Genomic DNA, 52,504 nt, shown 5'->3' with positions numbered 1-52,504 from the left:
CTTAAGATCCTGTCTATGTGAGGTTCAACGACGCCAAATTTGACTAATCGTTAGCTTCTAACAGGCATACCTAGTCCTATGACTTTGTTAATCGCTTTGACATTCGCCATGATTTCGCCCACTTGAGCGTTGTAACATCTCAAGCTCAATTTATCGCTTGTTAGTCCTTTATATCGGGACATAGCAGTCTCAGATATTGAACGATAGTGATAACCAGACTCTGTTTTCCATTCCGACATTGTTCCATCTCTCAGAGCCATTACCGCTTTGTTTCTGGGATGACCGTCTTCCCAAAGAGCTGCATTCTTTCGAGGCGGTATTAACAGAGTACAGCCTTTATTTTTCAGAGTCTCGTGGCAATTTTTTGTGTCATATGCTCCATCGGCGGATACGGCAGCGACCTTTCTACGTAGTGGGTTGAGTAACGTCGGTAACACTTCACTATCGCCTACATTTACAAGACTGACTTCCGCACTAATCGCTTCGTGAGTATCCACATCCACAGCTAAGTGCAGTTTGCGCCATGTCCTACGTTTTTCTGTACCATGCTTTTTCACTTTCCACTCCCCCTCACCAAAGACTTTGAGGCCAGTAGAATCAATGGCTATATGGCGAATAGCCCCTCTCGATTTATTGCGATATTTGACCTGAACTGTCTTCGAGCGTTTGCTGATACAGGTGTAGTCAGGGGACGTCAGTGGAACATCCAATAGCTCAAAGATAGAGTCGATAAAGCCTTGAAGAGCACGTAAAGGAAGAGAGAAGATGCCCTTAATCATCAAGGCGGTTTCAATCGCTGTATCAGAGTACTGAAAGCCTCTCCCACGCTTACCATGATGAGTTTTGCATCGCCATGCATCTACGGCTGAATCATCTATCCAGAATGTAACCGAACCACGTTTACAAAGAGCCTTATTGTACTCCGTCCAGTTAGTTATCTTCTTGTTTGCTTTACCCATATCACCACCATTCCAATCGTTTCAAATGATCAGATCACAGGACTTGGAAAAGGTTCAACTAATTTAGGCAACAACGCCACTGAAGACAACAAAACAGATAAGTAACTAGGCCTGATTTCAGATCATAAGTGCAACATTCATGGAAAGGTATAGAAGACGACAACTGCTGAAAGTAGTGCGCTCTTCTCACCAAAGAAACAAGCAGTTGTAGCATGAATTATCAGCAATTCCTGAAATAGCTAAAACAACTCAGTGCCATCGCTCTACGATATATCTGGAAGTTATCATTGCCGACCTTCGCCATCAAATAAGCTATCGTTACAAAGAGAAAGGCTCCGCAAAGGGGCCTTTTTTAATCACGTTTAAAATCACTTATACCCTCTATTTCCACTCTTCAAAGATCCCTTCTTTTCCTAACACTCAATTTAGTTAGTCCATTAGCCAAGAGGTTAGTAATGTTTTTTGTTTACTTATCTAATTCGCAGGCTATATTAATAAACAAATAGCTTTATAAATAAATGTATTTACTAACATTGGCAAAAGGGAGTTCAAGATGAGTATTGGTAAAGTGGGCATTGTTTTCTTCTCTAAGAATGGAGCAACTAAGCAAGTTGCTGAGACAATCGCTGAAGGCATTAACACTCAACAACCTAACTCAGTACTCCTTGTCGAAGTGCTATCTTCTGAAGTGGTCGAAGGAAGGTATGACAATGATGATAAGCTCAAGTCATTAGACAGCTGTGACGCCATTATCTTTGGCTCCCCGACTTATATGGGTTCACCAGCCGCGCAGTTTAAGAGCTTTCTGGATGCAAGTAGTGATAGCTATTGTAAGAAAGCATGGCGAAATAAACTCGCAGCAGGCTTTACCACTGGCGGCAGCCTTAACGGTGAGCAGCAACAAACCTTGTTGAGCTTTTTCACTCTGGCCTGTCAGCATGGCATGATTTGGGCTGGGCTTGATATCTCAAAGCACATTGATGACTTAGGTTTGAATCGCACAGGGTCAAGCATTGGTTTGGTCGCCAGTGAAGATGAGACGGCAGATAGCACCAATAGTCACATCAACAGTAACGATCTTCAGACTGCTTTCTATTTTGGTCAGCGCATCGCGAGTCTAGTTAAGAGAACCTAAACTAAATAGATATCAAGACTAGAGAATGAATGTTGTTTGAGGTAAGTTGAAACAATCATTCCCAAATTTCATGAATATAACCCAATGCTACTCGAAGGAATCGAAACTCTACTGGTATTGAGTAAAGCAAAGACCATGAGCCGCACAGGCAGTTTGCTTTATATCAGCCAATCAGCGGTCAGCAAACGGATTGCGAATTTAGAAAAGAAGCTAGGTAAAAAGCTCATTGAACCGAGTGGCCGACAGATAAAACTCACGCCAGATGCGATAGCATTAATAGAGAGTATTGGCCCGACATTCAATGAACTTCGCGGGCTTATTTATGAACAGCAAGAGTTGGAAGATACTACTCTCATCACCCTAGACAGCTCTAAGTCTCTGATAGCCGGTTATTTAGGTGAGATGATGGGCCAGTTCATCCAGCAAGATAAGTACATCACCATTACCACCAACCACACGCCGAGAATCATAGAGCGAGTGCAATCTGGTAAGGCGACCTTGGGGTTGTGTGCTGGCTTACTGCCACCGCATCATGGGTTGATGACCTTCCATCTATTTGATGAGCCGTTTTACATAGTGAGTAAGTCACCGCTAACGGAGCTTCCTCCAATGGTCATCACTAACGACATGACCAACCCTGCCAATTCTTATCAACTTTCTGTATTAGAGAAGTTTGGTATCAAACCCTTGATGGAGATGGATGCCTACACCGCAGCGGCGCAACTTGCATTGGGCGGGACTGGGCCAGCGTTAATACCGCTCTCTATCGTAAAAACACTCGATATTGAGCCTCAATATCTGTATAGCTTCACCGAATTAGCAGGCTTGATTCGGCCGATTCATATCTGTGTCAGACCAAATAGTTACCAGTCTCCACGAGTTAAAACACTGATAGAATCCATTGTTGATGCTGTTCCCAAAGCAGTTTAGACGCCATTAGCATCGACATAACGATCACAAGGGGTCGAATCCATTTCTGCCCTTTTGTCACCACCACTTTAGCGCCAAGCTGAGCGCCCATAAAACCGCCAACCGCCATCACTAATCCTAACTCCCAAATAGGCAAGCCAGCCAAAATAAAGAAGATCAATGCGGCAATATTAGAGGTGAAATTAAGTACCTTGGTGCGCGCCGTAGCATCGACTAACGAGAAGTGACCAATCGCAACAAAGCAGACTGTGAAGATAGAACCTGTTCCTGGGCCAAAGAAACCATCATAGAAACCAACTCCACCACCTACACACAGAGCAAACATCGCCTCAGAGATCTTCTGTTTTCCTTCAGACGCTCTAGTTTGCGGTGCCAACAGGAAATAGAGAGAGATAGCGATAAGCAGCAGCGGTATCACACTGGTCAGTAGGCTCGCATCAATGTGCTGGACTAACTCAGCGCCAATTGCAGAGCCAATAAAGGTACAAAAGATAGCAAGGCGCATCTCTTTGATGCTGACGATACCGTTGCGCACGAAATACCAACTCGCGGAGAAGCTGCCAAATGAGCTTTGGAGTTTGTTGGTTGCCAGTGCCTGCGTGGGTGGAACTCCAGCCGCTAGCAATGCAGGTAGAGTCAGTAACCCACCGCCGCCAGCCATTGCATCAATAAAGCCTGCTGCCGTTGCAACAACAAACAAGATAGCCAATATTTCTAGAGTGATTTCCATATACCCAACGCCTTAAAGTCCTGTGTAACGACAAGTTACCACTCACAGCAGACGAGCAATAACGAAACACAAGATTCTAACCTATTCCAAATATTCATCATTAAGCTACCGCGGAATAACAGACATAAAAAAGCCCACTCCGAGGAGTGGGCTTTGAGCATTTATATCCGCATATCAGCGATACACTTTAGGCGATTAAGCTTGAGAAGCTTTAACCTGAGCGTGTAGCTCTTGAACTGAAGTTACTGACGTTTTCGCGTCTGCAGTGTGCGCCATACAAGTCGCGAATGCAGCATTTAGCGTAGTCGTGTAGTTAACTTTCTCAGCAAGTGCACCACGACGAAGAACTTTAGAATCTTCAATCGCTTGACGGCCAGCTGCAGTGTTCACGATGTACGTATACTCGTTGTTCTTGATACGGTCAAGAATGTGAGGACGACCTTCGTGTACTTTGTTTACTAGACGTGGGTTGATGCCCGCTTCGCCAAGGATAACCGCAGTACCGTGAGTTGCGTCTAGCTGGTAACCAAGCTTAGATAGTTTAGATGCTAGGTCAACAACACGCTCTTTGTCGCCTTCGCGAACAGAAAGAAGTGCACGACCGCCTTCTGGGTAGATGTTACCACAACCCAATTCAGCTTTAGAGTATGCTTCTGCGAACGTCGCACCAACACCCATAACTTCACCAGTAGAGCGCATTTCTGGGCCTAACAGTGGGTCAACACCAGGGAACTTGTTGAATGGAAGTACAACTTCTTTCACTGAGTAGTAAGGTGGGATGATTTCTTTCGTAAAGCCTTGAGACTCTAGAGATTGACCCGCCATTACACGAGCGGCAATCTTAGCGATTGGCGCACCAGTTGCTTTAGATACGAATGGAACCGTACGTGCTGCACGAGGGTTAACCTCGATTAGGTACACTTCATTGTTCTTAACAGCAAACTGCGTGTTCATCAGACCACGAACACCCAACTCGAACGCTAGCTTTTCAACTTGCTCGCGCATTACGTCTTGGATTTCTTGGCTTAGCGTGTATGCAGGAAGAGAACATGCTGAGTCACCAGAGTGAACACCCGCTTGCTCGATGTGCTCCATAATACCGCCGATTACAACGCGCTCACCGTCACAAATCGCATCTACGTCTACTTCAACAGCGTCATCTAGGAAGCTATCAAGTAGTACTGGAGATTCGTTTGATACGCTAACTGCTTCGTTGAAGTAGCGACGTAGGTCTTGCTCGTCGTATACGATTTCCATCGCACGACCACCAAGTACGTAAGAAGGACGTACAACAAGTGGGAAGCCGATTTCACGAGATTTCTCTACCGCTTGCTCCATTGTTGTTACTGTCGCGTTTTCTGGTTGAAGTAGGCCTAGACGGTCTACAGCAACTTGGAAACGCTCACGGTCTTCTGCACGGTCGATTGCGTCTGGGCTAGTACCGATGATTGGTACGCCAGCAGCTTCAAGAGCACGTGCCAGTTTAAGTGGCGTTTGACCACCGTACTGAACGATAACGCCTTTTGGCTTCTCAACACGAGCGATTGCTAGTACGTCTTCCAGAGTTACTGGTTCGAAGTACAGACGGTCAGACGTATCGTAGTCTGTAGAAACTGTCTCAGGGTTACAGTTAACCATGATAGTTTCGTAGCCATCTTCACGTAGCGCTAGTGATGCGTGTACACAACAGTAGTCAAATTCAATGCCTTGGCCGATACGGTTTGGACCGCCGCCTAGAATCATGATTTTTTCTTTGTCTGTTGGGTTTGCTTCACACTCGTCATCGTAAGATGAGTACATGTAAGCCGTATCTGAAGAGAACTCAGCTGCACACGTATCTACACGCTTGTATACCGGGTGGATATCGTATTGGTCACGTAGACGACGGATTTCGCTTTCCGCCACACCTAGAATCTTAGATAGGCGCGCATCAGCAAAACCTTTACGCTTAAGCTTGTTTAGCTCGTCTTTATTTAGACCAGCAAAGCCTTTCGCTTTAAGTTCTTGCTCTAGCTTAACGATGTCTTCGATTTGAACTAGGAACCAACGGTCGATTTGCGTTAGGTTGAATACACCATCTACCGACATACCAGCACGGAATGCGTCAGCGATGTACCAAATACGCTCTGCGCCAGCTTCTTTAAGTTCGTGACGGATAGTCGTTAGAGCATCTGGTGCGTCTAGGTCTACCATTTCGTCAAAACCAGTCGCGCCAACTTCTAGGCCGCGAAGTGCTTTTTGTAGAGATTCTTGTTGGTTACGGCCGATAGCCATAACTTCACCAACCGACTTCATTTGCGTCGTTAGGCGGTCGTTAGCACCTGCAAACTTCTCGAAGTTAAAACGAGGAATCTTAGTTACTACGTAGTCGATTGTTGGTTCGAATGATGCTGGAGTTGCGCCGCCAGTGATGTCATTCATTAGCTCGTCTAGCGTGAAGCCAACAGCCAGTTTCGCTGCAATCTTAGCGATTGGGAAACCTGTTGCTTTAGAAGCTAGTGCAGAAGAGCGAGATACACGTGGGTTCATCTCGATGATAACCATACGGCCATCTTTCGGGTTGATACCAAACTGTACGTTTGAACCACCTGTTTCAACACCAATCTCACGCAGTACTGCTAGAGATGCGTTACGCATTAGTTGGTATTCTTTATCTGTCAGCGTTTGAGCTGGAGCCACAGTGATTGAGTCACCTGTGTGAATACCCATTGGGTCGAAGTTTTCAATCGCACATACGATGATGCAGTTGTCGTTTTTGTCACGAACCACTTCCATCTCGTACTCTTTCCAACCGATAAGTGATTCATCGATAAGAAGTTCATTAGTTGGAGATAGATCCAAACCACGACGACAGATTTCTTCAAATTCTTCTTTGTTGTAAGCGATACCGCCACCAGTACCACCCATCGTGAACGATGGACGAATGATACAAGGGAAGCCAACCATGTCTAAAACTTTGTAAGCTTCTTCCATCGTTTTCGCTGTATCAGCAGTTGGACACTCAAGGCCAATTGCTTTCATTGCTTTATCGAAGCGTGAACGGTCTTCTGCTTTATCGATAGCGTCAGCCGTTGCACCAATCATTTCAACACCGAACTCTTCAAGAACGCCGTGCTTTTCTAGGTCTAGAGCACAGTTCAATGCAGTTTGGCCACCCATAGTAGGTAGAACTGCATCAGGCTTCTCTTTAGCGATGATGTTACGCACAACTTCCCATTGGATAGGCTCGATGTAAGTTGCATCTGCCATGTCTGGGTCAGTCATGATTGTCGCTGGGTTCGAGTTTACAAGAATAACTCGGTAACCTTCTTCGCGAAGCGCTTTACAAGCTTGAGCACCAGAGTAATCGAACTCACATGCTTGACCGATAACGATCGGGCCAGCACCTAGAATAAGAATACTTTTAATGTCAGTACGTTTTGGCATTGTCTACTACTCCGAATTACGCTGTGTGCTGTTTGATTAGTTCAATAAAGTGGTCGAATAACGGCGCTGCGTCTTCTGGACCTGGGCTTGCTTCAGGGTGACCTTGGAAGCTGAATGCTGGTTTGTCTGTACGGTGAATACCTTGTAGAGAACCATCAAATAGTGATTTGTGCGTTGCACGTAGTGTCTCTGGAAGGGTTTCTTCGTCAGCAGCAAAGCCGTGGTTTTGCGAAGTAATCATCACAACATCACGATCTAAATCTTTAACCGGGTGGTTTGCGCCGTGGTGACCAAACTTCATCTTCACTGTCTTAGCGCCTGACGCAAGAGCAAGAATCTGGTGACCTAGACAGATACCGAAGATTGGTAAGCCTTTTTCTAGGAACACTTTTGTCGCTTCAATTGCGTAAGTACATGGTTCTGGGTCACCAGGGCCATTTGAAAGGAAAACACCGTCTGGGTTCAGAGCAAGTACTTCTTCAGCTGAAGTCTCAGCAGGAACAACCGTTAGGCGGCAGCCGCGGTCAACAAGCATTCGTAGGATGTTTCGTTTTGCACCGAAGTCATAAGCAACAACGTGGTATGGCAATTCTGAGTCTGCTTTCGCTTCAGGAAGTCCACCCGTAAGCGTCCACGAACCTTGTTTCCATTGATACGCTTCTTTTGTTGTAACTTCTTTCGCAAGGTCCATACCTTTCAGGCCAGGGAATTCTTTTGCTTTAGCAAGAGCTAGAGCTTCGTCTAGGTTTCCATCGTTTACTGAAGAGCCAGCTACGATACAACCGTTCTGTGCGCCTTTTTCACGAAGAATACGCGTCAGCTTACGAGTATCGATATCAGCGATACCAACAACGTTTTGCGACTTAAGGTAATCAGAAAGGGATTGTTCATTACGGAAGTTAGAAGCGATTAGAGGGAGATCGCGAATCACAAGGCCTTGAGCGTGGATTGAAGAAGATTCTTCGTCTTCGGAATTGGTTCCGGTATTGCCAATGTGAGGGTAAGTAAGGGTAACGATTTGTTGAGAATAGGAAGGATCAGTGAGGATTTCTTGGTACCCCGTCATCGAGGTATTAAAAACGACTTCACCAACTGCAGAACCTACAGCGCCAATGGCTTCACCGTGAAATACTGTCCCATCTTCTAGGACGAGTAGTGCTGACTTCTTCAAGACAACCTCCAGAAATAAAAATGCATTAAAATTGATTTAATTTGCAAATCTACCTTCCTGCAACACCAAAAACTGCGTGTTTATGGAAATTAGACAAATTGGCGGTATTTTAGTGATCTGCGTGATACGTGTCAACATTTAACTCAAAAGAAATTAAACATTTGTAAGGACTAATTCAATTTACCCCCTCAAAGCTCCAAAAGTTCAACTTTCATACGCATTTAGCTCGAATATTACGATTTTCTAATTTTCACCCCTCATTTTAGCCAACCATAGAGTGATAAAAATATCAGCAACAAAACGCAATCGATAAATACCAAGAGAAAACATGACAATTTAAAGATCTAAAACAAAAAACATACTAAAGACCACATAAACAGCATAGAAATGGAGTCAAAAAGGCGATAAGAAGAAAGTAGAAGGAAGATCGGAGAAGTGAGATTACTAAGGAAAAGGCACCAAATAAAGAAAGCGCCGGCAATTGCCAGCGCATAAATATCTATTTATAGGTCATTCAAACCAAGCACATCCGTCATGGTATAAAAGCCTGCTGGTTTATCATTTAACCAAACCGCGGCCTTGATTGCGCCATTAGCAAAGGTCATTCGATCAGTGGCTTTATGGGTAATTTCCACTCGTTCACCGATATCAGCAAACATAGCGGTGTGTTCACCAATAATGTCACCGGCACGAATCGTCGCGAAACCAATCTCATCTTTAGTGCGCTCGCCAGTAATACCCTCGCGTGACCATACAGCTACATCGTTCAGCTCGTTGCCCATAGCACCCGCAATAGCTTCGCCCATACCAATCGCAGTACCTGACGGTGCATCGACTTTATGACGGTGATGAGCCTCAACGATCTCGACATCACAGTAATCGCCCATCACTTTAGCGGCCTTCTCTAGCAGCTTAAAGACCAGGTTCACACCAACGCTGTAGTTAGGTGCCATTACGATAGCCATCTCTTTTGAAGCAGCATCAATCACCTGCTTCTCTTCTTCAGAGAAGCCCGTTGTACCGATGATCAGTTTTTTACCGTGACATTTACAAAGTTCAATATTCGCTAATGTGCTAACAGGGGCAGTAAAATCGACAATCACATCAAACTCTTCGATGGCTTTAGACAAATCATCGACTAAAGCAACATCAAAACGACCTTCACCGCATAACTCGCCGACATCTACGCCGACCAAAGATGACTCTGGACGCTCTGAACCAGCTCCAACACTTGCTTCTGAATTATGATGAGCGGCTTTCACCAAGTTGCGGCCCATGCGGCCCGCTGCTCCTGCAATTGCAATTCTTACCACTGCGAATATCTCCATTGTTTTGGTTACCGTTGCCACTTATCTCTTGCAGCAACGTTCAATCGATTAATCTCTTTAAACTAACAACAATCTCAAACTCAGGCTAGCAATTACGAAAACTCTTTTATTACTCGCTCTAAAATTGGCACATTTGCCTCTGGGAAGGCGTATTGATTCAATGATTCTAGGCTTACCCATTCACCTTGCTGACCTTCTTTACCATAAGGCTGCTCTTCAAAATCAGTCACGAGAATGAAATCGAACTTAAGTGACTTATCCGTGTAATCAAATTCAAGATGCTCAAACAGAGACTGCTCGGTCACCTTGATACCGACCTCTTCATCAAGCTCGCGAGTCATCGCTTGCTCAATAGTTTCGCCCTCTTCAACCTTGCCACCTGGAAATTCCCAGAAGCCACCTTTGTGCTTGTCATCTGGACGCTTAGTGATAAAGACCTGTGACTTATCTTGATTGAAGATAATACCCGCTACGATATGGATTCTTTTCATTGATGGTGTTCCTTAATAAAACGCTGAACTCACATAGTCCCTAAATACGTCATCCTCAAGAAAGAGGAACGACTGAGTTGGGGATCTAAAACTACGCGAGCCTAACTAAACAAGATTCCCTACTACGCTCACTCCTCGCTATAGGGAATGACAACTTCCTTGCGTAACAAAGTAAGCCATGAAATTTACATACAAAAAGAGCCGCCTAAGCGACTCTTTATATTCTATTTGTCAGTTTTATGAAGCTAAGTTGTAGTGTATGAGAGCAAGGCGGTGGCACGGAGCTTACGACTGTAAGTGAGTACCACCAACGCAGCTATCATGCGCTACAGCAACGATTCATTAAACTTACGCGATTTTACCGTGACACTGCTTGTACTTCTTACCGCTACCACATGGGCATGGCTCGTTACGGCCAACTTTACGCTCGTCACGCACTACCGTTTGTGGAGATGCCGCTTCAGCTTCATCGTCAGCTAGCTGGTTTTCAGCTGTTGCATGTTGCGCTTGTGCACGACGCGCCGCTTCTTCAGCTTGAGCTTGACGTTGAGCTTCCATCTTTTCAACTTCTTCTTGTTGCTGAACGCGCACTTTAGAAAGGATGGTAACAACGTCTGTTTTCAGTACATCTAGTAGGCCTTCAAACAGTTCAAACGACTCGCGCTTGTACTCTTGTTTCGGGTTCTTCTGAGCATAACCACGTAAGTGGATACCTTGACGAAGGTGATCCATCGCAGCCAAGTGCTCTTTCCAAAGGCCGTCTAGCGTTTGTAGCATCACAGATTTCTCGAAGTTACGCAGTACTTGAGCACCAACCACTTCTTCTTTCTGTTTGTACGAATCAACCGCCATAGCAAGAATACGCTCACGCAATGCTTCTTCATAAAGCTTGTCGTCTTCGTCTAACCAACCTTGAATATCAAAGTCTAGATCGAAGTCATTCTTCAGACGATCTTGCAGACCCGCGATATCCCACATATCTTCAAGAGACTGAGGTGCGATGTATTCATCAATCACTGATGCCAATACATCTTCACGGTTGTGTTCGATCATCTCGCTGATATCGTCAGATCTCATCAGTTCATCACGAAGCTCATAAACCACTTTACGTTGGTCATTGGCTACATCATCGTACTCAAGAAGCTGCTTACGAATATCGAAGTTACGACCTTCAACTTTACGTTGTGCTTTTTCAATTGAGCGAGAAAGCATCTTAGATTCGATCGCTTCGCCTTCGTCCATACCACTTTGGATAAGACCAGCCATACGATCCGATGTGAAGATACGTAGCAGAGAATCTTCCATTGATAGGTAGAAACGAGAAGAACCCGCATCACCTTGACGACCAGAACGACCACGTAGCTGGTTGTCGATACGGCGAGATTCATGACGCTCAGTACCAATGATGTGCAGACCACCTGACTCAAGCACTTTATCGTGGATTACTCTCCAGTCAGCTTTGATCTTCTCGATCTGCTCTTTGGTTGGATTCTCTAGCTTCTCAACTTGTGCCTGCCAGCTACCACCTAATACGATATCGGTACCACGACCAGCCATGTTAGTTGCGATAGTTACCGCACTCGGCATACCAGCTTGTGCAACGATCTCTGCTTCCATTTCGTGGAATTTAGCATTTAGAACGCTGTGCTTAATTTTTGCTTTTTTCAGTGCGTTAGACAGTAGTTCAGACTTCTCGATAGAAACCGTACCAACCAATGATGGCTGACCAGCAGCTACACGGTCTTTGATGTCTTCAATGATCGCATTGAACTTGTCTTCTTCGGTACGATAAACCACATCTGGCATATCGTTACGAACCATAGGCTTGTTGGTTGGGATAACCACTGTTTCTAGGCCGTAGATAGACTGGAATTCGAAAGCTTCTGTATCGGCTGTACCTGTCATACCTGACAGTTTTTCGTATAGACGGAAGAAGTTCTGGAATGTAATCGATGCTAGCGTCTGGTTTTCATTCTGAATCTTCACACCTTCTTTAGCTTCAACAGCTTGGTGTAAACCTTCAGACCAACGACGACCTGGCATAGTACGACCAGTATGTTCATCAACGATAACCACTTCGCCTTCTTCAGTAACGATGTAGTCGACGTCTTTCTCAAACAGTACGTGTGCACGCAGCGCTGCATTAACATGGTGCAATAGGCTGATATTAGTTGGAGAGTAAAGCGTGTCACCCTCTTCCATCAGGCCGTTTTTGACCATTAGCTCTTCTACAAATTCTTGACCGTTTTCAGTCAGGTGAACCTGTTTCGATTTCTCGTCCATGGTGTAGTGACCTTCACCACGGTACTCTTCAGAATCTTCTTTATCTTGGCGCTCAAGGTTAGGGATCAACGTGTTAATACGCGTGTAAAGATCTGAACTATCTTCAGCTGGGCCAGAGATAATAAGTGGAGTACGAGCTTCATCGATTAAGATTGAGTCAACCTCATCGACAACAGCAAAGAAGCGCTCACGTTGAACACGATCTTCAGCACGGAAAGCCATGTTGTCACGTAGGTAATCGAAGCCAAACTCGTTGTTTGTTCCGTATAGGATATCCGCTTGGTACGCTTCTTTCTTCTCTGGTGGAGCCATGTTTGGCACGTTTACGCCAACAGTCATACCAAGGAATTCAAATAATGGGCGGTTTGTTTCCGCATCACGCTTCGCTAGGTAGTCGTTCACCGTTACTACGTGAACACCTTTGCTAGGTAGGGCGTTAAGATAAGCTGGTAGGGTTGCTGTAAGAGTCTTACCTTCACCAGTACGCATTTCTGCAATTTGGCCAGCATTTAGAACCATGCCACCAATCATTTGCACGTCAAAGTGACGCATGCCGTAAACACGCTTAGACGCTTCACGTACCGTAGCAAATGCTTCAGGTAGAAGTTGGTCTAGCGATTCACCTTTATCTAAGCGCTCACGAAACTCAACCGTTTTTGCTTTTAGCTCTTCGTCTGAAAGAGCTTCAAACGTTGGTTCGTAGTTATTAATTTCTTTTACAATTTTTCTAAGGCGGCGCAGTGTTCTGTCATTGCGACTGCCAATTACCTTTGTCAGCAGCTTAGTAATCATGTGCTTGGAATCTCTTCGTTCTCAGATCGTCCGCGATCTATTTTAAATGCCGTCAGTGTCTCTACTAGCTATGAACTAGTCTTCAGTTACTAACCAAGGATACTGAGATAAATCTAGTATCTTTGATATTGTACTTGAGAGTAGAGTTTTCAAGGCTTGAGTTAAAATTAATGCCCTTTAGTGTAAGTAATTTTCACATCAACAACCATTTATAACCCCATTTGTTTGATGTGCTTGGAACTTTTCTTTCTAATTGCTGATGGATTGGCCAGACTGCAGCTCATTGGGAGACAACTTTCGGATGTTGACGACACTGTATCTGGAAAATAGATACAAAAAAACCAGGTCAATGACCTGGTTTTCGAAATCTTATATTGCTGTAAACAACAATTACGCTAGAACCATTCCTGGCTCAGCAAATGCAACAGGAGAGCCTACTTCTTCTTCGAATGTTGCCCATTCCCAAGCTTCTGCGTCAGCAAGTACTGCACGTAGTAGTTGGTTGTTTAGGCCGTGACCTGATTTGTATGCACGGAACTCACCAATAATAGCGTGTCCACACATGTACAAGTCACCAATCGCGTCTAGTACTTTATGAGTTACGAACTCATTGTCAAAACGTAGACCTTCTTCATTAAGAATTCGGTATTCGTCCAGTACGATAGCATTATCAAAGCTACCGCCAAGTACTAGGTTTTGAGATTGTAGATACTCAATGTCGCGCATGAAGCCGAAAGTACGAGCGCGAGAAATTTCTTTCACAAAACCTTGTGAAGAGAAATCAAACAACAAACGTTGCTCATCAGATTCAATAGCTGGGTGGTTAAAGTCGATCTCAAAGTCCATACGGAAGCCGTTAAATGGAACAAATTCTGCCCACTTATCGCCATCTTCAAAACGGATAGGCTTTTTGATACGAATAAAACGCTTCGCTGCATTCAGTGTTTCTACACCCGCTTGCTGTAGCAAGTATACGAATGGGCTTGCGCTACCATCCATAATTGGGATCTCAGGTGCATCTACTTCAACAATAATGTTGTCGATGCCCATACCCGCTAAAGCTGCGTTAAGGTGTTCCACTGTAGAGATACGTACGCCTTCGTCATTAACAAGAGCTGTACATAGCATAGTGTCACGAACTGACGCTGGATCAGCTGGGAAATCTACAGGTGGATTTACATCTGTACGACGATAAACAATACCTGTATTTGCAGCTGCCGGGCGAAGAGTAAGTGTGACTTTACGACCAGAGTGGAGACCCACACCAGTTGTTTTCACAATTTCTTTCAGAGTACGTTGTCTGATCATCTGCTTGCCTCGTTATCAGTGCTACAAATCACGGTCAGTATTTACCGACCGCGAATTTTACCATTAATTCGACGATAGTCAAATTTTGGGTATTTGTTAATCAGCCTGACGTCGTAAGAATGCTGGAATATCTAAGTATCCACTCTCTTTCTCAGCCTTAGGTGCTGCACTTTGGCTAGCGCCTGTACCTGAAGAAACAGGTGACGTTGTTGGCTGCGGCTTAACTTGAGGTTTAACCTCAGTTTTTTCTTGCAATGGTTGTGCCACTTTCTCTTCCACTTTTGGTGCAGTTTGAGCCGCTACCTGTGGTTGAGGAGTTGGTGCAACCTTAGCTTTACCACCAGCAACTAATGTAATGTCTGGTTTTTTCTCTGTGCCGATACCTGTTGCTACAACAGTTACACGGATTTCATCCGTCATATCAGGGTCTAGAGAAGTACCAATCACAACTGTTGCGTTATCAGATGCGAATGCCTTAACTGTATTACCTACTGTTTCGAATTCATCTAGACGCATATCTAGGCCTGCTGTGATGTTCACAAGAACGCCACGTGCGCCAGCTAGGTCGATGTCTTCTAGTAGTGGGCTAGAAATTGCCGTTTCAGCAGCTTCTTCAGCACGGTCTTCACCTTTTGCGATACCGCTACCCATCATTGCATGACCCATCTCAGACATTACGGTGCGAACATCCGCGAAATCGACGTTAATCATACCAGGGCGAGTAATTAGCTCAGCGATACCTTGTACAGCGTTTTTAAGTACATCATTTGCACTTGCGAAAGCTTCTAGCAGAGTTACGCCGCGGCCAAGTACTTTAAGTAGCTTTTCATTTGGAATCGTAATTAATGAATCCACATGTTTAGAAAGCTCTTCAATACCTTGCTCAGCAAACGCTAAACGCTTTTTGCCTTCAAAGCTAAATGGCTTAGTTACAACAGCAACCGTCAGCACACCCAACTCTTTCGCAACTTCAGCAATAACTGGAGCAGCACCTGTACCAGTCCCACCGCCCATACCAGCTGCGATAAATACCATATCGGCGCCAGTTAGAACTTCTTTAATTCTTTCTCGATCTTCGAGAGCTGCATCACGGCCTACTTGTGGGTTTGCACCAGCGCCCAAACCTTTAGTGATATCACCACCAATTTGGATCACGCTGCTCACGCTTGTTTTACGAAGTGCTTGTGCATCAGTGTTAACACTGATGAATTCTACGCCTTCGATTGATTCACGTACCATGTGCTCAACAGCGTTACCGCCACCGCCACCAACTCCAACGACTTTAATTACTGCATCGTCAGACATTTCCATCATCGGTTCAAACATGTGTTATCTCCGTTTTTTCCTGCAACTCAGGTTAAAACTCTTTTTGTATCCAATTACGCAATTTGCCAAATAAACCAGACATAGAAGGTGCTGAACGCTTAGGTTCGCTGTAATCACCTTCATCACTGATCTGACAATCTCTTGCGTAATGAAGTAAACCAACCGCCGTAGAATGATACGGCTCTTTAACATAGTCAGTTAAGCCACTAACTTCTAACGGCTTACCAACTCGAACTTGATTGCGGAAAACACGTTCCGCACACTCTACCAATCCGTCAATTTGTGCCGCTCCACCAGTGAGAACGACGCCAGCTGCAAGGTGGTGTTTAATACCTTCATCTCGTAGCTGTAATTGAACCGTATCAATAGTTTGGTTAACGAGACCCATAAGTTCAGTGTAACGTGGTTCAATCACTTCCGACAAAGTTTGTCGTTGCAAACTTCTCGATGGGCGACCACCAACACTTGGGACGTTAACAGAGTCATCCTTGCTTACGAGTTCACTCAGAGCGCAACCATGGTTTACTTTTATCTCTTCAGCATCGCTCACTGGCGTGCCGAAAGCGAAGGCAATATCACTGGTTACTGCATTTCCTGCGTAGGAAAAGACTTCTGTGTGTCGAAGTGCGCCGCCAGTCCAAATGGAAATATCCATTGTACCCGCACCGATATCGACAACACATACTCCAAGCTCTCTCTCGTCTTCAGTAATTACCGCATTGCTTGAGGCAAGTCCTGAAAACACGATTTGTTCTACTGTGAGACCACATCGTTCAACAGCTTTAATAATGTTTCTCGCCATGTCGCTATGGCAAGAAATTAGGTGAACACTGACTTCCATTCGAACACCAGATAAGCCAAGTGGGTTCTTAATCCCTTCTTGATAATCAATGGTAAATTCTTGTGGGATCACGTGCAGAATTCTCTGCTCATCACCTATTTTAATTGATTTCGCGGTATGGATCGCTCGATCCATATCGTCTTGAGACACCTCTTCATCAGAGATAGTGCCCATGCCTTTTTCAATTCGGCTTGCGATATGTTTACCCGATAGCGAGATAAATACATTGCTGATTTGGCATTCCGCCATCAACTCTGCTTGATCAATAGCTCGCTGAACCGACTTAACTACCGACTCTAGGTCGTTTACACCACCTTTATCCATACCTCTGGATGGGCTTTGCCCAGAACCAATGATATTGATTTGACCATCAGGCAATATTTCACCAACCAGAGCTGATATGGTCGCAGTGCCTATATCAAGACCAACGATTATGTTGTCATCTGCGGTCTTAGTCATCTGTGCTCTCTTCTAACTCTTGCTCTGGAAACCAGCCTACAGCGGCTCCCGTATCATACCTGAGGTCGATGTAGCTCACTTGATTCGCTTTACTACCAAGTTCGTTGTAAAGCGAAATGAAGCGTTCAACACGCTCATCTAAAGAATCTTTACCTAGTTCTAAACGGATACCGTTATCTAGGATTATTTGCCAAGCGCGACGCTCATTGAGAACGAGAGAGGTAACGGTTAACCCTAGACTGTTAATCAAAGGGGTTATCTGTCGCCACTTTTCTATCACTTCTTGGCTGGTGCCGTCTGGGCCGTAAAGCTTAACTCTATCGCCCTTCAACAGGCCGATATCACCATTAAACACCTGACCATCGTCATTCAGCAGCATGTTACCGTTCCAGATTGCTGCCGCATGGTACTCAGTCAAAAATACTTTTATTGTGTCTGGCCACTGCTTACGAATGGAGACCACTGAAACCCAAGGTAACGCTTCTAAACTGTCTTGCAACACACCGATGTCTTGCGACATGAAGGTTCCAATGTGCTCTAGCTCACTAAAGGCATGTTGAACATCACCAGCGGTTACGTAAGTTAAGTCGCCTTGAAGTACTATTTTGGAGAGAGGCAATCGCTGATCGTCCCACATCCAAGTTAGTGTGGTATAGAAAAGAAACCCAATGAATAGCAATACCATGACAAAAAAAGACCCGCCTAAGGCGTGTTTCTTGAGCGACGGTAAACTGAATAGGTGGCGGTTTTCGCTAAAAGTACTTTCTACCAAAGCCCGCATTCCCTGTCGTTGGTTCGCAATTCTATTCCCTATCTTCGTAATAGAGGTAAAAGCACTTACTTTAACCTATGAATTATACTGAGCAAAATCAAACTATCAAACGTTGATAATAAGATTTTTGGTCAATTTTAGGTCAATCGCAAGAAGTGAGCGATTGACCACAGTCTGTAGACAGTATTCTGTTACGCGTTCTGCATTTTATTAATGTCTAACTGTAACGATTCCAACTGCTTCGCTACTCGACCAACATCGCCTGCACCCTGCGTTAAAACAAGGTCACCGCCTTGAATTACGTTGGCTAAAGCCGATGGCAGTGCGTTGATATCGGCAACAAAGATTGGGTCTATCTTACCACGCCCACGAATAGTTCGACTTAATGAACGTCCGTCAGCCCCTGCAATAGGTTTCTCACCTGCAGAATAAACATCTAACAGAATTAGGACATCAACCTGCTCAAGAACGTTCGCGAAATCATCATACAGATCGCGAGTACGGCTATAACGGTGCGGTTGGAAGATCATAACAAGACGTTTATCAGTCCAGCCACTACGAGCAGCTTGAATCGTCACATCAACTTCGGTTGGGTGATGACCGTAATCATCGACCAGCATTGCAACGCCTTTACCTGTTTCATACTCACCTAGGTGATCGAAACGGCGACCCGTGCCTTCCGTTCCCGCCATCGCTTTGAGAATCGCTTCATCGCTGATGTCATCTTCTGTTGCAACAGCAATCGCAGCCGATGCATTCAATGCGTTGTGGCGACCTGGAATGTTCAACGTGATATCTAAGTTAGCTTTACCTTCACGTACAACCGTAAACTTGCCTTGTTGACCTTCTTGTACGTAGTTTTTAATACGAATATCTGCGTCTTCAGAGAAGCCGTAAGTAATCACTTGGCGGCTCACCTGAGGGATAAGTTCACGTACAACAGGATCATCTACACACATCACAGCCTGGCCGTAGAACGGCAGGTTGTGTAGGAAATCGATAAATGTCTGCTTTAGCGTTTCGAAATCGCCGCCATAGGTATCCATATGATCCGCTTCAATGTTTGTCACGATACTAACCATAGGTTGCAGATGTAAGAATGACGCATCACTTTCATCAGCTTCAGCGATAAGGATACGGCTTGAACCTAAACGTGCGTTTGTGCCTGCACTTTTCACCAAACCACCGTTTACGAAGGTTGGATCTAGGCCGGCTTCCGAGTAAATCTGTGTCACTAGCGCAGTCGTGGTTGTTTTACCGTGCGTACCTGCCACAGCAATACCGTGACGAAAACGCATCAGCTCAGCCAGCATTTCTGCACGACGAACGATCGGTGTGCGCGCTTCACGAGCTGCAATAATTTCTGGGTTTTCTTCGTTGATAGCGGTTGAAACAACCACCACACTTGCGTCGGCAACGTTACTCGCTTGGTGACCGATATAAACGGTCGCACCCTTGCTAACTAAACGATCAGTCACTGGGTTTTGAGCAATATCAGAACCCGTGATCTGGTAGCCTTCATTTAGCAAGACTTCAGCAATCCCGCTCATTCCGGCACCACCAATACCAATGAAGTGGATAGATTTAACACGGCGCATCTCTGGCACCATTGCACGGATTTGCGCTAAGTCTTGGGTATGTTCAATCGTCATCAATTCAATCTCATTATTTTGCTAAAGCTTTAATCGCTTCAGCGACGGTCACATCAGCATCAAGCTTGGCGGCTTGACGAGCTTTTGTTGCCATCATTTTTAATTCATTTCTATCAAGCTGCGCGATAGTGTTCGCTAGCTTATCAGCCGTTAGTTGAGGCTGTTCAATCATTAACGCTGCGCCACATTCAACTAAATGGTCGGCATTCAACGCTTGTTGTCTGTCTTTGTGCATAAACGGAACGAAGATAGAACCGACACCTGCCGCAGACACTTCTGATACGGTTAATGCACCTGAGCGACACACTAATAGATCTGCCCACTCATAAGCTTGCGCCACATCATCAATAAATTCAGTCACTTGAACATTACCAACAGAATGTGATTTGTATTGCTCAATAACTTGTTGTTGATTGTTCTTACCCGCTTGGTGCATCACAGTGAAGCCTTCACCAAGCTGCGCCATCGTTACTGGCAAGGTATCGTTTAGGATTTTTGCGCCCTGACTGCCGCCCATAACCAAGATGCGGATGTCACCATCACGCTCAGCCATGCGTTGCTCGGGTTCAGCTAAGGCAACCACATCTTCGCGTACTGGGTTACCCACCACTTCTGCAGTAGGAAACGCACCAGGGAAAGCTTGGAAAACCTTTTTAGCAATCTTAGACAGCCATTGGTTGGTTAAACCTGCCACTGCATTTTGTTCATGGAGAACCACTGGAATGCCAGACAACCATGCCGCGATACCACCCGGGCCACTCACGTAGCCACCCATACCAAGTACCACATCAGGCTGCCATGCTTTGATGTGTTGCCTTGCTTGAAGTATGGCATTAATAATCTGGAACGGCGCTTTAATTAACTTGCTAATGCCTTGACCACGCAGGCCTTTCACTTTGATGAAGTCGATTTCAATGCCATGCTTTGGCACTAAATCCGCTTCCATTCTGTCTGCTGTGCCTAACCAGCGAATTTCCCAACCTTGTTGCTGAAGCTTTTTCGCTACTGCTAACCCTGGGAAAACGTGACCGCCAGTACCACCAGCCATCACTAAAAGTTTTTTGTTTTGTTTCATCACGTTAGATTCTTATTCTACTAATTCGTTTTGACTATCAGCTTGTTCTTTTTGTTGCATTCGGCATTCGTGGTCAATGCGCAGCAGCATTGATACCGCCACAGACATAACAATTAAACTCGAACCACCATAACTGATTAGCGGTAGGGTTAGACCTTTGGTCGGAACGATGCCAGATGCAGCACCTACGTTAACAAGCGTCTGAAACGCAAACCAAATACCAATACCAAAAGCCAGATAGCCGCTGAACACTTGATCGTGTTCAAAGGCTTTTTTACCTATCAGAATGGCTTTTAACACCAAGCTGAAGATCAACATTAATACTAAGGTAACACCGACAAAGCCAAGCTCTTCAGCCAACACAGCAAATACAAAATCGGTATGCGCTTCTGGTAAGTATTCGAGTTTTTGAATCGAGTTACCAAGCCCTTGCCCCATCCAATCACCACGGCCAAACGCCATCAATGACTGAGTTAACTGGTAACCACTGCCGAACGGGTCGTTCCAAGGTTCCCAGAATGAGGTAACACGTCGAACACGATAAGGTTCTATAACAATCAAACCGACGACCGCGGCAATACCTGCCACCATCAAGGCGATAAACTGTGAAAGCTTGGCACCAGCAATGAATAGCATGCCGAACAGGGTCACTAGCATTACGACCACAGTACCTAAATCGGGCTGGCCTAGCAGCAGCACGGCAAAAGCGCCGAATACCATGATCGGTTTACCAAAACCACCGAAGAAGGTTTTTCTCACTTCATCTTGCTTCCGAACCAAGTAGCCCGCCATAAAGATAAACAGCGATAACTTGGCGACTTCAGCGGGTTGTAAGTTAAATAGCCCTAATGGGATCCAACGCGATGCGCCGTTAACCGACTTACCGACGGCTAATACCACAATCAGCAAGAAGAAGGACAAGCCCAGTAGATACATACTGTATTGAAACCAGCGTTGCATCGGGATTTGCAATATGACGCTAGAGACACCTAACGCCAATACAAGGAAGATGGCATGACGGAACATAAAGTGAAACGGCTGATCGGTTAAACGAGCACTGATGGGGAACGAAGCAGACGTCACCATCACCAAACCTGTCAGCATTAGCCCAAGAGCAATCCACACCAATTGACGATCGTAAAGCGCCTCGGGAGTAGCACGGTTTAGCCACTGCCAGATGGATTGATTAATCTCTTTGACTCTTTGCACTGAATGTTAGTCCTTCAACACGTTAAGCATACTCATGAGCAAGCTCAGTGAACGCATCACCTCTTGCCATGAAATTATTAAATTGATCGAAGCTTGCGCACGCCGGAGACAGCATCACCATATCTCCAGCCACCAGCTGTGGCGAGATAGATTCGATTATCTGCTGCATGGTATCGAACTTTTGTGCCGATGGGTGCAGAGGCATGAATTGATCTGCATCTTCACCGAAACAACACAGCTGAACACGCTCAAGTTGCGCCAATACTGGTTCAAGCTCACTAAAGTCAGCACCTTTACCAACGCCGCCAACCAAAAGATATAACGTACCTTGATACTCCAACCCAGACAGGGCTGCCAATGTGCTGGCTACATTCGTTGCTTTGGAGTCATTAACCCATTTGATTTCGCGCTTGTCAGCCACGACTTGGCAACGATGCGTCAAACCGTTATAGGCCTTCAAAGCATCAAGACTTTTGCTGTAGTCGATACCAACTTGCTTCAATAGTGCAAGTGAGACTAACGCATTCGCCACATTGTGACGTCCAACCAATGTTAAATCTTGGGTAGCAAGGACAGGTTTACCGTGATCGACCAACCACTCAGTACTATCAATCGTTGATACACCAAACTCTTGGTTATCTAGGCCAAAAGTCAACAATGGCATTGTCTGGTCAGGGTAAGTCTCTTTGTCTTCACGATTAACAGTCGCACACTGCGCGTTATTAAAGATTCTTAACTTGGCCTCACGGTAATCAGCCATGCCTTGATAGCGATCCATATGATCTTCAGACAGATTTAAGAATGCCGCAGCGGCAAGTTTTAAATTCGATGTAGTTTCTAACTGAAAACTTGAAAGTTCAAGGACATATAAATCCGCATCAAGTTCTAGAAGGTCTAGGGCAGGAATGCCAATATTGCCGCCAACGCCAACATTAAGCCCAGCAGCCTTAGCAAGCACACCAGTCAGATCAGTCACGGTACTCTTACCGTTTGAACCAGTAATCGCCACAACAGGCTTATCTACAGCCCAACCAAACAGCTCGATGTCGCCAACGACAGGCGTACCCGCTTGAAGCACATCTTGAATTTCAGGTGTCGCTAAAGCAATGCCTGGGTTAGCAACCACCAGATCAGCCTCAGCTAGCCATTGGCTATTCCAGCTTCCAGAATGCAGCTCAACCGACTCAGGCAAAGATTCCTTTCCTGGTGGTAGCTCTCGCGTATCAATTACCTTTACGCAAGTATGGGGCTGATATTTTACGAGATGTTTAACGACAGAGAGCCCGGTAATACCGAGCCCCACAACCACTACATTTTGAATATTTTGCCAACGTTCCATTTAAACAAGATGCTCTTAATAGTTTTAAAGAGCCCCTATTCAGAGGCTCATACAGGATTAACGAACTTTCAGTGTCGCTAGGCCAACCAGTACTAATACCATTGAGATTATCCAAAAACGCACGATAACACGCGGCTCTGGCCAACCTTTAAGTTCATAGTGGTGGTGAATCGGTGCCATGCGGAAAATACGCTGACCACGCAATTTGTAAGAGCCCACCTGCAGAATCACTGACAGAGTCTCCATTACAAACACACCACCCATGATCACTAGTACCAACTCTTGACGAACGAGTACCGCAATCACACCTAACGCACCACCCAGTGCTAGAGAGCCAACATCGCCCATGAATACTTGTGCTGGGTAAGTGTTAAACCATAGGAAGCCAAGGCCTGCACCAACGATAGCAGTACATACCACCACCAGTTCAGAGGTGTATGGGATGTATGGAATGTGTAGGTATGCTGCAAAGTTAACGTTACCTGTCGCCCAAGCGATAACAGCAAAACCCGCAGCAACCATAACCGTTGGCATAATCGCCAAGCCATCTAGGCCATCAGTTAGGTTTACCGCGTTACTGGTACCCACAATAACAAAGTAAGTTAGAACAATGTACAGTAAACCAAGTTGTGGCATCACACCTTTAAAGAAAGGCACCACTAATTGTGTCGCAGCAGTGTCTTGCCCATGAGCATACAGAGCAAACGCCACAACCAATGCAATAGCCGATTGCCAGAAGTACTTCCAACGCGCAATCAAGCCATCAGTGTTCTTACGAACGACTTTACGATAATCATCAACAAAACCAACTGCACCGTAACCGCCTAGCACGACAAGTACGGCCCAAACATAAGGGTTTGATAAGTCAGCCCAAAGTAAGACCGTAATGATGATCGCAGCAAGGATCATCACACCACCCATGGTTGGTGTACCACGCTTACTGAAGTGAGATTCTGGGCCGTCATTACGAACAACTTGGCCAATTTGCAGCATTTGCAGACGCTCAATTAAACGAGGTCCCATCCACAGCGACAGACATAAAGCCGTCAAAATGCTCGCGATTGCACGAAACGATAAGTATTCGAACAAACGGAAAAAAGAAAAGTGTGGCTGTAGTAGCTCTGCAAGCCAAATTATCATGAAAAGTTCTCCTTTAAAGCAGCGGCTATTTTACTCATTCCTGCACTATTGGCGCCTTTTACCAACAAGGTATGTGGCGCGTTTTCTGGCAAGCTCAAGTGCTGCTCTATGTGCGCGATCATCGCTTCATGCGTTGCAAAGTGAGTGCCGTTACACACTTCACTAATCACCTTGGTATCATCACCGTAAGTGAGTACATGCTCAAAAGCGAATGGGGCAGCATATTCACCGACTTGACGGTGAAGTGCAAGGCTTTCATCGCCTAGCTCAGCCATATTGCCTAAAATCAACCAACGCTGACCTTTGAAGCTCGACAACAATTTAGCTGCAGCCTTCATTGCCGGTACACTGGCGTTGTAACTGTCATCTATCAGCTTGATATTCTGACTTAATTGTTGAACCTCAACTCGGCCTTTAACTGAGATAAGATTCGCTAAACCGCTTTTAATTTCTGCAAGCGTGGCACCGAATTGAATGCTCAGTGCTGCTGCGGCTAATGCGTTGGCTACATTGTGCTGACCAATAATGCCAAGTTCGACATCGATAGCGCCTTGCGGGGTCTGCATATCAAAGCAAGCTTCACCCTGCTCGTTGATGCGAATATTCGTCGAAAAGTAATCCGCCGTGTCATCACTTTCAGAAAAGGTCAGTACGTTTTTGTCTGCAAGCACATCTTTCCAGAAGTCACCACCATTGCTCTCTAGGTTAACAATAGCAGTATCACCAGCAGCAAGCCCCTGAAAAATTTCGCCTTTCGCTTGTTTAACACCATCAATTGAGCCAAAGCCCTCTAGATGCGCGGCAGCAACGTTATTCACTAAGGCCACCTGTGGTTTCACAAGCTGCGTGGTATAGGCAATTTCACCAATGTGGTTCGCGCCCAGTTCTATCACGGCATAGTCGTCATTGGGTTCACTGCGCAGCAAGGTTAGTGGTACTCCAATATCATTATTGAAGTTACCCGCTGTAAACAGCACTTTGCCACGTTGTTGTAGAATACTCGCGACCATCTCTTTGACGGTCGTTTTGCCACAGCTTCCTGTTATCGCCATGGTTGGCACGTTACATTGTTTGTGGATCCAAGCACTTAGCTGACCTAAAGCAAGTTTAGTGTCTTCAACAACAACTTGAGTAATATTTAGGTCAAGTTTTCGTTGAACTAATAACGCACTCGCATTGGCCTCAACAGCCTGACCACAAAAATCATGCGCATCAAAACGTTCACCTACAAGAGCAACAAACAGTGCACCTTCTTCAACGGTGCGAGTATCGGTAGAAACCGCATTGATCAAACTATTGCTCGATTTGCCAGCCTCTATCAGCTGACCGTACACCGCTGAGCAGATCTGCTCGAGTGATACATCAATCATTATGAAATACCTAAAAGTTGTAGTGCTGACTCTCGATCCGAATAGTGGATCGTTTTGTCTTTCAATACTTGGTAATCCTCATGGCCTTTACCTGCCAGAAGAATAATGTCGTTATTACCCGCCTGCTCTAGAGCAAACTTAACCGCCTGAAAGCGATCGTGTTCAACAAAGGCGACTTCAGGCTCACTTAAACCTGCCAGCATGTCTTTAACAATCAATGCCGGGTCTTCACTGCGAGGGTTGTCATCTGAAATAATAATGTTATCGGCGAACTGCTCTGCGGTAACCGCCATCATAGGGCGCTTGCCTGTATCTCGATCACCACCGCAGCCAAAGATTGCCCATAGCTTTCCAGAGCAATGTACACGTAGTGCTGCCAATGCTTTCTCTAATGCGTCAGGTGTATGCGCGTAGTCGACAACCACTTTCGCTTTGTTCGGCACTTGGAACAATTCCATACGGCCAATCACAGGTTGCAATTGAGGTGCTGTGTCGATCAAGGTTTGCTTGTCGATGCCTAGTACAAGTAGGGTCGCGAAAGCAACCAATACATTTGATGCGTTGAACTGGCCAATTAAAGGAACAGACAGTTGTCCCTGCCCCCAGCTACCATCAAAAGCGAGTTTGATACCCGTCTCTGCATAAGCAACATCCGATGCCCATACTGACTGCTGGTAGCCCGATAACGGAAGCAATGACACAGCTACTGCATTGGACAGATCAGCCATCCAAGCTTTACCGACTTCATCATCAACATTAATCACAGCGTGCTTACACTTATGCTGAGTAAACAAGCTCTTCTTAGCCAGAGCGTACTCTTGCATCGTGCCGTGGTAATCCAAGTGGTCACGGCTCAAGTTAGTAAATACACCAGCCTCAAAATCCAATGCCTTAACTCGGCCTTGAACCAAACCATGAGACGAGATTTCCATCGCGGTATAAACAGCGTTTTCTTCAGCCAACTCACTCAGCGTACGTTGTATTTCAATCGCACTACCGGTCGTATTCGCCGCCGTTTTAAGGTTGTCTAGAAAACCGTTACCCGTGGTGCCCATTACCGCAGAGCGTTGGCCGACTAAATCTAGCCACTGAGCAATCAATTGGGTGATAGTGGTTTTGCCATTGGTGCCGGTAACACCAATCAGCTTAGTCGCCTGAGACGAGTAAACACGACCGGCCAACTCAGATAACACCAAGTTAAGGTCTTTAATGTAAACAACCGGAACAGCATCCAACCACTCAATCAGACCATGGGCCTTTTCAGCATCAGCTTGTGCGATAACGGCATTGGCTCCCTGTGAGACCGCTTTGTCAATGAAACGACGGCCATCAACAGCATGCCCAACTACAGCAACAAAAATATCGCCGTCTTTGATGGCACGACTATCCAACTCCAACTGTTCAACGGCAATCGCATCCAGCTCAGGTGAACTAAAGTCACTCCAAGGAGAAAGTAAAGATGACAGCGTGAGGCTATTACTCATATTGAATCCTGATTGGCTCTATTCTTGAAACTTGTTTTCATCAGCAGGGACATTCAGTATTTGCAATGCACCCTTCATGATTTCAGAAAAAACGGGGGCAGCAACTGAACCGCCATAGTAAAGGTCACCTTGAGGCTCATTGACCACAACAACCAGCGCGACTCTTGGGTCACTAACCGGGGCAAAACCTGCAGTGATCGCAATGTATTCATCACTGTATCCGCCAGCCTCTGCCTTACGAGATGTACCCGTTTTGGCTGCAACGCGGTAACCCGGAACGGCGGCTCTTGTCGCCGTTCCACCTTTTTGAGTCACCCCTTCGAGCATGTTCAAAACCAGTTCAGCGTTTTCTCGCTTGATAATCTGCTTAGAAAAATCTTGGTCGTTGCTCTTAATAATATGAATTGGCTCATATAAGCCTTTGTTGGCTAGCGTCGCATAAGCATGTGCTAACTGCATCGGTGTAACAGACAAACCATAACCAAACGCTAAGGTCGCAATCTCAAACTTTGACCAGCGACGGCGATTCGGGAAAATACCGCTCGTTTCACCAACCAAATTCAGCCCAGACATCTCACCTAGACCAACCGAGCTGTACATACCAAGCAAGGCTTCGAGTGGCATATTAAGCGCTAATTTCGCAACACCTATGTTACTCGACTTTTTGAGGATCAACGCTAAGTCAGCCTTACCCACTTTAGACGAATCTCGCACACGACTACCACCGATCTGCATAATACCGTTGCCAGTATCAATAACGACATCTGGGTCTGCGGTGCCGTTCTCTAGCGCCGCTAAAACCACAAAAGGTTTCACGGTAGAGCCAGGTTCCATGGCGTCGGTTAATACGCGGTTTCGCATCTTAAAGCTTTGTAGGTCAGCACGGTTATTCGGGTTGTAAGATGGCGCATTGACCATGGCTAACACGGCACCTGTTTTTACATCGAGCAGTACCGCAGAGCCTGAAGTCGCCTTATGATCGGCCACCGCTTGCTTGATCGCTCGATAAGCAATGGCCTGTAATCGTTGGTCGATGGTTAATTCTAATGGCTTGCCTTCTTCACGCTCTTCTAAGGCAATATTTTCGACAACGCGTCCATAGCGATCTTTACGAATGGTACGTTTACCCGCTTCACCAGTGAGCCACTGATCATAACTGCGCTCTACACCTTCAAGACCATGACCATCGATACCGGTTACACCAATAAGATGAGCACTGATTTCACCTGCAGGGTAGTAACGACGAGATTCAGCTTTAAGCCCCACACCCACGAGTTTAAGATCGCGGATATATTTAGCCATCGCAGGGCTAACTTGTCTCTGAAGATAAATAAATCGGCGGGATTTGTTACTAGAGATCTTATCGATCATCGGTTGTCGTTCTAGGCCAAGTACATCAGCTAACGCATACCAACGATCAATTTGAGCCATACCATTTTTATCGAAAATGGTTTTCGGGTCAGCCCATACCGCTTCAACAGGAACACTGACAGCAAGTGGCTCACCATTGCGATCAGAAATAATGCCACGAGCAGAAGGAATAGCCTTAACACGCACCGAACGAAGGTCGCCCTGACGAATTAAGTTATCTGGTTCAATGATTTGTATATAAGCCACACGACCAACAAGTGCAGCAAAGGCAAGAAACACGAAAGCAATAACGACGTTAAAACGCCATTTTATCAGAACTGGATCCGAATCCTTTTCGCTCTTCACACGCTTTTTCGTTGATTTGTTAACGGTTTTCGCGGGTGATTTTTCCTTTTTACCGGTCATTTCAGTGTGATCACAACTTCTTTATCAGAGTCTGGACGTTTCATGTCTAACTCTCGTTTTGCCGATGCTTGAACGCGACTGTGTTCAGCCAAAGCTGTCTCTTCAAGCATTAAATTTCGCCACTCATCATCTAGCTGCTCTCGTTCGACTAATGCCATGTCTTTTTGCGTAATCGCCTGACGTGACATATGTGTCGTAAGAACGACCCCCATCGCACTCGCAAAGATACAGATAAGAATCACCAATGGGACCTTACCCACGGAGATCAAATCAAAAAATATTATCTTGGCTAAGTTAGGCTTGGAGGTCTTCATTGACTACAGCTTTTCTGCGATTCGTAGTACTGAGCTGCGTGAACGAGTATTTTCATCCACTTCACCTTTAGAAGGCTTGATCGCTTTACCAATTGGTTTTAGATCGGCACTGCCTAAAGCTTTAATTTGATCTTCTGTTAATGGTAAACCATGAGGTACCTGAGGGCCTTGACTCTCTTTACGGATGAAGCGCTTCACCATACGGTCTTCAAGAGAGTGAAAACTGATAACAGAGATACGACCTTGGGGAGCAAGAATACTTGCAGCGCCTTTCAGTGCGGTATCGATCTCTTCAAGTTCACTATTAATGTAGATACGAAATGCTTGGAAAGCACGTGTCGCTGGGTGCTTTTTCTCTTTAAAGTTCTTTGGAGCGACATCAGAGATAAGCTTAGCCAATTGGCCAGTACGTGTTAACGGTTCGTTCTCTTCGTTCTCTTGATAAGCAATGATGCCCTTCGCGATACGACGAGCGTGTTTATCTTCACCGAACTCACGGATAACCCATGTGATGTCATCAAGATCCGCATCAACTAGCCACTGAGAAACCGGAATACCCGTCGTTGGATCCATACGCATGTCTAGCGGGCCGTCTTTCATGAAGCTAAAGCCACGTTCAGCATCATCTAGCTGTGGTGAAGACACACCTAAATCCAGTAAAACACCATCCACTTTACCCACTAAGTCATAACGCTCTGCATATTCAGCCATACCTGAGAATGGGCCGTGAATAATCGTAAAACGGGGGTCATCAATCTTTTGCGCTTCAGCAATTGCTTGTGGATCGCGGTCGATACTAAAGAGTCTTCCATTCTCGCCCAGTTTAGACAGGATTGTACGGCTGTGCCCACCACGGCCAAAAGTACCATCGATGTAGGTACCGTCAGGTTTGATCGCAAGTCCGTCAATAGATTCGTTAAGCAATACTGAAATATGTTTGAATGCTTCTGTCATAGTCTTCTCAGTGAGTGGATTGAGCCATTAGTTCGGCAATAATTTGTTCTATTAACGTTTTAGTGTACTGATTTCACGCTGTATCTCCACCATATTGTGTATAGGCATTTGGAATTTTTGACCCAAGCTTATATCAGGGTGAAAGATTTTAAGGAAATCTAAATAATTTACGTCAATATAAAGCAAAAAACCCATCACTACGGTTAAGTAATGATGGGTTCTTTATATAGGTGGAGTTGACACATACGCCGGGTTCTGTTCCGCTTGCGCGGTGGTAACCATTCGTCTAGGCCTGCAATCGCTCACAGGCTCAAGCAATCTACCCGCCCCCATACGCGAGCAGCGCAATGCGAGGGCCTATTTGATCTTGCTCCGGGTGGAGTTTACCTTGCTACGAACTGTTGCCAGTCGCACGGTGCGCTCTTACCGCACCCTTTCAGCCTTACCTGTGCCTCTTCCGAAGAAATGAGGCCATCGGCGGTCTTCTCTCTGCTGCACTTGTCGTGGGCTCGCGCCCCCCAGACGTTATCTGGCACCCTGCTCTATGGAGCCCGGACGTTCCTCCCCTCTACCAGTCTCCCGAAGGACATCAGCAAAGCAGCGATTACCCGTTCAACTCCGAAGGCGGATTGTATAGAGATTCGTGTGCAGTGTCTAGCGAGATCACAAATATGGTGCAAACCTCTAAGCAACTGCGTGAATTTCACACAATCCAGACAAAAAAAGAGGAATGACGGCAATACCATCATTCCTCATAAGCTTTTCAATACAGGTTAGCTACTCTTTAAAGAGGTATCTAGTTGTCTAGATACTCTAGGCCCCATTTATATAAAGCGTTCTTTTTCAGATTGTAGATTTCTGCCGTCATCGCCGCCGCTTTTTTAAGGGGTAGCTCTTTGGTTAGAATACCTAGCGTGCGAGTCGCTTCGTCTGGTAATTCTGTGGTCGCTTCTTCACGGTGACCATGAATCAGCAGCACCATCTCACCACGTTTGCGGTTAGCGTCTTCTTCAATCCACTCAATCAGCTCACCAAGTGGCAGCCCTTGGATGGTTTCGAAGGTTTTGGTTAGCTCACGCGCCAATACAACCTCACGGTCAGGGCCAAGAATCTCGAGCATATCTTGTAGAGAATCTGAAATACGGTGTGGTGATTCATAGAAGATGCATGTGCGCTCTGCCTTTGCGATCTCTAAGAACTTGTCTTTACGACCTTTGCTCTTTGGTGGCAAGAAGCCCTCAAAACTGAAACGATCTGACGGTAAACCAGAAGCACTTAACGCGGTAATCACAGCACAAGCACCAGGAAGTGGCACAACTCTCACACCCGCTTGACGACATTGTGAGACAAGATGGTAACCTGGGTCACTGATTAAAGGTGTACCCGCATCAGAGACTAATGCGATAGACTGACCTTCTAATAACCTTTCGACTAGAACTTGCGCTTTAGTTTGTTCATTATGATCATGTAAAGCGAACGTTCTGGTTGATATATTGAAGTGAGCAAGCAGCTTACCCGTGTGGCGTGTGTCTTCGGCTGCAATAACATCGACACTTGATAAAATTTCAATTGCTCTTTGAGTGATATCTCCCAAATTTCCGATTGGGGTTGGCACAATGTAGAGAGTTGGGCTCTCTGTGAGCAAGGTTTTGTTATCTGTCATTTGTTTACCATCACTTCAACGATTAATATAGATACAAATTTATACGGAATTTAAAGAACTCATGGCAACGATGAACCATAAGAGACTCAGTGTACCACGCTTACTAACTCCAATTGCATTAGCAATTACATTGGCGGCTTGTTCTTCAGGTCCTCAAGCACCAACGAGCGTTGATATTACACTAGATCCAGCGCAATCAACTGAAAGTTACATGATGCAGGCGGATAGTAGCAAAGGAAGTCTACAAAACGACTGGTTAATCATGGCGCTTAAGGCTTCTGTGCAAGTTGGAAAAACCGATCAAGCAACTCTGCTTATTAAACGCTTAGCAAAACAAGAGCTGAGCGAAACGCAACAAGCGGAATGGCAATTAGCTCGCGCTCAACTGTTGGTGAATAACTCGCAGCCTGAACAAGCTTATAGCCAACTGAACTTCCAGCCTTGGTGGAAACTTCCGAACGAGCAGTGGAAAGATTATCACGAGCTACGCGCGAACATTTCTGAAATGCAAAGCGAGTATTTTGAAGCAAGCCGTGAGTTAGTTCTTTATTCAGAATATCTAGACGCTGACGACGAGCTCCAACAACAAGCTGCTGACCGTATTTGGCAGAACCTAAATAGCTACTCTCAATATGAGATTCTGGAGCTTAAGACGTCGCCTACAGAAGACGTTCTCGCAGGTTGGTTACAGCTGGCGATTTACATGAAGACGCTGAACTCAAACCTTCCAAACCTGCAGGAAACCTTGTCGGATTGGCTAGCAGAGAATCCTCAGCACCCAGCAGCGACATACACACCTCAGGCGATCACTGACGTCTTGGCACTAGAGATCAGCAAGCCAACCAGCACTGCACTATTACTGCCTCTAACCGGTAAGTACGGCAAGCAAGCACAACTTGTGCGTGACGGTTTCATCTTTGCGATGATGAATGACAAAGAGCGCGAAGAAGATGCAACGCTGACGGTAATGGATACCAACGTGCAAAGTGCCGCTGAGATTAAAGCGACACTGGAAGAGAACAACGTTGATTTCATCGTTGGCCCGCTGATTAAGAGCAACATAACTAAACTTCAGCAAGCGCAGAAAAACCACGAGAACTCGATTCCAGCTTTAGCTCTGAACATTCCAACGCAACTAGAACCAGATACTAACATTTGTTATCTCGCTCTATCGCCAGAGCAAGAAGTCGCTCAGGCAGCGAAGCACCTATTTGCTCAAGGCTACAAGTACCCGCTTATCCTTGCGCCAAGAGGACGTTTAGGTGAGCGAGTTGAGCAAGCGTTTAAAGAAGAGTGGAAAAAATACAGCAGCAACGATGTTGCTATCAGCTTGTTCTCTGACAAACGCCAACTGCAACGTAATGTGAATCAGGTATTCGGCTTGCAAGAGAGCCAACAGCGTATCGCTCAAATGGACGGATTACTGAACCTAGACCTAGAAACCGAGCCACGCAGCCGTCGTGATATCGATTCTGTCTACATTGTGGCTAAGAACTCAGAGCTAACACTAATCAAACCCTTCATTGAAGTTGCAATTAACCCAGATGCGAGCCAACCCGCTCTGTTCTCAAACTCACGCAGCAACAGCGGTGATAAGCAGTATGAAGACCTAACCGGTGTGTTCTACAGCGATATCCCACTATTAGTTGAGAATAAAAACGAGCTTAATAAAGAGCTCAACGACCTATGGCCTGCGCACTCAAACGGCCAAAAGCGTCTGCAAGCACTAGGAATGGATGCATACTATCTAATGGATGCACTGCCACAGATGAAAGCCGTGCAAGGTTACAGCATTCCAGGTGAAACGGGTGTGCTAACCATCGATAACAACTGTGTGGTTCAACGTGAAATCAGCTGGGCAGAGCATGGGGCTTTTTAGCCGAAAGTTCCTATCCAAACCAACCATCACCCACAAACAAGTGGGTGATAAATACGAGGCCGTGGCAAAATCTTATCTGATTAACCACGGTTTATCGTTAATAGAAGAAAACTTCATAGCAAAATGTGGCGAGATTGATCTTATAATGCGCCATAACAATACGGTTGTGTTTGCTGAGGTAAAATACCGCAAGCAAACCCGCTACGGACATGCCGCTGAAATGGTGACTGCCAAGAAGTCACAGAAACTGCTCAAAACAGCCAATGTTTGGCTTATGCAGCAAGGCTTGTCGGTGCACTCTACAGATTTCAGGTTTGATATTGTTGCCATTGAAGGGCCGAATGACACTATCGACTGGATTCAAAACGCGATTACCCAAGGATAAACATGCTAGACAGCATTAAAGAAAGTTTCACAGAAAGTATTCAAATCCAAATTGCGGCTGCAGAAGCTCTGCCTGACGCAATCACGCATGCCGCTCAAGCAATGGTTGCGACCTTGCTTAACGGAAACAAAATTCTTTGTTGTGGTAATGGTGGTTCGGCGTCGAATGCTCAGCAATTTGTATCGTGCCTACTCAACCGATTTGAAACAGAGCGCCCTAGCCTTCCAGCGATGGCACTCACAGCAGATAACACCACGCTAACGGCTGTGGCTAACGACTACCACTATGAAGAGATCTTCTCTAAGCAGGTACGTGCGTTTGGTCAAACTGGCGATATCCTGTTGGCTATCTCGACTAGTGGTAACAGCAAGAACATCATCAAGGCAATGGAAGCGGCGGTAACTCGCGACATGACAATTATCGCCTTTACCGGTAAAGATGGTGGTGAGATGGCAGGTTTGCTTGGTGAACACGATGTAGAGATTCGTATCCCTTCACACCGTACAGCGCGCATTCATGAAGTACACATGGTGACACTACACTGCCTATGTGACCTAATCGATCAAGTACTCTTCCCTGCTCACGAAGAGTGATATACGGAGCATCACAATGAAATCATTAACCTCTATGAGGCTGTTTAAGCTGATTAGTGTTTCGCTACTTACACTGTCTCTGTCTGGTTGTGCTGGCATTTTCATTGCTGGTGCTGCAACCACTGCAAACCTAGTCACGGATACGCGAACAACCAAAGAGATTTGGAACGACAACAACATCGAATTTGAAGTCGCAGCGATTACCAATAAACAACCATTCCGTGGCAACGTACGTGTCACCGCAAGCTCGTACCGAGGTTCGGTGGTATTGATGGGACAAGCAACCACAGATTCAGAACGTCGCGCTTTTGAAAACCAAGCCAAAGAAGTGGCTGGCGTTGAGAGCATCCACAATCAGGTTCGAGTGAAAGAACCTTTGTCTGTAAGTGCTATTAGTAAAGACAGCTGGATTACCACTAAAGTGAAATCAGCTCTGCTTGCGAATGCTGAGCTTAACGGCATCAAAGTAAAAGTGATTACTGAGGATTCAGAAGTATTCCTGCTTGGACTCGTGACTCGAGAGCATGCCGATATCGCAACAGAAGTTGCTCGTAACATCTCTGGCGTAAAACAGGTCATTCGAGCGTTTGAATATGGTGAAGAAGAGACGGCTGTTAACTAGCCTTAAGCCAGTCAATTGAATGCTATATAGCAGAAAAGAAAAAGCAGCGACGAGTCGCTGCTTTTTTATTTGGTTCGTTATCTAATACCAATCGTAGTAAATAATCTATCATTCTAGCTTGTTAAAAATCTCGATAACTGCGTTAGAATTTTTGATTGTAGAATAACTACTTATCAAAAAATTCCGCCTTGCTCTCAAGCTTTTTTCCTGCGCTATTTCTGATCACTTACTTACTGTGATTGGTATAATTAACGTTATTTGATAACACGAAGGCTTGGGCGACCTTTCGCTGGACGAGGTGGCTCAGGATCTGAGTCTGGCTCTTCAGCATCTACGTCTGCCGTTGCTACGCTCAAAGATGGGCCTTTTTCTGGTTCTTCAAAAGGACTTTCTTCAATCCCTTCTTCAAACGCTTCCATGTAAGCCTCTTCAGGTTCAAACATGGTACCAGCACCATTTTCACGAGCATAAATCGCTTGTACTGCGTAAAGCGGAACGATCACAGAGTGTGGACGACCACTAAAGCGAGCACTAAACGTCACAGCTTCGTTACCCAGTTCAAGTTGTCCAACCGCACGAGGCGCGATGTTCAGAATGATCTGACCATCTTGAACAAACTCTTCTGGAACTCGCACACCCGGTAATGTTGCTTCAACAACAAGGTGTGGAGTTAGTTCGTTATCAACCAGCCACTCATAAAATGCACGAAGCATGTATGGTCGGCGTGGAGTCATATTAGAAATATCCATAAACGCTTAGCGAACGAGTCGCATCTCACGCTCAGCTTCAGTTAGAGAAGCTAGGAATGAATCACGTTCGAATACGCGGTTCATGTAAATCTTAAGCTCTTTAGAACCAGGACCAATTAGTTCGATACCAAGCTCAGGTAAACGCCATAATAGCGGAGCTAGGTAACAATCAATTAGGCTAAACTCTTCGCTCATGAAGTATTCATACTCAGCGAAGATAGGAGCAAGAGTCAGTAGGTCGTTGCGCAGTTTAACGCGAGCTGCTTCAGATTCTTCAGCGTTGCCTTTAACGATCTTCTCTGCAACTGAATACCAGTTACGCTCAATGCGGTACATCATTAGACGGCTGTTACCACGAGCAACCGGGTATACAGGCATCAACGGTGGGTGAGGGAAACGCTCATCTAGGTATTCCATGATGATCTTCGAGTCATATAGAGCAAGCTCACGATCAACAAGAGTAGGTACTGATTTGTACGGGTTCAGTTCAACAAGCTCTGCTGGTAGATTTTTTTCATCAACCAACTCAACTTCAACACTTACGCCTTTTTCAGCAAGAACGATGCGCACCTGATGGCTATACATATCAGAAGCACTTGAGAAAAGAGTCATTACAGAACGTTTATTGGCAGCTACAGCCATGGAGCCCTCCAGTACACTTTAAATAAAAACAATGGAGGCCTAAAGCCTCCATTGAACATTAACATAATTTGGGAATTAGCACGGTATTATAGCACAATTAGTGCACATCACGCCAATACTCTTTCTTCAGCAAAATCACGATGATAGTGAAGATTACTAAGAAGGCCATTACCCACCAACCCATCGCGTGACGCTCAAGTTGAACTGGGTCGCCCGAGTAAACCAAAAAGTTAACAAGGTCACGAACTGCTTCGTCGTATTCACCAGCACTTAATTCGCCAGAGCCATCAGTCTCAGTGCCAACAACAACCGTCACTTCCTCGCCATCTACCATATGAGTATCGTAGATTGGTGTTGGGATACCTTGCAGTTCTTCAAGAACGTGCGGCATACCAACGCTTGGGAAAACAATGTTGTTCACGCCAAATGGACGAGACGGATCTTCATAGAAAGTACGAAGGTAAGTGTACAGCCAGTCTGCGCCACGAACACGAGCAACCAATGTTAGGTCTGGTGGCGGAGCACCAAACCAACTTGCCGCTTGATCAGAAGGCATAGCATTAACCATCAAGTCACCGATTTTCGCTTCAGGGTCGAAAATCAGGTTTTCCTTCATAAGATCAACAGGGATCTCTAAATCATTCGCAACACGTTCATAGCGCTGGTACTGCGTTGAGTGACAAGCAAAACAGTAGTTCATGAACATTTTAGCGCCATTTTGCAATGAAGCTTTGTCTGTTAAATCATTGTTCGCTTTATCTAATGGTACGTTTGCACCCGCTGCCATCACCAGTGACGGCAACATAGCAAATAAAATTACAATCCACTTTTTCATTTGAATGTCACCCTTTCTGGTAATGGTTTCGTCGCTTCATTTTTACTGTAGAACCACAGTAGAACGAAGAACATGAAGTAACCTAAGCTAAAGATTTGAGCCAGTAGCGTGTATGTTGGCGTTGCTGGAAGCGCACCAAGTACACCAAGCGCAATAAAGCTTATTGTGAATTGGATGATGTTAATCAAATGCAGTTTGCTACGGTAACGGTAAGAACGCACTTTACAACGGTCGAACCATGGTAGTAGGAATAGCACAACAATAGATGCGCCCATTGCTACAACACCTAGCAACTTATCAGGAACAGCACGCAGAATTGCGTAAAACGGCGTGAAGTACCATACCGGAGCGATGTGCTCTGGTGTTTTCAGTGGGTTAGCAGCTTCAAAGTTTGGCGGCTCAAGGAAGAATCCACCCATCTCTGGGTTAAAGAACAGCACATAACAGAAGAAGAATAGGAAACCGGCCACACCAACCATATCTTTCACGGTCCCGTATGGGTGGAAAGGAATAGAGTCAATGATGTCGTATTTCTTAGTGTAATCCTTGTGGAATGGGAACTGCGTTTTGTAGTCGTCGCCCATTGTGCCTTTAGGAAGTTTCGTCTCAATACCGTCTGGGTTGTTCGAACCCACTTCGTGCAGTGCTAGTACGTGAAGTACGATAAGCAGCAGAAGTACAATTGGTAGAGCGATAACGTGCAGTGCGAAGAAACGGTTCAGCGTTGCACCAGAGATGATGTAGTCACCACGGATCCAAAGCGTTAGGTCATCACCGATAACAGGGATCGCACCAAACAGAGAAATGATTACCTGAGCACCCCAGTAAGACATTTGACCCCATGGTAGTAGGTAACCCATGAAAGCCTCAGCCATAAGCACTAAGAAGATCAACATACCGAAGATCCAAAGTAGCTCACGAGGCTTTTGGTAAGAACCATAGATTAGGCCACGGAACATGTGCAGGTAGATAACAACGAAGAATGCCGAAGCACCTGTTGAGTGCATGTAACGTAGTAGCCAACCGTATTCCACATCACGCATGATGTATTCAACAGAAGCAAATGCACCCTCACCTGACGGTACGTAGTTCATTGTTAGCCAAATACCCGTAAGGATTTGGTTAACCAATACCAACATTGCCAAAGAACCGAAAAGGTACCAAAAGTTAAAGTTCTTAGGCATTGGGTATTCAGATAAATGCTTTTTATACGCATTCATCGCGGGTAGACGTTTCTCTACCCAATCAAGCAATCCTTGCATTACGCGTCTCCCTCGTCCACACCGATCATGATCTTAGTGTCACTCAAATACATATGCTTTGGTACAACAAGATTCAATGGAGCTGGTACGCCTTGGAATACTCGACCTGCCATATCAAACTTTGAACCATGACAAGGACAGAAGAAACCAGACTTAACACCCTGAACTTGTTCTGCAAAAGAATCCGGCAGGTAAGTTGGAGAACAACCTAAGTGCGTACAGAAACCAACAGCAACGAAGAATTCCGGCTTAATTGAACGGAACTCGTTCTGTGCGTATTCTGGTTGTTGTTCAGCTTCAGATTGAGGGTCACGAAGTTGACCACCGATCGATTTTAGGTTTTCTAGTACCGACTCAGCACGGCGTACAACCCATACAGGTTTACCTTGCCACTCGACACGAACCATTTGTCCCGGTTCTAACTTACTGACTTCCACTTCCACCGGCGCGCCCGCAGCTTTCGCCTTGGCACTCGGATTCCATGATTTAATAAAAGGCACGGCTACAGCAGCTGCTCCTAAACCACCAACAACGGCTGTTGTTGCGGTTAAGAAACGCCTGCGACCGTTATTTAAAGGCGCGTTGCTCATCCAAACATTCTCCCATTTGCTCCTTGTGGATTGAAATAATTCCGATTAAAGAGCATGGCTAACAAAATATGTATTTAGTTCTATTTATTGACGGCAAATGATAAATAAAACCCTACTTTTTGACAAGATAAAGCTACCTTTTTGTAACAATCATGAGGCAAAGCGCACATTGGGTTACAAAAGCTTTCAAAATATAAGAATTTGGAAATAAAACGAGGAAGGGAAAGCGTTTAGAGGGGGTATAAAAACAAAAAGCCCGGCATATAGCCGAGCTTTGAACCACAATTCCAGTCGTAAAACTGGGGGCGTGTACTTTTTCGTAAAGAAAAATTAACGCTTAGAGAATTGAGGTTTACGACGTGCTTTACGTAGACCAACTTTCTTACGTTCAACGCAACGAGCGTCACGAGTAACGTAGCCAGCTGCACGTAGAGCAGGACGTAGAGTTTCATCGTACTCCATAAGAGCGCGAGTGATACCGTGGCGGATTGCGCCAGCTTGACCAGAAATACCACCACCAGAAACAGTGATGTAAAGGTCAAGTTTCTCAGTTAGTTCAACTAGCTCAAGAGGTTGCTTAACAACCATACGAGAAGTTGGACGACCGAAGTAAACATCAAGGCTACGCTTGTTGATTACGATCTCACCAGAGCCTGGTTTGATGAAAACACGAGCTGCTGAGCTTTTGCGACGACCAGTGCCGTAGTATTGATTCTCTGCCATTTTCATAATCCCCTTAGATGTCTAGTACTTGTGGCTGTTGAGCAACATGGTTGTGCTCAGTACCAGCGTACACTTTAAGCTTACGGTACATCGCGCGGCCTAGAGGACCACGTGGAAGCATACCTTTAACTGCTAGTTCTAGAACCATTTCTGGTTTCTTAGCAATTAGCTTTTCAAAAGTGATAGTTTTAAGACCACCTGGGAACTCTGAGTGACGGTAGTAAACCTTACCCTTAGCTTTGTTACCAGTTACAGCAACTTTCTCAGCGTTAACAACGATGATGTAATCACCAGTGTCTACGTGAGGAGTGTATTCTGCTTTGTGCTTGCCGCGTAGGCGAGAAGCGATTTCACTTGCTAGACGGCCAAGAGTTTTGCCTTCAGCGTCTACAACATACCAGTCGCGTTTTACAGTTTCTGGTTTAGCAACGAAAGTTTTCATGCTAATAATTACCTATTTAAAAAATTTACACTTAAGGAATACTCGCGTATTCCCACTGTCTAAGAGTTACCATTCATCACCCCTTCGAGTGTTGGAAAACTCTTGGCATAACGTGATTTTACTCATCGCTAGAGGCCCGCAGTAACGGTAGGTCGCAGGATTATAGAGAAGAGCGAAGAAAAAATCACCTCTTTTTGAACAAAATCACGATTTTTTTAATTCTATTTCTTATTCGAGATAATCAAAGCTAACTTAAGTGTTCTTTTGCCAAATATTCATGGCTCTGCATTTCAATTAAACGCGACTGACAACGTTTAAATTCAAACTCTAGCTGACCATGGGTGTATAGCTTTTCTAGCTCCACTTCCGCTGAAATAATCAGCTTCACATTGCGCTCGTAGAACTCATCAACTAATGCAATGAAGCGCCTCGCAGCGTCATCTGAAGTCGCGCCCATTTGCAATACATCCGCCAATAGAACTGTGTGATAAACCCGAGACAACTCAATATAGTCGTTCTGGCTACGAGCCGACTGACAAAGCTGAGCAAAGGTGCCATGCAGTACGCCATCACTCGCTTCGACTACATCTAATTGACGGTGGTTAACCTCTATCTGCTTAAGCTTCTCTTTATCTTCACCAACGAGCTGAGCGTAATACTTTTCGAGATTAATATTCGCTTGGCTATCTAGCGGGTAATGGTAAATCTCAGCCTGTTCTAAGGTACGTAGACGATAGTCAATACCACTATCGACATTAAGGATATGACAGTTGTCTTGAATGAGCTTGATGGCAGGTAAGAAACGCGCTCGCTGTAACCCGTTGCGATACAGATCCGCAGGTGGAATATTAGAGGTCGCAACCAAGATAGCGTTTCGAGCGAATAACTCTTGGAACAAGGTTCCTAGGATCATCGCATCGGTGATGTCTGAAACAAAGAATTCGTCGAAACAGATAATGTCCGCTTCTTCCTTCAACTTGTCTGCGACTAAAGGCAATGGATCACTCACATTACCTAGCGCCTTTAGCTCATCATGAACTCGATACATAAAGCGGTGAAAGTGAACACGCATTTTTTTAGTGGTCGGTAAGGCATCATAGAACGTATCCATTAGGTACGTTTTTCCTCGCCCTACGCCACCCCAAAAATAGAGACCTTTCGGTGGTTGTGGCAGTTCTGGCTTTTTGCCTAGTAATTTCTGGAAGCGAGTCAGTTGAGGAATGGGCGTATTCATGTAATCTTGAAATTGATGAAAGAGTTCATCTAAAGATTTTACGGCTTGCTCTTGTGCTGGATCTCTTTGAAATCCATGTTCTTTTATATCTTGTTCGTATTTTTTAATGGGATTCATGACGACATTTCCACAATGAAAGCAATATCAGACAACAACTAAAAATGAGCCCAAACAGTACGAGGAATAACGTGATGTGGTGAATAATGCAGCATCAAACTGCTAACTAGCGCACACGCATTTCTCTTTATACTGCGGCTTTCTCATAGTACCATGGAGCCGTATCACGTGTAACTAAGCAGTAACAAACATGTTAAAAAACAATAATAAGGAGCTGTTATGCCTTGGATGTATGCCGTTGCCGGTTTACTAGTCGGAGTTATTTTAGGGGTCGCTATTTCTCGTCTCATGACACCTGAATACAAAAAACAAAAGAACGTACAGAAAGAATTGGATAGCGCAAAGTTTGCCCTTGAGCAGCAGCGACAAGAGCTGGCTGATCACTTTGCGAAATCAGCAGAAATGTTGGACACATTAGGTAAAGACTACACAAAACTGTACCAACACATGGAAAAAACAAGCTCAGAGCTGATTCCTAACCTGCCAGAGCAAGATAACCCGTTTGTGAAAACAGCCGCTGCCCATTCGGACAAGCCACAAGAGAAGCCTTCAGTAAAAGAGGCGACACTTGAGGAACAACCGAAAGATTACGCTAATGGCGCAACCGGTTTATTTACAGAGCAGAAGAAAGAAATCATGAATGCTCCCGATGTTGTTACAGCAAAAGCATCGTAAACATTTAACACTTCTGTGAACTTTACAAAGGTTTTTGAGTCATAACTTTCACTCAGGTCATTTGAAACTTATCATACTTATTAAACGTATAAGAGGGTTAAGACCTTAACTAGAGAGGAGTTTATGATGAAAAAACCTTTGCTTGCTTTATCAGTGCTAACTTTAAGCTTAAGTTCAATCATCACCCCCATTAAAGCAACAGCCGCACTGCCATTAAGTGTGGGTAATGAACAATTACCGAGCCTTGCTCCTATGCTTGAACAAGTGACCCCCGCTGTGGTTAGTATTGCCGTAGAAGGCAAACAGGTACAACGTCAGCAAATCCCTGAACAATTTCAATTCTTTTTTGGTCCAGAACAAACACGAGAGCGTCCCTTCCGCGGATTAGGCTCTGGTGTCATCATTGACGCCGAGAAAGGTCATATCGTGACCAATTACCATGTCATTAATGGTGCGGACGATATCAAAGTAAAACTGCATGATGGTCGAGAGTACGATGCTGAGCTAATCGGCGGCGACCAGATGTCTGATATCGCACTGCTAAAATTAGAAGAAGCCAAAAACCTGATCCAGATAAAAGTCGCAGACTCAGACAAACTAAGAGTTGGTGATTTTAGTGTCGCGATCGGTAACCCATTCGGACTTGGGCAAACCGTGACATCCGGTATTGTTTCTGCACTCGGCCGTAGCGGCCTGAATCTAGAAAACTTTGAAAACTTCATTCAAACCGATGCAGCAATCAACAGCGGCAACTCTGGTGGTGCGCTAGTGAACCTTAACGGTGAGCTAATTGGTATCAACACCGCCATTCTTGGCCCTAACGGAGGTAATGTCGGTATCGGCTTTGCAATCCCTTCTAATATGATGACAAACCTGACAGAACAAATTCTCGACTTCGGTGAAGTAAAACGCGGCATGCTTGGCGTTCAAGGCGGAGAAGTGACCTCTGAATTGGCAGAAGCACTCGGTTATGAATCAAGCAAGGGCGCCTTTGTTAGCCAAATCGTCCCTGACAGCGCAGCCGATAAAGCAGGACTGAAAGCGGGCGATATTATTGTCTCTATTAATGGCAAACGCATTGATACCTTCAGCGAGTTAAGAGCTAAGGTCGCAACACTCGGCGCTGGTAAGCAGATTGAACTGGGTGTGGTTCGTGACGGTAAGAGCAAAACCTTTGATGTGACGCTTGGTGAATCCACCAATAATAAAACACAAGCTGAGAAGCTCCATGAAGGACTAGCTGGTGCTGAGTTAACCAACACAACAGAGAGTGACTCTGCAACAGGCGTCAAGGTATCGAATGTTGCTCAAGGTTCACCAGCCGAAGCCTATCAACTCCTGAAAGATGACATCATCATCGGAGTAAACCGCCAGCCCGTTAAGAACCTTGCTGAGTTTAGAGAGATTCTTGAAAAACAACCTGGTGTACTGGCGCTTAATATCCAGCGAGGCGACCGAACTATCTATCTTGTGATTCGATAGTCTTACGTCAGCGCAATTACAGGGAGGCTCAGTAAGTTTGCTTTAAACTTACTCAGTCTCCCTTTTCTTTAGATCAATCAAAATGCTATGCTTCACTTGTAATCAAATCAGTCATCCATTGATGGAGGCTTCACACCTTACTTGTTGAAGAGGGAAACATGCTGTCCTTTCTATTTCGTTCTATTTCCCTTGGACTCGTTTCAGCGGCGCTTATTCTTCTCGCCTTCCCGAGCTTAAGACCAGCGATTGTCGCTGACGTCACTAGCCCTAAAGTCGATAATATTGGCTCTCTTCAGATTTCATTTAACCAAGCAGTTCGCCGCGCGGCGCCTGCAGTGGTTAACATTTATAGCCGTAAATACGCTGAAAGCGATCGAAACAAACTGCTCACACAAGGTTTGGGCTCTGGGGTGATTGTTAGCGAGAAAGGCTACATCATTACCAACTTCCATGTGGTGGCTCAAGCAGACCAAATAGTTGTGGCACTTCAAGATGGCCGAGTAGCAGCTGCGCAACTTGTCGGTTCAGACAAACGCACCGATATCGCGATACTTAGAGTCAGCGGTGATAATCTACCGGTGATCCCACTCAATCCTAATTACAAAGCCAATGTCGGTGATGTTGTACTGGCTATCGGTAACCCATACAACCTAGGTCAAACAACAACCTTTGGTATCATCTCTGCAACCGGCCGTTCTTCGATCAGTGCCGATGGCCATCAAGCCTTTATCCAGACCGATGCGGCAATCAATGAAGGTAACTCAGGTGGCGCACTGGTGAACTCACAAGGTGAGCTAGTCGGTATCAATACCGCCTCTTTCCAGCAAGCTACCGACATGGAAACCTATGGGATCTCATTCGCTATCCCCTATCCGCTTGCTAATAAAATCATGGAAAAGATCATCGCCGATGGTCGTGTGATTCGTGGCTATATTGGTATCGATGGACAAGACATCAACTCAGTCACCTCACGCATGTTGGGTACTAAGAATATCGGCGGGATCGTTGTGTTGGGGATAGACCCTAATGGTCCGGCTGCCGATGCGGGTTTTGAAGCTCAAGACATTATTGTCAGTATCAACGATAACCAAGTAAATGGTCGCCAGAGTGTAATGGACATCGTTACCGACCTGCGACCTGGTACAGTTATCGATGTGGGTATATTGCGCCAAGGTGAAAGCAAAACCTTAAAGGTGACCATCGCCGAAGATGCTCGCCTGTAGAGCAAACTCTGTAAGCAATGATTCAAGCTGCTAATACACAAGTACAAAAAACCCAGCTCATAGGCTGGGTTTTCTTTTATCTAAAGATTGTTTCAAGTATCTCTACGATTCACTTTGCTCTTCGATATCGATGCGAGTCACTCGCTGTAGTCCTCTAGGCAGTAGACCACCACGACGACCACGTTCACCACGGAAGTTTTCAAGATCCGCAGGTTTCAAACCAAGCTTACGTTTACCGGCGTAGATAGTCAGCGTCGCATTCTCTGGGATAGCCATAAGATGTGAGACAAACTCTTCACGCTCTTTTGCTTTCGCAGAAGGGATGTTGATGATCTTGTTGCCTTTACCTTTGCTCAGCTGAGGGAGATCTTTAATCGGGAACAACAACATACGACCTTGGTTAGTAATCGCCAGAATCTGATTACTGTCCAAGTCAGCAATAGGGCTTGGCATCATCACTTCAGAAGCTTGTGGCAAGTTAACCAAGGCTTTACCGCTCTTGTTCTTGGACAGCAGATCGCTACCCTTACAAACAAAACCATAACCTGCATCAGAACCGACTAACCATAATTGTTCATTCTCTCCCATCACCACTTGGCGAATAGAAGTACCTGGGCTGACGTTCAAGCGGCCTGTAATTGGCTCACCTTGGCTTCGCGCCGACGGTAATGAATGTGACTCAAGGGAGTAGCTTCGACCATCACTGCCGAGGAACACCGCTTGCTGGTTACTCTTACCCTTAGCACTCGCTAAGAATTTATCACCCGATTTGTAGTTCAAACCTTCAGCGTCAACTTCATGCCCCTTGGCATGACGAATCCAACCTTTCTCAGACAACACAACCGTGATTGGTTCGCTTGGTACTAAGTCGCGCTCTGTTAGCGCTTTCGCTTCAGCGCGCTCAATCAGAGGTGAACGACGATCATCGCCGTATTTATCCGCATCTGCTTGGATTTCTTTCTTGATCAGCGTATTCAAGCGACGCTCTGAACCGAGTAGCTTTTCAAGCTTCTCACGTTCAGCTTCAAGCTCTTCTTGTTCCGCTCGGATTTTAAACTCTTCTAACTTAGCTAAGTTACGAAGTTTAATATCAAGAATCGCATTGGCTTGAATTTCAGAAATGTTGAAACGGCTCATTAGGACAGGACATGGTTCGTCTTCTGTACGAATGATCTCAATCACTTCATCGATATTAAGATAAGCAGCAAGCAAACCTTCTAAGATGTGCAAGCGTGCCAGTACTTTATCTAAACGGTACTGCAAACGACGGCGAACCGTTGTGCGACGGAACTCGATCCACTCTTTCAGGATTTGAACTAAGCCTTTAACTTGAGGACGATTATCTAAACCAATCATGTTCAAGTTAACGCGGAAGTTTTTCTCTAGATCCGTCGACGCGAACAGGTGACTCATCAATTGGTCACAGTCGATACGATTCGAACGAGGAACGACAACGATACGCGTTGGGTTCTCGTGATCCGATTCATCTCGCAAGTCGTCAACCATTGGCAGCTTCTTAGCGCGCATCTGGTTAGCGATTTGCTCAAGTAACTTCGCACCTGACACTTGATGAGGTAAAGCCGTGATAACAATATCAGAGCCTTCCTTGTGCCAAACCGCGCGCATCTTGATGCTGCCACGTCCAGTACGGTAGATCTTTTCGATGTCCGATTTCGGGGAGATAATCTCAGCTTCAGTCGGGTAATCTGGACCTTGAATGAAACCCATCACGTCTGAAAGCTCAGACTTAGGCGTATCAATTAGGTGAATGGCTGCATTAGCGACTTCACGCACGTTGTGTGGTGGAATATCGGTCGCCATACCTACCGCGATACCTGTAATACCGTTAAGTAGGATGTGAGGTAGGCGAGCAGGCAACATTTGAGGCTCTTTCATCGTGCCATCAAAGTTTGGTTGCCAGTCAACAGTGCCTTGACCTAGTTCACCTAGAAGAACCTCAGCAAACTTAGATAATTTGGCTTCGGTATAACGCATCGCAGCGAACGATTTCGGATCATCAGGAGCACCCCAGTTACCTTGACCATCTACCAATGGGTAGCGGTAAGAGAAAGGCTGCGCCATCAATACCATCGCTTCGTAACAAGCAGAGTCACCATGTGGGTGATACTTACCTAATACGTCACCAACGGTACGTGCTGATTTTTTGTATTTCGATGCAGCCGATAAGCCTAGCTCAGACATCGCGTAGATAATACGACGCTGTACTGGCTTCAAGCCATCACCGATATACGGCAATGCACGATCCATGATCACGTACATTGAGTAATTTAAGTAGGCATCTTCGGTGAACTTGCGCATTGGCAGCTGTTCAACGCCATCATATGTAATTTCGTTAGACATCCATTATACCTCGGCCATATCACCGTTAGTCTGTAGCCATGTACGGCGATCATCTGCACGTTTCTTACCAAGCAGCATGTCCATCATCTCGTTGGTTGCTTCGCTGTCATCAATCGTTAACTGCACAAGGCGACGAGTGTTTGGATCCATGGTGGTTTCACGCAACTGAAGTGGGTTCATTTCACCCAGACCTTTGAATCGTTGCACGTTGATCTTGGCTTTCTTCTGCGATAGTCGCTCAAGCACACCGTCTTTCTCTGCGTCATCAAGTGCGTAGAACACTTCTTTACCGCAATCGATACGATACAGAGGAGGCATTGCCACATAGATATGACCCGCTTCAACTAATGCATGGAAATGGCGAGTAAACAAAGCACACAGCAGTGTCGCGATATGAAGACCATCCGAGTCCGCATCGGCAAGGATACAGATCTTACCGTAACGCAGGCCGGATAAATCATCGTTGTCCGGGTCGATGCCTAGAGCCACCGAGATGTCGTGCACTTCTTGCGAAGCCAATACTTGGTCTGCTGACACTTCCCATGTATTTAGGATCTTACCGCGAAGTGGCATAACTGCTTGGAACTCACGATCACGTGCTTGTTTAGCAGAACCACCCGCCGAGTCCCCTTCCACGAAGAAGATTTCGGTACGGCTTAAGTCTTGAACTGAACAGTCAGTTAGCTTACCCGGCAGTGCTGGGCCTGAAGCGATTTTCTTACGCACAACCTTTTTGCTTGCGCGCATACGGCGGTGGGCATTCGCAATACAAGCTTCTGCTAGCTGTTCTGCCAGTTGTGGCTTTTCGTTCAACCACAGGCTAAACGCATCTTTTACCACACCAGACACAAACGCAGCAGTTTGACGTGAAGACAAGCGCTCTTTTGTTTGACCAGCAAACTGCGGATCTTGCATCTTCACCGACAGTACGTACGAACAGCGATCGAAGATATCGTCGCCCGTTAGCTTAACGCCACGCGGCAGCAAATTACGGAATTCACAGAACTCACGCATTGCATCAAGAAGACCTTGGCGAAGACCGTTTACGTGTGTACCACCTTGTTTAGTCGGTACTAAGTTCACGTAACTTTCGGTGATCATGTCGCCGCCTTCTGGCTGCCAGATGATCGCCCAGTTTGCCATTTCTGTTTCAGCAACGAATTCGCCAACATACGGTTCTTCAGGCAGCAAGGTGTAACCTTTCACGCCTTCGGCAAGGTAGTCTTTTAGACCATCTTCATAGAACCATTTATGCTCTTCACCACCGACTTTGTCGATAAAGGTAATTTCTAAACCTGGGCAAAGCACTGCTTTTGCACGTAGGTTGTTAATCAGACGAAGTGTCGAGAATTTAGGGCTATCGAAGTACTTAGGATCAGGCCAGAAATGTACTGATGTACCACTGTTACGATGACCACAAGTGCCCGTCACAGTAAGCTCTGTTACTGCATGACCGCCTTCAAGTGCGATCTCGTGAACCTGACCTTCTCGGCGTACGGTCACTTCAACACGTTTTGACAGCGCGTTTACAACCGAGATACCTACACCGTGCAGACCACCAGAGAACTTATAGTTGTTATTCGAGAATTTACCGCCAGAGTGGAGCTTAGTTAAAATCAGCTCAACACCTGAGATCCCTTTTTCAGGGTGGATATCGACAGGCATACCACGGCCGTCATCGGTAACTTCTAACGATTGGTCTGCATGAAGTACCACTTTGATCTTCTTAGCGTGTCCCGCTAGTGCTTCATCGACCGAGTTATCAATGACTTCTTGGGCAAGGTGGTTAGGTCTTTCTGTCTCGGTATACATTCCCGGGCGGTGTCGCACAGGGTCGAGACCTTCAAGTACCTCGAGGTCTTTTGCATTATATTGTTCAGTCATAATACGGAGTTTACTCAAAAAGTTTGCGTCAGTTCGCTGGCTCCAGTTTCACTAAAGCAGAATCATTACTATGAACCGTCATAGTAGAGCGAACGAGCGAAGTATTGGGGAATATAGTCTGGAAGCTGAGTAATGATGTCAAGCTAGTTCAAAAACTAAGACATCAAACTATGATATTTCACCATTGATAGATGAAATAACAGGCAAACAAGAGAAAATCACTTGGTTGGTGGAACAGATTAAAGATTTAGAAAGGTGATGATTTGTTGTGGGTAGCGTTCAAAATCAACAAAGCTATGATCCCCGCCCTCTTCTACTGTCTGTGTTGCACCTTGGTACTTCTCTACCGCTTGTCGGTAATCCAGAACTTCGTCTTCCGTTTGCTGAAGTAACCAGAAGTCGCTCGGCTTAGCGATAGCCGAAACCTCTAACGCCTTCAGTTCATCAATATGTTTTGTTTCCAGTACATATCGTTCATCTGTGTATGGGTTTACTTGTTCACCTAAATAGTCAGCAAGAAGCTCATACGGCTTCACTGCTGGGTTTACAACCACCGCTTTAAAACCATAGTGGCTATTCAGCCATGTTGAAAGATAGCCACCCAGCGAGCTACCGACCAACGCTATTTGATATTGCTCTTTGTATTGCTCCACCAGCTGCTGTAAATGAAGTGCCGCTTGTTGAGGGAAACTCGGCAGTTGAGGGGTTACGACTTTAATATCAGCGCGATGCTCCGCACAGTAATCTGCCATCACATTCGCTTTATGAGAACGTGATGAGCTGTTAAATCCGTGAATATAGAGAAGCAGCGATGGCTTATTAGCTTGTTGATTAGAGCCTGGCATCAATAACCGCCTTCATTAGTAACCAGCAGCCTTAAAATCAGGCAAGAACTGCCCATGAGGCAGACGACGAACTTGCGTGCTAACGGTACCGTCTTGATGTAATTCAATCTCTCTCCAGCCCGGAGACAAAGTATCAACCGCGAAGTCATCTGAGTTAGGTTTGAATTGCACACAAGTCGACGGTGTTGCCATGACTTGTACACCATGATGATCTCGGTTCATGTCTTGATGAACGTGACCACACAGTACGGCTTTAACATTGGTGTGCTGTTGAACCACATCCCAAAATTGATCGGCGTCTTTTAGGTTATGTTGATCTAACCATGCGCTGCCAACCAACAATGGATGGTGGTGCAATAGAACCAAGGTATTACGTTCAGGGAACTCCGTCAGCTTCTGTTCTAATAGGTCAAGCTGTTGATCGCTGAGGCGACCATGAGGCACACCAACCACCTGCGAGTCTAGCATCACCATCTGCCAGTTATCGCCTAGCAAGACATGCTCAACACACTGTATTTGTGGTGATGGTAAAACACTGCCCATATTAGGCTTAAAGTCATGGTTCCCTGGCAGCCAATAGCATGGCTTTTCCAAAGGCTGAATCCCTGACTCAAATTTCTGGTACGACTCAGCACTGTGATCTTGAGATATATCACCGGTTGCTAAAATCGCTTGATAGTCAAAGCCCTGACTAACAATGCCATCGACTACAGCACGAAAGCTATCTTGAGTGTTGATGCTTAATAAGCTGCCATTGCTCGGCGCAAATAAATGCGTGTCCGTTAGCTGCACAAGCTTAATAGTGCTCTCATCAAATTTTGAAGTGTGTGATAATTCCAAAATAACAAATCCAGATACGTTACTGTTTAGACTTTAAAAGTGTTGATAAATAGGCTCAATTAAAAGGCAATTGGGGTTCGGCTGATACCCGTTTTTAAACAAAACGTTAACCATTCCCCAAGAAATTTATTCAATTGAAATTTCTCGTCCTTTTGCAGAAGCTTAGTGTTGGGGTAGTCATATTTCGCTTTGACTCGCGAAAAATCCCCGCTAGCGCACACTTCTGCAACTCGAGCGTCGTGATATAGCCTGACAGACATTTTTGGCAAAGGAAACACTGGCATCGCATCACTCTGACATATATCTATTAATGTGGTGTATTTTGTGACCTCATTCACTGTCAATTGATACACCATATTAACGGCTTGGTAACAGCGAACGTCACCAACCTCATGCCCAACCGGTAACAAAGCGTTCAGTTTGGCATAGTTAGTCTCGTAAACTCGCATCAATTCAGCAAGATCAACATGATACGGTTTTTTGACCGCGATATTTGGCATGACGTTAATCTATCCACTCTGACTGTAATTCTTGGTAGTTCAATTGTAGCCACTGTAGCGCAATGATCGTGGCTCCATTTTCAAATACACCATCTTTTACCAACTGATAAGCAGCTTCGCGACTCATCACTTGTACACGAATGTCTTCACCTTCGTAGTCCAATCCGTGTACCCCTTTGGCTGTCGTTGCATCAACACAGCCAACAAAGACGTCGAGCTTTTCAGAGCAACCACCAGATGAAGGATAATACGAAGTAATAGGCAATACAGATCCGACTTCGACTCCGGCTTCTTCCATTGCTTCACGACGAGCGACGTCTTGTGGCGATTCGTCCGTATCAATGATCCCAGCAACAATTTCGTATTGCCATGGGTTCTCATGCTCTAGGGCTCCGACACGGATCTGTTCGACGATCACCACTTCATCACGCACAGGATCATAAGGTAGCAAAGCGGCAGCATGTCCACGCTCAAACATCTCACGCTCTATTGGTTGGCTCCAGCCTCCCTCAAATAGTCTATGTTTAAATGTGTACTTGACCATTTTGAAAAAACCACGAAACAGCGTCTCTTTTGAGACTATTTCCACATCTTGCGGAGTAAACTCATGTCGTTGATTGTCATACTGTTGCATTTGGTACCTCACTAAGTGATCTTTATAGTTTACTCATTGTCCGAGTTAACTACCAAGGAT

At 45.5% G+C, this 52,504-nt stretch carries 45 protein-coding genes and 1 other RNA gene; 9 read left to right on the top strand and 37 right to left on the bottom strand.

The features are described 5' to 3' along the window. Positions 1 to 50: 50 nt before the first annotated feature. The gene (locus tag AB4623_RS10850) at positions 51 to 959 is read right to left on the bottom strand and encodes an IS5 family transposase (RefSeq protein ID WP_372146382.1); all 909 of its coding nucleotides are present in this window, start codon (positions 957 to 959) and stop codon (positions 51 to 53) included. A gap of 553 nt (positions 960 to 1,512) precedes the next feature. Here AB4623_RS10850 and AB4623_RS10845 point away from each other — a divergent pair. Together AB4623_RS10845 and AB4623_RS10840 are read left to right on the top strand one after the other, a co-directional pair. After that, positions 1,513 to 2,094 (top strand): flavodoxin family protein, encoded by a 582-nt coding sequence (locus AB4623_RS10845; RefSeq protein WP_372146380.1) that lies wholly within the window; start codon positions 1,513 to 1,515, stop codon positions 2,092 to 2,094. Between the two features lie 84 nt (positions 2,095 to 2,178). Beyond that, positions 2,179 to 3,024 carry a LysR family transcriptional regulator gene (locus AB4623_RS10840; protein WP_372146378.1) on the top strand — a complete coding sequence of 282 codons (846 nt, stop codon included), beginning with the start codon at positions 2,179 to 2,181 and terminating at the stop codon, positions 3,022 to 3,024. Here the strand turns inward: AB4623_RS10840 and AB4623_RS10835 are convergent. The 22 genes from AB4623_RS10835 to rsmI all read right to left on the bottom strand — a co-directional run bounded on the left by AB4623_RS10835 (position 2,975) and on the right by rsmI (position 31,927). After that, a complete protein-coding gene (locus tag AB4623_RS10835; RefSeq protein WP_010434762.1) occupies positions 2,975 to 3,754 on the bottom strand; it encodes a TSUP family transporter in 780 nt (259 codons plus the stop codon). The two genes, AB4623_RS10840 and AB4623_RS10835, sit on opposite strands and share 50 nt — an antisense overlap. 195 nt (positions 3,755 to 3,949) lie before the next feature. Then, entirely contained in the window at positions 3,950 to 7,180 is a 3,231-nt protein-coding gene (gene carB / locus AB4623_RS10830) for a carbamoyl-phosphate synthase large subunit (RefSeq protein WP_017059294.1), read from the bottom strand. Positions 7,181 to 7,196: 16 nt separating this feature from the next. Next, positions 7,197 to 8,351 carry a glutamine-hydrolyzing carbamoyl-phosphate synthase small subunit gene (gene carA / locus AB4623_RS10825; RefSeq protein ID WP_010434758.1) on the bottom strand — a complete coding sequence of 385 codons (1,155 nt, stop codon included), beginning with the start codon at positions 8,349 to 8,351 and terminating at the stop codon, positions 7,197 to 7,199. A 503-nt stretch (positions 8,352 to 8,854) separates the two neighbouring features. Beyond that, positions 8,855 to 9,679 (bottom strand): 4-hydroxy-tetrahydrodipicolinate reductase, encoded by an 825-nt coding sequence (gene dapB, locus AB4623_RS10820; protein WP_372146376.1) that lies wholly within the window; start codon positions 9,677 to 9,679, stop codon positions 8,855 to 8,857. A 92-nt stretch (positions 9,680 to 9,771) separates the two neighbouring features. Beyond that, positions 9,772 to 10,170, bottom strand: a complete 399-nt coding sequence (gene mutT, locus AB4623_RS10815) for an 8-oxo-dGTP diphosphatase MutT (protein ID WP_017062897.1) — start codon at positions 10,168 to 10,170, stop codon at positions 9,772 to 9,774. Between the two features lie 348 nt (positions 10,171 to 10,518). Next, positions 10,519 to 13,245 carry a preprotein translocase subunit SecA gene (gene secA / locus AB4623_RS10810; protein ID WP_372146374.1) on the bottom strand — a complete coding sequence of 909 codons (2,727 nt, stop codon included), beginning with the start codon at positions 13,243 to 13,245 and terminating at the stop codon, positions 10,519 to 10,521. Between the two features lie 390 nt (positions 13,246 to 13,635). Next, positions 13,636 to 14,553: a UDP-3-O-acyl-N-acetylglucosamine deacetylase gene (gene lpxC, locus AB4623_RS10805; protein ID WP_010434751.1), complete on the bottom strand. Its 918-nt coding sequence runs from the start codon at positions 14,551 to 14,553 to the stop codon at positions 13,636 to 13,638. A gap of 96 nt (positions 14,554 to 14,649) precedes the next feature. Then, on the bottom strand, positions 14,650 to 15,879 hold the full coding sequence (gene ftsZ / locus AB4623_RS10800; RefSeq protein ID WP_017059291.1) for a cell division protein FtsZ: 1,230 nt from the start codon (positions 15,877 to 15,879) through the stop codon (positions 14,650 to 14,652). A gap of 31 nt (positions 15,880 to 15,910) precedes the next feature. Beyond that, positions 15,911 to 17,179 carry a cell division protein FtsA gene (ftsA, locus tag AB4623_RS10795; protein WP_010434747.1) on the bottom strand — a complete coding sequence of 423 codons (1,269 nt, stop codon included), beginning with the start codon at positions 17,177 to 17,179 and terminating at the stop codon, positions 15,911 to 15,913. Then, positions 17,172 to 17,864 carry a cell division protein FtsQ/DivIB gene (locus AB4623_RS10790; RefSeq protein WP_017059290.1) on the bottom strand — a complete coding sequence of 231 codons (693 nt, stop codon included), beginning with the start codon at positions 17,862 to 17,864 and terminating at the stop codon, positions 17,172 to 17,174. Before AB4623_RS10790 ends, ftsA begins: the two co-directional genes overlap by 8 nt. A 278-nt stretch (positions 17,865 to 18,142) precedes the next feature. Then, entirely contained in the window at positions 18,143 to 19,603 is a 1,461-nt protein-coding gene (gene murC, locus AB4623_RS10785; protein WP_065584712.1) for a UDP-N-acetylmuramate--L-alanine ligase, read from the bottom strand. A gap of 13 nt (positions 19,604 to 19,616) precedes the next feature. Further along, positions 19,617 to 20,678 carry an undecaprenyldiphospho-muramoylpentapeptide beta-N-acetylglucosaminyltransferase gene (murG, locus tag AB4623_RS10780; RefSeq protein WP_017062898.1) on the bottom strand — a complete coding sequence of 354 codons (1,062 nt, stop codon included), beginning with the start codon at positions 20,676 to 20,678 and terminating at the stop codon, positions 19,617 to 19,619. Between the two features lie 12 nt (positions 20,679 to 20,690). After that, positions 20,691 to 21,887, bottom strand: coding sequence for a cell division protein FtsW (gene ftsW / locus AB4623_RS10775; protein ID WP_065584711.1), 1,197 nt, complete (start codon positions 21,885 to 21,887; stop codon positions 20,691 to 20,693). A gap of 22 nt (positions 21,888 to 21,909) precedes the next feature. Continuing rightward, positions 21,910 to 23,226, bottom strand: coding sequence for a UDP-N-acetylmuramoyl-L-alanine--D-glutamate ligase (gene murD / locus AB4623_RS10770; RefSeq protein WP_065584710.1), 1,317 nt, complete (start codon positions 23,224 to 23,226; stop codon positions 21,910 to 21,912). 57 nt (positions 23,227 to 23,283) lie between these two features. After that, positions 23,284 to 24,366 (bottom strand): phospho-N-acetylmuramoyl-pentapeptide-transferase, encoded by a 1,083-nt coding sequence (gene mraY, locus AB4623_RS10765; protein ID WP_372146372.1) that lies wholly within the window; start codon positions 24,364 to 24,366, stop codon positions 23,284 to 23,286. Next, complete coding sequence (gene murF, locus AB4623_RS10760; protein WP_017070828.1) at positions 24,363 to 25,736, bottom strand: UDP-N-acetylmuramoyl-tripeptide--D-alanyl-D-alanine ligase; 1,374 nt, start codon at positions 25,734 to 25,736, stop codon at positions 24,363 to 24,365. Before murF ends, mraY begins: the two co-directional genes overlap by 4 nt. Further along, a complete protein-coding gene (gene murE, locus AB4623_RS10755) occupies positions 25,736 to 27,220 on the bottom strand; it encodes a UDP-N-acetylmuramoyl-L-alanyl-D-glutamate--2,6-diaminopimelate ligase (RefSeq protein WP_102332770.1) in 1,485 nt (494 codons plus the stop codon). Before murE ends, murF begins: the two co-directional genes overlap by 1 nt. Positions 27,221 to 27,238: 18 nt before the next feature. Next, the gene (locus AB4623_RS10750; protein WP_372146370.1) at positions 27,239 to 28,996 is read right to left on the bottom strand and encodes a penicillin-binding transpeptidase domain-containing protein; all 1,758 of its coding nucleotides are present in this window, start codon (positions 28,994 to 28,996) and stop codon (positions 27,239 to 27,241) included. Next, positions 28,993 to 29,310: a cell division protein FtsL gene (gene ftsL, locus AB4623_RS10745; RefSeq protein ID WP_010434716.1), complete on the bottom strand. Its 318-nt coding sequence runs from the start codon at positions 29,308 to 29,310 to the stop codon at positions 28,993 to 28,995. The genes AB4623_RS10750 and ftsL overlap by 4 nt, the downstream gene beginning before the upstream one ends. Positions 29,311 to 29,313: 3 nt before the next feature. Further along, on the bottom strand, positions 29,314 to 30,264 hold the full coding sequence (gene rsmH / locus AB4623_RS10740; RefSeq protein ID WP_010434714.1) for a 16S rRNA (cytosine(1402)-N(4))-methyltransferase RsmH: 951 nt from the start codon (positions 30,262 to 30,264) through the stop codon (positions 29,314 to 29,316). Between the two features lie 228 nt (positions 30,265 to 30,492). Beyond that, an RNA gene (gene rnpB, locus AB4623_RS10735) (RNase P RNA component class A) lies at positions 30,493 to 30,884 on the bottom strand. A gap of 176 nt (positions 30,885 to 31,060) precedes the next feature. Continuing rightward, positions 31,061 to 31,927, bottom strand: coding sequence for a 16S rRNA (cytidine(1402)-2'-O)-methyltransferase (rsmI, locus tag AB4623_RS10730; RefSeq protein ID WP_372146368.1), 867 nt, complete (start codon positions 31,925 to 31,927; stop codon positions 31,061 to 31,063). Positions 31,928 to 31,988: 61 nt separating this feature from the next. Here rsmI and AB4623_RS10725 point away from each other — a divergent pair, with 61 nt between their 5' ends. Genes AB4623_RS10725 through AB4623_RS10710 form a run of 4 tightly spaced genes read left to right on the top strand, consistent with a single transcriptional unit; the run spans position 31,989 to position 35,406 of the window. After that, positions 31,989 to 33,806 carry a penicillin-binding protein activator gene (locus AB4623_RS10725; RefSeq protein WP_136982230.1) on the top strand — a complete coding sequence of 606 codons (1,818 nt, stop codon included), beginning with the start codon at positions 31,989 to 31,991 and terminating at the stop codon, positions 33,804 to 33,806. Beyond that, on the top strand, positions 33,793 to 34,191 hold the full coding sequence (locus AB4623_RS10720; RefSeq protein WP_017059277.1) for a YraN family protein: 399 nt from the start codon (positions 33,793 to 33,795) through the stop codon (positions 34,189 to 34,191). Before AB4623_RS10725 ends, AB4623_RS10720 begins: the two co-directional genes overlap by 14 nt. A 2-nt stretch (positions 34,192 to 34,193) precedes the next feature. Continuing rightward, entirely contained in the window at positions 34,194 to 34,784 is a 591-nt protein-coding gene (locus AB4623_RS10715; RefSeq protein WP_004729817.1) for a phosphoheptose isomerase, read from the top strand. 16 nt (positions 34,785 to 34,800) lie between these two features. Next, positions 34,801 to 35,406 carry a BON domain-containing protein gene (locus tag AB4623_RS10710; protein WP_017059276.1) on the top strand — a complete coding sequence of 202 codons (606 nt, stop codon included), beginning with the start codon at positions 34,801 to 34,803 and terminating at the stop codon, positions 35,404 to 35,406. A 254-nt stretch (positions 35,407 to 35,660) separates the two neighbouring features. Here the strand turns inward: AB4623_RS10710 and sspB are convergent, their stop codons facing one another. From sspB to zapE, 8 genes are all read right to left on the bottom strand, one after another. Next, complete coding sequence (gene sspB, locus AB4623_RS10705) at positions 35,661 to 36,155, bottom strand: ClpXP protease specificity-enhancing factor (protein WP_017072808.1); 495 nt, start codon at positions 36,153 to 36,155, stop codon at positions 35,661 to 35,663. A 6-nt stretch (positions 36,156 to 36,161) separates the two neighbouring features. Then, positions 36,162 to 36,797 carry a stringent starvation protein SspA gene (sspA, locus tag AB4623_RS10700; protein WP_009848943.1) on the bottom strand — a complete coding sequence of 212 codons (636 nt, stop codon included), beginning with the start codon at positions 36,795 to 36,797 and terminating at the stop codon, positions 36,162 to 36,164. Between the two features lie 97 nt (positions 36,798 to 36,894). Further along, the gene (locus tag AB4623_RS10695) at positions 36,895 to 37,632 is read right to left on the bottom strand and encodes a cytochrome c1 (protein ID WP_017061436.1); all 738 of its coding nucleotides are present in this window, start codon (positions 37,630 to 37,632) and stop codon (positions 36,895 to 36,897) included. Continuing rightward, positions 37,629 to 38,894, bottom strand: a complete 1,266-nt coding sequence (locus AB4623_RS10690; RefSeq protein WP_017061435.1) for a cytochrome bc complex cytochrome b subunit — start codon at positions 38,892 to 38,894, stop codon at positions 37,629 to 37,631. The genes AB4623_RS10695 and AB4623_RS10690 overlap by 4 nt, the downstream gene beginning before the upstream one ends. Beyond that, positions 38,894 to 39,484, bottom strand: a complete 591-nt coding sequence (gene petA / locus AB4623_RS10685; RefSeq protein WP_017061434.1) for a ubiquinol-cytochrome c reductase iron-sulfur subunit — start codon at positions 39,482 to 39,484, stop codon at positions 38,894 to 38,896. The genes AB4623_RS10690 and petA overlap by 1 nt, the downstream gene beginning before the upstream one ends. Before the next feature lie 330 nt (positions 39,485 to 39,814). After that, entirely contained in the window at positions 39,815 to 40,207 is a 393-nt protein-coding gene (rpsI, locus tag AB4623_RS10680; RefSeq protein ID WP_004740758.1) for a 30S ribosomal protein S9, read from the bottom strand. 13 nt (positions 40,208 to 40,220) lie between these two features. After that, positions 40,221 to 40,649 carry a 50S ribosomal protein L13 gene (gene rplM, locus AB4623_RS10675; protein ID WP_010434689.1) on the bottom strand — a complete coding sequence of 143 codons (429 nt, stop codon included), beginning with the start codon at positions 40,647 to 40,649 and terminating at the stop codon, positions 40,221 to 40,223. Positions 40,650 to 40,896: 247 nt separating this feature from the next. Next, entirely contained in the window at positions 40,897 to 42,000 is a 1,104-nt protein-coding gene (gene zapE, locus AB4623_RS10670; protein WP_017061433.1) for a cell division protein ZapE, read from the bottom strand. Between the two features lie 219 nt (positions 42,001 to 42,219). Between zapE and zapG the strand changes: the two genes are divergently transcribed. The 3 genes from zapG (at position 42,220) to degS (ending at position 45,380) form a co-directional block, all read left to right on the top strand. Beyond that, positions 42,220 to 42,675, top strand: coding sequence for a Z-ring associated protein ZapG (zapG, locus tag AB4623_RS10665; protein WP_017061432.1), 456 nt, complete (start codon positions 42,220 to 42,222; stop codon positions 42,673 to 42,675). A 126-nt stretch (positions 42,676 to 42,801) separates the two neighbouring features. After that, entirely contained in the window at positions 42,802 to 44,157 is a 1,356-nt protein-coding gene (locus tag AB4623_RS10660; protein ID WP_372146366.1) for a Do family serine endopeptidase, read from the top strand. A 158-nt stretch (positions 44,158 to 44,315) separates the two neighbouring features. Next, on the top strand, positions 44,316 to 45,380 hold the full coding sequence (gene degS, locus AB4623_RS10655) for an outer membrane-stress sensor serine endopeptidase DegS (protein WP_171732331.1): 1,065 nt from the start codon (positions 44,316 to 44,318) through the stop codon (positions 45,378 to 45,380). Positions 45,381 to 45,482: 102 nt separating this feature from the next. Here the strand turns inward: degS and parC are convergent, their stop codons facing one another. From parC to nudF, 6 genes are all read right to left on the bottom strand, one after another. Beyond that, the gene (parC, locus tag AB4623_RS10650; RefSeq protein WP_017067236.1) at positions 45,483 to 47,741 is read right to left on the bottom strand and encodes a DNA topoisomerase IV subunit A; all 2,259 of its coding nucleotides are present in this window, start codon (positions 47,739 to 47,741) and stop codon (positions 45,483 to 45,485) included. Positions 47,742 to 47,744: 3 nt separating this feature from the next. After that, positions 47,745 to 49,625: a DNA topoisomerase IV subunit B gene (gene parE / locus AB4623_RS10645; RefSeq protein WP_017061428.1), complete on the bottom strand. Its 1,881-nt coding sequence runs from the start codon at positions 49,623 to 49,625 to the stop codon at positions 47,745 to 47,747. 239 nt (positions 49,626 to 49,864) lie between these two features. After that, a complete protein-coding gene (gene yqiA, locus AB4623_RS10640; protein ID WP_017061427.1) occupies positions 49,865 to 50,470 on the bottom strand; it encodes an esterase YqiA in 606 nt (201 codons plus the stop codon). A gap of 15 nt (positions 50,471 to 50,485) precedes the next feature. Beyond that, the gene (cpdA, locus tag AB4623_RS10635) at positions 50,486 to 51,310 is read right to left on the bottom strand and encodes a 3',5'-cyclic-AMP phosphodiesterase (RefSeq protein ID WP_017061426.1); all 825 of its coding nucleotides are present in this window, start codon (positions 51,308 to 51,310) and stop codon (positions 50,486 to 50,488) included. Positions 51,311 to 51,369: 59 nt separating this feature from the next. Continuing rightward, the gene (locus AB4623_RS10630) at positions 51,370 to 51,810 is read right to left on the bottom strand and encodes a DUF1249 family protein (protein WP_008222561.1); all 441 of its coding nucleotides are present in this window, start codon (positions 51,808 to 51,810) and stop codon (positions 51,370 to 51,372) included. Positions 51,811 to 51,814: 4 nt separating this feature from the next. Continuing rightward, complete coding sequence (gene nudF, locus AB4623_RS10625) at positions 51,815 to 52,444, bottom strand: ADP-ribose diphosphatase (RefSeq protein WP_017061425.1); 630 nt, start codon at positions 52,442 to 52,444, stop codon at positions 51,815 to 51,817. Between the last annotated feature and the right edge of the window lie 60 nt (positions 52,445 to 52,504).

The organism is Vibrio sp. 10N.222.52.C12 (assembly GCF_041474215.1).
Taxonomy (GTDB): Bacteria; Pseudomonadota; Gammaproteobacteria; order Enterobacterales; family Vibrionaceae; genus Vibrio; species Vibrio crassostreae_C.
This window is presented reverse-complemented; position numbering and strand designations above follow the sequence as displayed.

Coding starts and splice junctions, on each gene's coding strand:
- nudF (WP_017061425.1), bottom strand. CDS start 52,444: ATGCAACAGTATGACAATCAACGACATGAGTTTACTCCGCAAGATGTG.
- parC (WP_017067236.1), bottom strand. CDS start 47,741: ATGTCTAACGAAATTACATATGATGGCGTTGAACAGCTGCCAATGCGC.
- ftsZ (WP_017059291.1), bottom strand. CDS start 15,879: ATGTTTGAACCGATGATGGAAATGTCTGACGATGCAGTAATTAAAGTC.
- dapB (WP_372146376.1), bottom strand. CDS start 9,679: ATGGAGATATTCGCAGTGGTAAGAATTGCAATTGCAGGAGCAGCGGGC.
- ftsA (WP_010434747.1), bottom strand. CDS start 17,179: ATGACTAAGACCGCAGATGACAACATAATCGTTGGTCTTGATATAGGC.
- zapG (WP_017061432.1), top strand. CDS start 42,220: ATGCCTTGGATGTATGCCGTTGCCGGTTTACTAGTCGGAGTTATTTTA.
- murC (WP_065584712.1), bottom strand. CDS start 19,603: ATGACGATTGAACATACCCAAGACTTAGCGCAAATCCGTGCAATGGTG.
- AB4623_RS10660 (WP_372146366.1), top strand. CDS start 42,802: ATGAAAAAACCTTTGCTTGCTTTATCAGTGCTAACTTTAAGCTTAAGT.
- AB4623_RS10715 (WP_004729817.1), top strand. CDS start 34,194: ATGCTAGACAGCATTAAAGAAAGTTTCACAGAAAGTATTCAAATCCAA.
- lpxC (WP_010434751.1), bottom strand. CDS start 14,553: ATGATCAGACAACGTACTCTGAAAGAAATTGTGAAAACAACTGGTGTG.
- AB4623_RS10720 (WP_017059277.1), top strand. CDS start 33,793: ATGGGGCTTTTTAGCCGAAAGTTCCTATCCAAACCAACCATCACCCAC.
- rsmI (WP_372146368.1), bottom strand. CDS start 31,927: ATGACAGATAACAAAACCTTGCTCACAGAGAGCCCAACTCTCTACATT.
- mraY (WP_372146372.1), bottom strand. CDS start 24,366: ATGATAATTTGGCTTGCAGAGCTACTACAGCCACACTTTTCTTTTTTC.
- rplM (WP_010434689.1), bottom strand. CDS start 40,649: ATGAAAACTTTCGTTGCTAAACCAGAAACTGTAAAACGCGACTGGTAT.
- AB4623_RS10710 (WP_017059276.1), top strand. CDS start 34,801: ATGAAATCATTAACCTCTATGAGGCTGTTTAAGCTGATTAGTGTTTCG.
- carB (WP_017059294.1), bottom strand. CDS start 7,180: ATGCCAAAACGTACTGACATTAAAAGTATTCTTATTCTAGGTGCTGGC.
- AB4623_RS10835 (WP_010434762.1), bottom strand. CDS start 3,754: ATGGAAATCACTCTAGAAATATTGGCTATCTTGTTTGTTGTTGCAACG.
- AB4623_RS10840 (WP_372146378.1), top strand. CDS start 2,179: ATGCTACTCGAAGGAATCGAAACTCTACTGGTATTGAGTAAAGCAAAG.
- sspA (WP_009848943.1), bottom strand. CDS start 36,797: ATGGCTGTAGCTGCCAATAAACGTTCTGTAATGACTCTTTTCTCAAGT.
- AB4623_RS10725 (WP_136982230.1), top strand. CDS start 31,989: ATGGCAACGATGAACCATAAGAGACTCAGTGTACCACGCTTACTAACT.
- AB4623_RS10850 (WP_372146382.1), bottom strand. CDS start 959: ATGGGTAAAGCAAACAAGAAGATAACTAACTGGACGGAGTACAATAAG.
- murG (WP_017062898.1), bottom strand. CDS start 20,678: ATGAAACAAAACAAAAAACTTTTAGTGATGGCTGGTGGTACTGGCGGT.
- mutT (WP_017062897.1), bottom strand. CDS start 10,170: ATGAAAAGAATCCATATCGTAGCGGGTATTATCTTCAATCAAGATAAG.
- murE (WP_102332770.1), bottom strand. CDS start 27,220: ATGAGTAATAGCCTCACGCTGTCATCTTTACTTTCTCCTTGGAGTGAC.
- degS (WP_171732331.1), top strand. CDS start 44,316: ATGCTGTCCTTTCTATTTCGTTCTATTTCCCTTGGACTCGTTTCAGCG.
- AB4623_RS10690 (WP_017061435.1), bottom strand. CDS start 38,894: ATGCAAGGATTGCTTGATTGGGTAGAGAAACGTCTACCCGCGATGAAT.
- secA (WP_372146374.1), bottom strand. CDS start 13,245: ATGATTACTAAGCTGCTGACAAAGGTAATTGGCAGTCGCAATGACAGA.
- ftsL (WP_010434716.1), bottom strand. CDS start 29,310: ATGAAGACCTCCAAGCCTAACTTAGCCAAGATAATATTTTTTGATTTG.
- rpsI (WP_004740758.1), bottom strand. CDS start 40,207: ATGGCAGAGAATCAATACTACGGCACTGGTCGTCGCAAAAGCTCAGCA.
- AB4623_RS10630 (WP_008222561.1), bottom strand. CDS start 51,810: ATGCCAAATATCGCGGTCAAAAAACCGTATCATGTTGATCTTGCTGAA.
- murF (WP_017070828.1), bottom strand. CDS start 25,736: ATGATTGATGTATCACTCGAGCAGATCTGCTCAGCGGTGTACGGTCAG.
- AB4623_RS10695 (WP_017061436.1), bottom strand. CDS start 37,632: ATGAAAAAGTGGATTGTAATTTTATTTGCTATGTTGCCGTCACTGGTG.
- AB4623_RS10750 (WP_372146370.1), bottom strand. CDS start 28,996: ATGACCGGTAAAAAGGAAAAATCACCCGCGAAAACCGTTAACAAATCA.
- zapE (WP_017061433.1), bottom strand. CDS start 42,000: ATGAATCCCATTAAAAAATACGAACAAGATATAAAAGAACATGGATTT.
- rsmH (WP_010434714.1), bottom strand. CDS start 30,264: ATGACAGAAGCATTCAAACATATTTCAGTATTGCTTAACGAATCTATT.
- AB4623_RS10845 (WP_372146380.1), top strand. CDS start 1,513: ATGAGTATTGGTAAAGTGGGCATTGTTTTCTTCTCTAAGAATGGAGCA.
- parE (WP_017061428.1), bottom strand. CDS start 49,625: ATGACTGAACAATATAATGCAAAAGACCTCGAGGTACTTGAAGGTCTC.
- sspB (WP_017072808.1), bottom strand. CDS start 36,155: ATGGATATTTCTAATATGACTCCACGCCGACCATACATGCTTCGTGCA.
- AB4623_RS10790 (WP_017059290.1), bottom strand. CDS start 17,864: ATGGTATTGCTATTCATTGGGTTTCTTTTCTATACCACACTAACTTGG.
- yqiA (WP_017061427.1), bottom strand. CDS start 50,470: ATGCCAGGCTCTAATCAACAAGCTAATAAGCCATCGCTGCTTCTCTAT.
- petA (WP_017061434.1), bottom strand. CDS start 39,484: ATGAGCAACGCGCCTTTAAATAACGGTCGCAGGCGTTTCTTAACCGCA.
- murD (WP_065584710.1), bottom strand. CDS start 23,226: ATGGAACGTTGGCAAAATATTCAAAATGTAGTGGTTGTGGGGCTCGGT.